Raw genomic sequence first — 57671 nt, 5'->3', positions numbered from 1 at the left:
CCGGCTGGTCCGGGAACAGTTCGGCGTCCAACTCCGCCCGGTCGTACTCGCGGCGTCGGTCCGGCCACGCGTTCTCGAACTCGTCGAGGAATGGGGTGCGCGCCCGGACGAACTGCTCGATCTGGTTGAGTGCCGCCGAGTCGTGCGGTCGGTCCGGCGGCCGGTGACGCAAGATATCCGAATCCAATCGCTTCAGCGCCCGGCGGAACGTCCGAGTGTTGCGGTGCTCCGGCGGAGTCCGGAGATGCCAGTCGAGCAGTTCGGCGTCGGCCGCGGGGGCCGATTCGAGGAAGTGGTCCGCCAGATGCGTCCGGAACGAGTGCGTCGGCTGATTAGCGATGCCGACGACCGCACAGCCGTTGTGCGGCGACTCGTACCGGTCGGCGGTCCGGTCGAGTTCTCGGTCTACGGCGTCGCGGGCGAACTCGCGGCTCTCGACCGGTACCTCGAACTCCGGCCCGGCGTGGTCGCTCAGCGGAACGAAGCCGAACTTGTCGGCCACGAGTCGCCGTGCGGGGTCGAAGTCGGTCGCCAACCTCGGCCGGGGGAGCGTGTGGCCGAGTACCTCGACGCCGTCGCGGGGCAGGAAGTGACCCCGGAGGAACGTGTCGAAGAGGAGACCGTGGTACATCGTGTCCACGTCCATCTGGTCGGCGTACGCAGCGTGGTGGACGTGGATGGACTCCCGGATACCGTTCGTGTACCGGACCGTCGAGAAGTCGGTGGTCAGGTAGTCGCCGTCGGCCTCGAAGGCGGCGTGGTCGCTGTCGTACTGGTCGGCGATGCGGGCCGCGACCTCGGCTTCGTGGCCGTCTCGGCGGGTCACGGTGTAGGAGTCGTCCACGTCGGTCGGCCCGGCGAGGAACGCCCGCGAGTCGTAGCCCGCACTCAACAGCAGGCCCTTCCGGCCGGGGAGGTGCATCCGGCGTTCGAGAGCGCGTTCGAGTCGGACCGCGAGCTGTTCGACGTAATCGAACTCGGTCGGTTGGTAGACGAACCGGTCGAACGTCGCGGTGTCGTCGGCGTGGAGTCGACCGTCGAACGGAGTTCGCTGGAGTTCGTCGACGAGGGTCTTCTCGCCCAGCACGACGCCGAGGTGGAGGAACTCCAGCAGGCTATCGCGGCGAACCGTCGGGTCGGTGACGGTGCGTCCGACCTCGAAGGCGTCGGTTCCGAACACCCGCACGCCAGACGCGTCGGTGTAGAAGCAGTCTATGGTTCGGGCCGGGTCGGTGGCGACGTAGGCGGTCTCGCCGGTGTCCACCGCGACGAGCGAGGAACCGTTCACGTCGGCCAACACGTCGGGGCCGGCCACGGCGGCGCGTTCGAGCATCCGCTCGGCGGGAGTCGTGGTCGCCTCGGAGAGGTACGTCTCGCCCCAGAGGACGCACAGTCGGTCGTCCTCAGCGTGGACGGACGTTCGACCCGGAATCCCGAATCCCACGTCCCGGACGCCGACGGTAATCGAGTCACCCTCGACCACGCAGTCGAACGACGAGGGCGACCGAAACCGAGAGAACGCGTCGATGTCGCCGAAGACGCCGAAGAGTTCGTTGTTCATCTCGCGGCTACTCGACGGTGACGCTTTTGGCGAGGTTGCGCGGCTTGTCGATGGCGCGACCGAGACGGTCGGCGGTGTGGTACGAAAGGAGTTGGAGTTGGACGTTGGCCAGCAGGCCCGCGAGGTCCGGGTGCGTCTCCGGAATCGGGAGGTGTGCGTCGGCCACGTCCGTGATGGCGTGGTCGTCGGTGGACACCGCCACGATGGGCGCACCGCGGGTCTGGGCCTCCTCTGCGTTGATGACCGTACTGTCGTCCTCGTCTCCGGTCACGACGGTGAACACGGGAGTTTGCGGCGTGACCAGCGCCAGCGGGCCGTGCTTGAGTTCGCCCGCCGCGAATCCCTCGGCGTGTTCGTAGGTGATCTCCTTGAACTTGAGCGCGCCTTCGATTGCGACCGGATAGGCCAGTCCCCGGCCGATGAAGAAGAAGGCGTCGCTCCCGAGGTAGTCGTCGGCTACGTCGGCGGCAACCTCGGTGTCGAGGACGCTCTCGACGTGGTCGGGGAGACGTTCGAGCGCGTCGTAGAACGCCGCCGGGTCGTCCCACGGGGCTGTCCCGGCGACGTCGGCCGAGATACGGTGGGCTAGCACCGAGAGGGTGACGACCTGCGAGGAGAACGTCTTGGTCGCCGCGACGCCGATTTCGGGTCCGGCCCGGATGAACAGCGCGTCGTCGGCCTCCCGAGCGACGGTCGAACCCACGACGTTCGTGACCGCGGTCGTCCGCGCACCCGCCGCGCTTGCGCGGTCGAGCGCCGCGAGCGTGTCGGCCGTCTCGCCGCTCTGGGTCACTGCGATGGCGAGCGTCCCGTCGTCGACGGGCACCGAGTCGTCGTACTCGCTGGCTCTGAACGTTTGGGCCGGGACGCCAGCCTTGTTGAGCAGTTGGGCGCCGTACTTGGCCGCGTGGAACGAGGTGCCACAGGCGACGATCTGGACGCTGTCGATGTCTTCGAAGCTCCCCGGTGGGAACTCGTCCAAGTCGGGTTCGCGGTCCCCGACCCGACCCTGAATCGAATTCGCCAGCGAGACGTGCTGGTTCTCGATCTCCTTGCGCATGAAGTGGTCGTATCCGCCCTTGCCGGTCTCCTCGGGGTCCCACGAGACGATTTCGCTCGACCGCTCGATCGATTGGCCGTCGAGCGTCGAGAGTTCGACCTCGTCGGGTTGGATGACGCCGACTTCGTCGTCCTCGAAGTAGACCACCTCGTCGGTGTGTTCGAGGAACGCGGGCACGTCGCTGGCGAGGAAGTACTCGTCGTCGCTCACGCCGAGGACCAGCGGCGACCCGCGTCTGGCGGCGAAGACGGCGTCGACGCCCTCGACCATCGCCGCGATGGCGTAGCTCCCGTCGAGGTCGCGGACCGCCTCGCGGAACGCCGCTTCGGGCGGATGGTCTTCGAGGTGGCGCTCGAACAGGTGCGGGATGACCTCGGTGTCGGTGTCACTGGTGAACTCGTAGCCTTCGGCTTCCAGCTCCTCGCGGAGTTCGGTGTGGTTGTCGATGACGCCGTTGTGGACGACGGCGACCTCCCCGGTCGAGTCGGTGTGGGGATGGGCGTTGTCGTCGGTCGGCGGGCCGTGGGTACTCCAGCGGGTGTGGCCGATGCCGATACCGCCGTAAATCTGGCTGTCGTGAACCGACTCCTTGAGTTCGTTCACCTGACCACTGCACTTCTGGACCGCGAGACCTGCGCCGTTCTCGACCGCGATGCCCGCCGAGTCGTAGCCGCGGTATTCGAGGCGTTCGAGTCCGCCGAGGAGACGGTCGACGCCGTCGTCGGCACCGACGCGAGCGATGATTCCACACATATTCAGATCACCCGCCCGCCGGTCGCAATCGAGTTACTCGATACGTACTCCGTTGGAGGCGCTGCGTCTGGACATTGACTGCGAATCGTGAGGGCCATACTACTCGGGTCGGACGCTTCGTCCTTTACTATAAAGCAGATAAGCAACAGGTTATCGTACGGATAACGACACCGGCGCCCTCGGGCGGTTCGTTCGTTGCAACAGTTGCACTTATTTTTGCGGGTGTCGTATCCATCTCCCCGCTGTCGGACGGTTTGACCCTCGTAACTGCAGATTCCGTTTTCGCGATTCGCCACTCGAAATCGACTCCACGAGTGTCGATAGGTCGACTCGCGTACGGGCCGGCCGGCTCCGCGTTACGCTGGGAGACTGACAAATGTTTTTATTCATTTAGCAATTTTTTATATTTCCTATAGAAATATACATGTATGCCCGAAGGTTAGATGGCCTGCTCACCAGTCGCGACGGCCGCTCGCCGGGCCTGGTAACCACGTCTCCGGGAGCGTCCGAGCATCTCTACACCGCCATGTCGGCTTACCCGGTCGATAGTAATGGTCGTTCGGAACGACGCCGAAATCGTGTCTAACCGACGAAAACTACTCGGCGCGGCCGGGTCGGCGTTCTTCGCGTCGATCGCCGGTTGTGCGAGTGTCATCCAAGAGACCGCCAACGGTCCGGATACGGAGACGACCGAAGCATCGCCGACGACAAACGCCACGCCGACGACGACTGGCGGGCAAAATAGCTCGGACGGGAACCTCTCGGACGGGAACGTCTCCGAACCGGGCGACGCGGGGTCGGGCAACGAGTCGGAGTCGCTGGGCCGGGTCACCATCGAGAAGCCGAAGGTCAGCATTCCGAAGTCGCTCGTCCCGTCCGACCCCGGCCAGTACGACTACGCTCGACTCGGCCGCGAGGACGCCGACGTGACTGCGACCCTGTACGGTAACTGGAAGTGCCCGTACACCCAGGAGTTCGTCGTCCAGATGATGGGCGAAGTGGTCGAAAAGTTCGTGAAACCCGGCGACGTGGCCGTCGAGTTCCGGTCGCTGAGTTACCTGAACGGGGAGCCGTTCCTCGGCGCGGACGCCCCGCGGGCCGCGCGCGCTGGCCTCGAAATCTGGCAGTCGGCCCCCGAGCGCTACTGGCAGTACTTCGCGTCGGTGTTCACCAACCAGCCACCCGAGCGGTACGAGTGGGCCACGGCCGACCGACTCGTCCGGTTCGCCGAGACCACGAAGGTCGGCAACACCGACGCCCTCGAGAACGCCATGCTGACCGGCAAACACCGCGAGAAAGTACGGGCGACGACCGACCGAGCCACCGAGTTGAGTATCTCCACCGTCCCGCGAGTCGTGGCCGGAGGGGAAGTGACCGCTCCGACGGTGGACTTCTCGACGACCAAACGCCAGCTACGCCGGGCCATCGACGGCTGAGGTCCGATTCGAGTTCTCCATCCTCACCGCCCACTGACGATACGACAGCACCAGCAGCGTGTAGCTCACTGAGACGACGACCCAGTTGGGCCACACGTCCGGACCGGGGTCCACGAACAGCGGCGACCAGTCGCCGATTCCGTGCAGGAACGCCACGAGATAGAGGTTACGCGTCGATTCGTAGATGATACCGAAGGCGATTCCCGAGAGCGCGCTCGTCAGGAGTGCGCCGACCATACCCTGTAGTTCGAACCCTCCGACGACAAGTATCACGGGGAGATGTAACAGCGAGAAGACGACTGCCGCCGTTGTCACCGCGAGCGCCGTGCGAACACGGTCGTTTCGACCATCGAGGAGTACGAGTAGTTTGTTCTGAAGGTAGCCTCGAAACGCCAACTCTTCGGCCGGGCCGACGAAGAGGTAGTAGTTGACGCTGCTTACGGCGAGTCCGAGGAGGGAATACGTCGTCGGTGAAGACCGCTGGTAGGCGAAGAGACCGACCGAGACCTCGTTTCCGGCGAGAAGTGCGAGACCGACGACGACCACGTGGAGGACGGCCACCAACCCACCGACCGCGGCGATTGCTGGGACGACGAGTCGGGGAGAGAGTCCGACGTCACGGCATCGAACGCCCTCGTACCGCAGGACCAACAGTACGATTCCGATTTGGACGGTCGACGACGCGATTCCGAACAACGGGGTAGAAACGCCACCGGTGTCGAAGCCGAGCAATCGAGCGCGCAAGCTATTCGAGAGCACCAACAGGAGCGCGAAGGCGAGGACGAGCGCGACTGCTGGCCCGATTCCGTGGTGGAACTTCGGGGGCCAGTCCGCGGTAGATTCGTTCCCGGAACCGAAGGTCCGTGACATAACCGATCGACAAATTCAGAATCAGTGTCAATTACTGTGTCGGTTCGCCCGTCGATGCCCCGAGAAACCCCTCCTCACCTCTCGTCGCCGCCGCGGAGCGACTCCAACTTCGCTGGCTCCTCGCCCGGGAGGACGATGACGTTCTGTCGCCCGGCGTTTATCTTCACGACCTGTTGCTGTTCGTCCATCCGAGCCAGAAGCCGACTCACCTTCGACTTCGACCACGGCGTCCGAGAGACGATTTCGCTCTGTCGAAGCTGTCCGTCCTCTTCTTCTAGCAACTGGATAACCCGTTCCTCGTCGGAGAATGGCGGCGACGAGTCCGACTCCGAATCGAGCGTGGAACCGGAGTCGGGACTGCGTTCGTCGGGAGTCGAGCGAGGCGTGCGCTCGACGGCCGAACTCGATTCGCTCGTCGGTGACGAAGAGGAGCGACCCGCCGACTCTCGGAGCGGTGCGACGATCCGTGGCCCGTACCGGAAGAGCAGACCCGCCACGACCGCGGCGACGAGCATCGCGACCGCGCCGAACACGAACGCCGTCCCGCGGTTCAGCGGGTCGGTTCCGAGGGCGACCTCGGTGCCGTCGTCGAGAAAGTCGCCGTCGGTGTCGGCGAGTGCGGGATTCGTGCCGACCGCTCGCTCGTCCCGGTTCTGGAGACCGTCGTCGTCGGTGTCGCCGGTCGGCCGGAGGACGTGGATTCGGGCGAGTTGGCCCGCTACGAGCGTCTCGTTCGTGCCCACTCGCTCCATGGTGACGGTGACGTTCTGCGCGCCGAGAGCGACCGACTCCGAAACCTGGAGTTCGACCTCGGCGGTGACCGGGCGAAGCGTCGTCGTCGTACAGTTCAACTCGACGGCGTCTGTCAGGGCGCAGATTCGGTACTCGGCCGCGGTCGCAATCTTGTCGACGGTCGCGGTCAGCGTGTAGGAACGAGACGGCCAGAGGTAGACGGTCCCGTCGTTCCGCGTGGCGACCGCGTCGCCCGATATCGACACGTCTTGAACCAGAACGTCGGTCTGTGTCGTCGTAACGCTGGTCTGTTCGGCCACAACGTCGGTCTGTGCCGTCGTGGCTACGGGAGCGACGAGCGCGACCACGAGGGCGCACGCGAGAAGTCCCGCGACGACGGTCGACCGCCCGGTCATCTCGCTATCCATCGTTCGTCGTCCCGCGTGTCCGTCTCACGCCGGAACGGCCGCAACTGTCCGCGGCGCAGTGCCAATCGGCTAAAACAGTGCGTGTCCGCGCTCATTCTCTCTACATTCGGACCTAATTTGGTAATACTATAGAGGGGCTAAGCCACAAACTCGGTGGAAAGTCGGCTTCGGCTTCGAGCGACGATTTCTTGACAACTGTCCGACGTATCTGCGGCGAATCGCCGACGAGTCCGGTCCAACGCGAACCGAACCGCCGAGAAATCACGCGAGCTCGCCTTACCCGCCCGATAATAAAGGCCCTCCCGGGGCTTCCGAGAGACGAGCGTGTACGGTCGCATCCGTACGCGGCCTACGGACATTCGATTTACGTATGAACTCGTCACAACTCGCCATCGTACTTGGTACGAGACCTGAGATAGTCAAGCTCGCGCCGATAATCCGCGAGTGCCGGGAGCGCGACGTGCCACACACCGTCGTCCACACCGGACAGCATTACTCCCCACAGCTAACGGAGGTGTTCTTCGACAAGTTGGGGCTTCCCGCGCCAGACCACACGCTGGGCGTCGGGTCGGAAACCCACGGCCAGCAGACCGGGAACATGATAGCGGGCGTCGAAGAGATCCTGCTCGACGCCGAACCGGAGACGGTACTCGTGCAGGGCGACACCAACACCACGCTGGCCGGGACCATCGCGGCGAGCAAACTCGACGCCGAACTCGGCCACGTCGAGGCCGGACTCCGGAGCGACGACCGCGGGATGCCCGAGGAGATAAACCGAATCATCTGTGACCACACCGCGGACCGACTGTTCGCGCCGACCCCCGCCGCGGCCGAGAACCTGCGGGCCGAGGGTATCCCCAGCGACCGCATCTCGGTCACGGGGAACACGGTCGTAGACGCGCTTCAGCGCCACCGAACCCTCGCGGCCGACCAGAGTACCGCCCTCGACGACTACGAGGTAACGCCCGGCGAGTACGGTCTCGTCACCGTCCACCGAGCCGAGAACGTGGACGACCGCGAGCGATTCGCCGACGTGCTGACCGGCATCGACAGGGTGGCCCGGGAGTTCGACATGGAGATGATATATCCGGTTCACCCGCGCGCACGGAAAGTACTGTCTGACCTGACGGTGCCCGACTCGATTCGCGTCGTGGAACCGCTCGACTATCTGGAGTTCCTGCGCCTCGAAAGCGACGCCGGACTGATTCTGACCGACTCCGGCGGCGTCCAAGAGGAGGCCTGCGTGCTCGGCGTGCCCTGCGTCACCCTCCGGAAGAACACCGAACGCCCCGAGACGATAGCCGCCGGGGCCAACCGACTCGGTGGCGTGACGCCGACCCGCATCCTCGACGCGTCCCGCGACATGGTCAAGGCCGACACCGGATGGGACAACCCCTTCGGCGACGGCGACGCCGCGAGCCGAATCCTCGACACGTCCGCCGCGGTCGCTACCAGGGAGGTCGTTCAATGACCACCGTCTGCGTCCACGGTCTCGGTTACATCGGTCTCCCGACCGCCGCGGTGCTGGCCGACGCCGACAACGAGGTCGTCGGCTACGACACCGACGCGGCCGTCCGCGAGACGGTCCGAAGCGGTGACTCCCACATCGAAGAACCGGAACTGGCCGACCTCGTCGGAGACGTTCGCGCCGACGGGTCGCTCGACGTCGCCGACGAGGTTCCGGCCGCCGACTACCACCTCGTCTGCGTGCCGACTCCCTTCGACCAGTCGGCCCGGGAAGCGGACCTGCGATACGTCCGGGCCGCGGCAGAGGGCATCGGCGAGCGTCTCCGGCCCGGAGACGGCGTCATCCTCGAATCGACGGTGCCGCCGGGGACGACGACCGGCCCGTTCCTCGAAACCCTCGAAGCCGCGTCCGGTCTCGACGCCGGCGACGACTTCTCGCTGGCTCACTGCCCGGAGACGGTGTTACCCGGCCAGATGCTCGCCGAACTCCGAGAGAACGACCGAATCGTCGGCGGCGTGGACGATCTGTCGGCCGAGTCGGCCCAGCGTCTCTACGAGACCGTCGTGGAGGGCGAAGTCGCCATCGCGCCCGACCCGACGACCGCCGAGTTCGTGAAACTGGTCCAGAACACCCACCGGGACGTGAACGTCGCGCTCGCCAACGAGGTGGCGAAAGTGGCCGACGATTACGGAGTCGACTCCCGGGCGGCCATCGAAGCCGCCAACCGCCACCCGCGAGTCGACCTCCTCAGTCCGGGTCCCGGCGTCGGGGGCCACTGCCTCCCCGTGGACCCGTGGTTCCTCGGTCACGATTCGGACCGACTCGACCTCGTGGAGCGCGCTCGGGCCGTCAACGACGGGATGCCGGGCTACGTCGCCGACAAGTTGGCCGAGAGCCTCGGGTCGCTCGACGACCGGCGAATCGCGATCCTCGGCGTGGCTTACAAGGGCAACGTGGACGACACCCGGGGAAGCCCGGGCCTCGCGCTCGCCGACGAACTCCAGTCGCGCGACGCCGAAGTGGCGATTCAGGACCCGCACGTCACCGACTCGACGCTCCGACTCGAATCGCTCGTGGGCGCGACCCGGAACGCCGACGCCATCGTCGTGACCGCGGCCCACGACGAGTACGGGTCGCTCGGCGCTGGCATGGTGGCGAACCGGATGGCCGACGACGTCGTCGTGGACGCCTGTGACGTCCTCGACAAGCAACGTTGGCACAAAGTAGGGGCGGCGGTCGAGACGCTATGACCCGGAGTACGACTGCGTGGGTGGACCTCGTGAGTCCGTCCCATCCGTTCCTGTTCGAGGGGTTGCTCTCGTCGCTGCCCGACCTCCGAGTGAAGACCACCGTGCGCGAGAAGACCGAGACCGTCTCGCTGGCCGACGAAGTCGGCTTCGACTTCGAGGTTCGGGGTCGGGACTTCGACGACCCGACCCTCCGAAAGTTGGGTATCCCGCTCCGGACCGCCCAGCTCGCGGCCCGGCCCCCGGCCGCCGACGTGTCGCTGTCGTCGCGCAACGCCATGTGCGTCCTCGCCTCGAAGGCCCGCGGGATGCCCTCCATCCACTTCACCGACAACGACATCACCGCCTACGTGGACGGGTTGTGGGCCGAGGAGTTGTACAACTGGCTCGAAGCCCGCGCGACCTACACCGTGGTCCCGGACGCCTTCGAGACCGCGGAACTCGAAAAGCACGGTGCCGACCTCGACTCCGTGTTCACCTACTCCGGCTACAAGGAGGACATCTACGTCGCCGACTTCGACCCGGACGCGTCGTTCACCGACCGACTCCCGTTCGAGCAGTACGTCGTCGTCCGGCCCGAGGCGTTAGACGCCGCCTACGTCGACGAAGCCGAGTCGCTCGTCCCCGCGATTCTCGACGGCGTGACCGACGCCGGGTACAACGTCGTCTACCTCCCGCGGGGCCGCGGCGACCGGAAGTACGCCGAGGGCTTCGACCCGGAGCGGGTTCACGTCCCGACGAGTGCGTACGACGGTCTCCAGTTGGCCGCCCACTCCCGGTGCGTCCTCACAGGGTCGGGGACGATGGCCCGCGAGGCCGCCTGCATGGGGAAGCCGGCCGTGTCGTTCTTCCCGAACACCCTGCTCTCGGTCGACCAGCAGATGGTCGACGAGGGACGCATCCTCCACTCCCGGGACCCCGAACGCATCGTGGACTACGTCGCCGGGCTCGACGCCGACGACGCCCGACTCGACCGGTCGCGGTCCCAGCGAGTTCGGGACGAAGTCGTCTCGCTGACAGACCAACTCGTCGAACACGCCGCGAAATGACCGAATTCACCGAGTTCGGGCGCGTTCGGCGTCTTATCCGCCCTATAATAATACCGATTCACTGCGTGACGAACAACGACGAAGACCGTTTCACCTCCGACACACTATCATGAGTTCGTACAACGAGAACACCGACCGGACTTCAGCTATCGAGCAGCAGACGACGCCGAAGTCCGTACCCGTCTGTCTCGTGGGTCTCGGCTACGTCGGCCTCCCACTGGCGGTCGAGTTCGACCACGCGGGACAGCGGGTGCTCGGATACGACATCGACGAAGAGCGAATCGACCGCCTGAAGCGCGGCATCGACGTGACCGACGAGGTGGGTGACGCCGCCATCGAAGAGAGCGACGTGCAGTTCACCGCCGACCCCGCTGCCATCGCCGACGCCGAATACGTCTGTATCACGGTGCCGACCCCCGTAGACGAGTTTCAGAACCCCAACTTCGAGTACGTCGAGAAGGCAGGCCGCACCGTCGGCAAGTGGATAACGCCCGGCGCAACGGTCGTCCTCGAATCGACGGTGTACCCGGGTGCGACCCGGGACGTGCTGGTCCCGGCGCTCGAATCGACCTCCGACCTTTCGGTCAGCGAGGACTTCCACGTCGCGTACTCCCCCGAGCGAACCTCGCCCGGCGACGACGACCACGGTCTCCGAGAGGTCGTCAAAGTCGTCGGGGCCGACGACCCCGAGGTCCGCGAGGACGTCGCGGATCTCTACGAGTCGGTGGTCGGCGCGGGAGTCCACCGAGTGAGTTCGATAGAGGCCGCGGAGGCCACCAAGTGCATCGAGAACGTCCAGCGAGACATCAACATCGCACTGGTCAACGAACTCTCGATAGTGTTCCATCAGATGGGCCTCGACACCCGGGAAGTCCTCGACGCGGCCCGAACCAAGTGGAACTTTCACGACTACTCGCCGGGTCTCGTCGGCGGTCACTGCATCCCGGTCGACCCCTTCTACTTCGCCTACGGGTCGGAGATGCAGGGATACACGCCCAAACTCACCCTGAAGGGCCGAGAGATAAACGAGTACATGCCGAAGCACGTCGGAGAGATTACGCTGAAGGCGTTGAACGACGCGGGGAAGGTTCTCAGCGAGAGCGAAGTCCTGATACTCGGACTGTCCTACAAGCCGAACGTCGCCGACATCCGCACCTCGGAAGTGCAGGGCGTCATCGACATCCTCCGCGAGTACGACATCGACGTCTCGGGCCACGACCCCCACGCCGACGACGACGAGATGCGCGATCACTTCGACATCGACATCCGAGATTCGCTGTCGTTCGAGGGCGCGGACTGCGTCCTGCTGGCGACCGCCCACGACTCGTTCGAGCAACTCGACCTCGCGGCGGTCTCCGACGCCGCGGCCGACGACCCCGTGCTGATGGACGTGAACGGCGTGTTCGACGCCGAAACCGCGACCGACCACGGATTCATCTACCGGAGGCTGTGAGATGTACCGGGACAAGCGAGTCGGAGTGGTCGTCCCGGCGTACAACGAGTCCGGACTCGTCGCCACCGTCGTACAGACGATGCCCGAGTTCGTGGACCGAATCTACGTCGTAGACGACTGTTCGACCGACGACACGTGGGAACACGTTCAGCGAGCCGCAGAGCGAGTAAACGGGGTCGTCAAGGAACCCGCGAAAGCCGACGGCGGGGTCGCCGTCAGAAACCGCGTCGTGCCGATACGTCACGAGGAGAACCGCGGCGTGGGCGGCGCGATAACGACAGGATATCGCCGGGCGCTGGACGACGGCGTGGACGTAATCGCGGTCATGAACGGGGACGCCCAGATGGACCCCGACGAACTCCCGCGACTCCTCGACCCCGTGGTTTCGGGGCAGGCCGACTACGCGAAGGGCAATCGACTGCTCCAGCAGGAGTTCCGCCAGGGGATGACCTCGTGGCGGCTATTCGGTAACTGGATTCTGACCTTCCTCACGAAGGTCGCAAGCGGCTACTGGAAGACTATGGACCCCCAGAACGGCTACACCGCCATCTCGCGGGAGGCGCTCGAAACCCTCGGAACCGGGAACTTCTATCACGATTACGGATTCTGTAACGACGTACTCGTCAAACTCAACGCCTACGGGTTCACGGTCGCGGACGTGCCGATGCCCGCGGTGTACGGCGACGAGACCAGCAGTATCGAGTACTCGTCGTTCGTCCCAAAGCTGTCGGTACTCCTGCTCAAGGGGTTCCTCTGGCGACTCCACACGAAGTATCTGGTTCGGGACTTCCACCCGCTGGCGCTGTTCTACCTCTTCGGGGCCGTCTCGCTCGGGGTAGGCGCGATGGCGGGGCTGGCCGCGGTACTGACGGGCGTCGTCGGAGGTACGGGGAACGCAGGCGGCGTGGGAGCGTCGAGCATCGCGACCGCAGTACTGCTCCCCGTCGGCTGTCTCACCCTGTTGGCCGCCATGACACTCGACATGCAGGCCAACCGGGACCGGGAGGTGCGAGCGGAGTGAAAGTCCTCCAACTCGTCACCGAACGGCGACCCTTCTTCGACGAGCAGGTGGCCGCGCTCGAAGCCGCGGACGTCGAGTCCACGGTCTGCGAAGTACCGGGGTCCCATCATCCGGACGAACCCCGGACGGCCGTCGAGTACGCCCGCTTTTACCCCGAGGTCGTGGCGGCGTTAGACGACCACGACCTCGTCCACGCCAACTACGGCCTGACCGCGCCGTTCGCGCTGGCGCTTCCCCGGCGGCCGGTCGTGCTCACGCTCTGGGGGACCGACCTGATGGGCGAGCGCGAGTGGATTCGCCAGTTGAGTCGGTTCTCCGCCGGAGTCGCCGACGCGACGGTGCTTCCGAGTCGGCGGATGGCCGAGACGCTCGGCAGACCCTACACCCTCGTCCCGTTCGGCATCGACACCGACCTGTTCCGGCCGATTCCGCAGGAATCTGCCCGCGAGCGAGTCGGCTGGGACGACGACGAGAACGTCGTTCTCTTTCCGTACGCCTCCGAGCGACCCGAGAAGGACTACCCGCGGGCCGAGCAGGTGGTCGAGCAGGCCGACGCAGACGCCGACCTCCGGACCGTCACCGGGGTCCCACACGACGAGATGCCCTACTACCTGAACGCCAGCGACGCCCTGCTCGTCACCTCCCGGCGCGAGAGCGGGCCGATGGTCGCCAAGGAGGCGGCCGCCTGCGGCCTCCCTGTCGTCTCGACCGACGTGGGCTTCGTCGACGACGTGCCGGGGGCCGCGGTCTGCGAGACGACCGACGAGTTGACGACCGAACTCGACCGCGTACTCGCGGACTCGTCGACCGGGTCGGGTGATTCGCCACAGAGCCGACCGGAGCTACCGCCGGAGTGGCACCTCGAAGCCACCGGGCGGCGACTCCGGGCGGTGTACGAGCGCGTTCTGGACGACCGGCACAGTACGCCGAGCGACGAGAAACCGGGCCAGAGCGGTAACGTTTCGAGGCAGAGCAGTCTCGTTTCCGATCAGACCGACCGAGGAGGCGTCAGCTAATGTCCACTCGATTCAGCGGCCTGCTCGGCGACGTTCGCATCGACAGCACGGCGGCCGCGCTCGGCGTCGTCATCGCGGCCGTGCTGTTCCCGCTCCGCTTTTTCGCCTCGCAGATATACATCGAGACGATACCCATCGTCCTCGGGGTGGCGTGCCTGCTCTACCTGCTCGGGACGCACACCGAGACGAGCGACGACCACGCGCTACCTCGGCTTCCGACCCGCGTCTCGGCGGTCCTCCCGAGCGTGGTCTTCCTCGGAGCGGCGGCGCTGGTCGTCGTCGCTGTCTGGTCGGGCGAGCGAACGCTACTGTTCTACGACCTCGCAGGCGTCCTCGGGACGCTCGTCGTCGGACAAGTAGTGTTCGTCCGAGAAGAGGACTACAATCGAGGCTGGCTCCTCGCTCAGATCGTGGTCCTCGCGGCCGCCATCCGGCTTCCGGGGTTGTACGTGAATCCCGGGTTCATCGGCATCGACATCTGGACCCACGTCCCCAGACTGGCCGACGCCATCATGACGGAAGGGACGCTGGAGGCGATAAACGACAACAAGCACTACGCCGCGCCGTTCTACCACCTCTCGGTAGTGGCCAACGCCCTGCTGATGGACGTGTCGCTCCGGACCGCGCTCCACCTCTCGCTCGGACTGGTGATGCCGCTGACGGTGCTGTTCGTCTACGCGACGGCGAACCTGCTCGTGGCCGAGCGCTGGGCGGTCCTCGCGGCCGCGCTGTACGGCGTCGCCGACTACCCCATCGAGTGGGGGATTCACGTCATCCCGACGAGTCAGGGACTGCTCCTGTTCCTCGCCATCGCCTACATGGTGATACGCCTGATGCGAGTCGAACACCGGCTACGGGACTTCGTCCTCCTGCTACTCGTGTCGGTGGCGCTCATCCTCACTCATCAGGTGTCGACGTTCATCATGCTCGTGCTGTTAGGGTCGACGCTGGTCGCCAGACTGCTCGTGGAGTACGGCCCGTTCGCCGGGTCGGCGAGCGTCTTCAACCCGTTCGACGGCGAGAAGACCGTCCCTATCGCGGGGCTGTTGGTGTTCGACGTGGGGTTCACCCTGTTCATGTGGTCGTTCACGCCGTACGCGGGGGCCGACCAGCCGTTCCTCTCGCTGGTCCTGAGCTACCTGATGGAGACGCTCACGTCGAGCGCCGGATTCCTGAATCTGGTCGGCGGAGCCAGTAGCGCGTCGAGTGGCGGCGGCGGTGCGAGTGCCGCCGCGCCGACGCTCGTAGAACAGGTCGCGCTCTACATGGACACGACCGGATTCCTGCTGTTCATGTTCCTGACCTTCGTCGGGTGTCTCTACGTCGTCCACCGCAAGCGGGCCTCGCAAGCGACGTTCACCCTGCTCGTGGCGACCGCCATCATGATGGTGTTCGTCCTCGGCCTGCCGATGTTCGGCATCGACAACTTCGTGCCCCAGCGGTGGATCGCGTTCATGTACGCTCCGATGGCGATACTCGGCGTCATCGGCCTGGGATACCTCTCTCGCAGTCTCGACTCGCGGGTGTTCGTCGCGCTCATCGTCGTGCTCGCGCTCGTGTTCCCGAGCGTGATGGTGATGTCGAGCAACGGGACGGTAGACGACCCCGTGTTCTCGGGCGAGCGCGAACGACTGAGCTACACCGAGCAAGAACTCGCGGCAGTCGACACCGTCGGCGAGATGACGGGGTCGCCCGACCGCGAGCAACTGACCAGACGTCAGATCCTCTACACCGACCACCCGTATCAGACCGTCTTCACCAGAACGAGGTCGTACCCGGCCAATCCGGGAATCGTGAACGACAGTCGGCCGGTAGACCACGACATCGTCGTCTATCGGGACTACCAGAAGGACGGCGCGTCGTTCTTCCGGACTTCTCAGGACGGAGAGGGCAAGATTCGGAACATCCCGCAGTCGCGACTCTGCCGTCCGACGATGGGCGAGGTGTACGCGAACGGTGACGTGGCGATGTGTTCGTCACCCTGAGGTCGGGTTTTCTTTTCCCGCTTCTCGAAGTGGTTTAAGTGGTGGATAGCCGGGGACGCAGGCTCCGGTGTCCGCCGGGATACTGAGATGGCAATCATCATACAAGTACCTATCCACCGGCTATGTCACGCATAGCTGGCGCGTAATAAACCTCGCTGCGGTCCGAGCGGGATGTATGGAGCCCGACGAAACGACCCGACGACGATACCTGATGGCCGCCGGAACAACCGCGACTGCGATGCTCGCCGGATGTCAGGGGTCGAACCCCGAAGACACGACGACTACGACTGCGACGACGACCGCGAAAAGCGAGGAGACGACCACGGAGAGTGAGGACTACCCCGAGGACACGAACCCCGACGACGGCTACCCACCGGAGTTCGACGACCAGCCCTCGGCGATGGACTTCGACGCCGACTCCTTCCCCACCGTGCGCGAGCAGGCCGAGAGCGGTTCGACGGTCGAGGTCCCACTGGTTCCCCTCGACGTGGCGCACAACCTCTACGCCCGCCGCAAGGCCCGGATGATGGACGCCAGAGCCGAACTCGGCTATCGGGTCTCGCACGTCCTCGGGGCCGTCCGGAGTCCCGCGCCGACGGGCAGTAGTGACGGCCCGACGAACGACTGGCCGAAATCCGACCGCGTCGTCGTCTACTGTCATTGCCCGATCCACCTCGCCGTCCAGCGCGCGGCCAACCTCATCGACAGCGGCTTCGAGGCGGTCTACGCCCTCGCTGGCGGGTATCAGGCGTGGCAGGTCGCCGACTATCCGACCGCCGGAAAGGGCGTCCCCGCGACGGCGAAGACGTGGACTATCGACGGGGAAACCGCCAACAGCGACGCTGACGGCGTCGCCTACGTCTATCACAGCGCGACCGACCAGGTGTCGAGCGCGAAAATTGCCTCGGACGGCTCGTACTCCATCGAGTTCGCGTTCGAGTCCGTCTCGGGGTCCGACACCGTGACCGTCGGCACGCCGAGTTACGAGGTCGAGGGAACGCTCCGTTCGTTCGCCGGGGCGACCGTCACCGCTGACGATGCGACCGGCACCACGACGACGGGATCTAACGAGACGGCGACGACGACAGACGGCACGACAAATAGCACGACTGCGATGAACGGAACCACGACGACGAACAGTACGACCACCAACGACACCGCCATGCCCGGATCCGACGGCACCAGCACCGACAGCAACAGTTCCGACACCGACGACATCTTCGGCCGTCTGGTCGGCGGCCGGTTCTGGTAGTCGGCGACCCGAACAGCGCCGAGCGCGTGCTCGACATTCGAGACCCGTTCGGTTGGCTCGTTTTGGGCGCTCGCAAGCGAGAAATATTCTCCTTTCTTTTGTATCTATATCCCTGTTCTAAAGAAATCGATACGATTCTTACCGCCGAAAAAGAAGCGTCGCGTCTCCTCGCGCCCTACCGACTCCGCCGAGCGACCAGCATCGCGAACGCCAGCGCCGACGCCGCCAGCACTGCCGACCGACCCCGGCGACTCCCAGTCGCCGCGAACCACACCAGCGAGGGGACCTGCCGGGGAGTGACAGAGGCCTGATAGAGCTTCGTGAGACCCGGCAGGAAGCGACCTTCTCGGAGGTAGTACTTTGCGAGGACGAGATTGTGGGCACCGGACACGTCGTAGCCGCGGCGCTCGGACTCCCGGACGAGGTCGGCGTGCTTGTCCAGGAACTCCACGTCGGCCGCGGCCGCGGTGTCGGCGTCGGGCGACCCCGAGTAGTGGCGCACGACCAGTTCCTCGGGGACGTGAGCCAGTTTGCCTTCGAGTAGAACCCGAAGCAGGAAGTCTGGGTCCTGGAACCAGTCGAGGTCCTCGTCGAAGCCGTCGATTCGGCGAGCGACCTCGGTCCGAACGAGGAGGGTCGAACCGGCCCCGGTGTGGAGGGTGTCGGCCAGCGTCGGGCCCACGAGGTCCTCGCCGCCCTCGACCGTGGCGTCGGCGTCGTCACCGGCCGACAGGAGTTCGGCGGCGGTCTCTCTGAGGGCTCCCGACGCGCCGGGCACCGTCACCTCGTAGTCGCAGTAGACCGCGACCCACTCGTCGTCGGTGCCGTCGAGGCGGTCGAGTTGGGCTTCGAGCTTCCGGGGTCTCCACTCGTCGTCCGAGTCGAGGAAGGCGACGTATTCGCCCTCGGCGGCCTCGATTCCGGTGTTACGCGCCGGGTTCGCACCACGGTTCGTCTCGTGGGGGAGGTACCGAACCCGGTCGTCGTCGTAGCCGGTCACGACCGCTTCCGTGTCGTCGGTCGAGCCGTCGTCCACCACGACGAGTTCGAAGTCGTCGTAGGTCTGTGCGAGGACGCTGTCGATGGCTCTGGAGAGCAATTCTGCCCGGTTGTACGTCGGGATAACGACCGAAACTGTGGGCATCTTCTCGGGGCGTACGGTACGACCGGCCATTACTACTGACCGGCTAAACCCGGTTCGAGAAGACGAGTAGACGGACGCGATTCGAGAGAAAGCGCCGGACTGTTTCACGTCGTTGCCGGGCGTAGACCCTGCTTTCCAACGGCTTAGCGGTGCGATAGTAAAGATTGCTACCGCGGAACGTGGGAGGACGATGCCATGACGACAGACTCGCGGACGGCCGGCGCACCGTGCCGAGAGACCGAACTCACGACAGCCGAATCAGCATGCAAAGCACGATTTCGACACAGATACGCTACGAATCGCAGTGGCGGCGACCACGTGGTCGGTGGCGGCGACTCCGAGGAGGTGACTCGTCGTGACGAGCGCGAAAGCGACGAGCGTCCTGCTCGTCGCACTCCTGCTCGCGTCGTCCTTCGGGACCGTCTCCGCCGGGAGTGGCGGGACTGGAGTCGGGGACGCCGACCGAAGTGCGGCGGGAGACGCCGAAAACGCGGCCGGAAACACCGGAACCCAGACCTTCCACGTCGTGCAGGGCGACGAGTGCTACGAGGTCACTGCGGTCGGGTCGGGCGAAAAGACCGTCTCGGAGTTCTACGACTACCGGTCCGGGCCGGGGACGCTGTACGGTTCCTACGGCGACGGCTCCCAATCCATCCAAGAAAATCAGGTCAGCCACGTCTTCGTCTACGACGGTGCTGACGGCCTGAGCCTCGTGATGCTCCACGACGACCTCAACGAGTCCGACGGCGGCGCGGCGTCGTTCCACGTTTCGGGCCTGCCCGAGGACCGCGAGTGGGTCGTGGAGGACGACGACTACCCCGACCGCGACGACAACTTCGTCCACGGCGAGACCGAATCGACCGTCCACTGGATGTGGAGCGACGGGCGCACCGACGGCGCGGCGGTCCGCGGCCTCGACGGTGAGTTCGAGGCAGTCACCATCGACGCCGAGTGGGGCGAGGACTCGTGGGCCTACCGGAACCGAACGAATCCGTGGCCCTTCGCCACCGACGACATCGACGACTGGCAACTCCAGTCGGGAGACGGCACCGAGTTCTCGCTCGACAAGAGCGAGCCGATTACCGTCGAGAGAGGTGGTTGCTCGGAGTCCGGCGGCGACGATTCGGACGGCGACGACTCCGATAGCGACGACTCCGAGTCCGGTGACGATTCGGAAGACGAGAAGTCGGACGCTACGCTCTCGGTCTCCTCGGCGAACGTCACCGCCGACGAGTCGGTGACGTTCGAGGCCAACGGGGTCGCCGAGGCCTGCGAGAACGTGACCTACGAGTGGGGCTTCGACGCTGACGGCGACGTGGACGAGAAGACGGACGACTCGACGGCCAGCCACAGTTACGACGGCGAAGGGAGCTACGACGCCACGGTCACGGTCGTTCACGAAGACGGAAGCGAGGACACCTCCTCGGAGACCATCGAGGTGGAGAGCGGAGAACAGCAATCAGCGTGTGACCCGGAGGAGGAAGAAACGGCGTCGGAGTAGCGTCAGCGACGAACGTCCAGCACCGTCAACGGCGACCGCCAGCCAGCGGTCGGCGCGACGCATCTCGCGTGACGTGACGCCAATCACGTGACGCGATAGTATCGAGTGACGCGACGAGCGACCTCGTCGCATCGCCGCTTCCGAGTCGGTCAGGACCCGGAAGTGGCCCGCTTCTACGTCGTATTTCCGCTTCGAGTTGCGAGAGTCCCGCCGCCGTTTCGGATACCGCCGTACAGGGTGGAGTCGACGACCTCTACGTCGTCACCGTCGACGAGGTAGAGTGCGGCGTAGTCGCCCCACGAGTCGGCGGTCACGCCCTCGAATCGGGTCCGAGAGCCGACGTTGTACATCGGATAGTTGCTCGCCATGTAGGTTCCGCCCGAGACGAGACAGTCGTCGCCGTGAACGTCGATTGCTCGGCGGTTCTCGCCGGGTTGGTACACCGCGAGGTCGTGGAATTCGCAGTGGTCGCGGTGACAGAGAATCGCAGGTCGGCCGGCCTCGCCGGTCGCCCACCCCGAGACGGTCAGGTTTCGGGCGACGACCGGGCCGGGCGCGTGGCCGAAGATGGCCAGCGCGTGGCCGCCGCCGTCGAGGTGAATATCGGAGTCGACGACGGAGACGTGGTTCGCGTTCGGCGCGACGACCATCGCGGTGTTGGGTCGTTCGGCGACTGCGATGTCGGTCCCTTCGATGCGGGCCGACTCCACCTCGTCCTGGACCGAGAGGGCGTAGCCGTTGGGTCGGGACAGGCCGATGCTGACGTTCTCGACCCAGAGGTCCCGGCCTCCGTCGAGGCGGAGTCCGCGCTGGTTCACGTCCTCGGGCCGGTTCTCGTCTACCTCGATTCGAGTGCCACGGACGTAACTCCCGTCGCCAGCGATGCGGACGTTGGCGACGTTGCTGTTCCGGTAGCGGCCGCCCTCGACCAGAATCCGGCCGTCGGGCGTCGCGGCGTAGAGGCCGTTGTCCGGAAAGCCGCCGATGTCGAGGTCGCGCAGGCGGAGCGTGCCACGGTGGTAAGGACTTACCAGCACTCCGGTCGGCCCGACCTCGATGTTTCCGTCGGTGTTCTCGGAGTAGGCACCCCCGTCGGGGGCCGCGAATCGCTCGACGGTTCCCCACCCGTCGGGGTCGAGAACGTTGAACATGCCCGGACCGAGCGTCCCGGTGTCGTGGTGGCCGACGACCCGAACGTCTCGGACCGTCAGGCCGTCCGTGACCTGGGCTTCGACCGCACGCATCCCGGTGTCGGGAGCCGTGAAGTCGAAGGTGAACCCCTCGAAATGAAGGTCCCGACCGGGGTCGGCGAGTACCCCGAGTCGGAACAGCCACGGCGCGGTGGTGTCGAAGTCGGGAGTCGGGACGATTGTCGCGTCGTCGCCGACGAACCCGACGTGATCGTAATCGGTGAGTCGGAACATCTCGTCCATCGCGTACGTTCCCGGTGGAAATCGGAGAAGCGTGTCGGTGGTACTGTTGCCACAGAGCCGATTCAGAACCGGATTTATCGGCTGGTTTCCGGTGTTGTCGGCACCTGCCTCGACTACGTCGACGACGGTATCGTACTCGGATTGGGCCGACCCGTGGCCCGCGAGTGCGACCGTCGCCGCGGCCGCCGTCAGGAAGTTCCGTCTACTCGACTGCTTCGGAGTGTCGTCTTCGGAAGACATCCATCTCTCGCCTCTCAGGAGAGTGCGTTATATGGGGTCGACCGTTTCCAGCGGTGAACGGTTCACAACAGTTGCCAAGCGCCCGGAGCGGGTAGTCCGGCGAGATCGAAGCCGGGGTGCTCGTCAGTCGGTCCGTCTCGCCAGAAACGACCGACACTCCGCGAGGACTGGCGCGCCGTCGTAGAGCCAGACGGCGGCCACGACTCCGGCCAGGGCCATCTCGAACAGGAGTAGCGGTCCGAGTTCGAGCGCCCAGAACCGGATTACCCACGACCGGAGGTAGAACAGCGTCCGGGCGACCAGTCCCGCCTCGGTCGGCGACGCCGGCGAGACCACGACCGGCCACAGCACCGCGCTGAGTGCCAACTCGTCGCCGAGTACGAAGGGGTACACCACGTCGCCGACGAGGTGGGAAACGTGGCCGACGAGGAACGCGACTGCGAGATAGCCCGCTCCGCGGCGGCGGACGGAGAGCCAGAGCGCCAGCGCGAACACCGGGAAGACGAACGCCGAGTGAGCGACCGCGTAGCCCGAGGGGAACACTCCGAACGTCCACGAGAGGGGCTTGTCCACGAGGTCGGGAAAGACGGCCCCGAGTCCGGCCGCGAGCGCGACCCGACCGTTTGGCGACTCTCCGCGGACGACGTGGCTGAACAGCGAGACCAGCAGGTAGCCGAAGGCGACGTGCTCCCACGGCCACATCAGCGGTCGCCCCGCGGTGCTCCGAGCGCCGAGTCGTTCGTTCCGCTACCGTCGCTCGCTGTGACGTCGACGGGGAGGCGGAGCGACCGGTAAGCGTTTTCGACGCTCGGGTCCGACGGCGGGTCGCCACGGTAGACGAGGGCGACGACGCGCAGGTCGTCGCCGGTAGTCTGCGGGGTGACTCGGGCGGTGACGTTCCGCGTCTCGCCGTCGGCGAGTTCGAACTCGCCGCGGTCGACTTCGGTCTGGGCGATCACCTCGACCGAACTATTGCCCGAACCGGACTGATTGGTTCCGGCCGAGCCAGTCGCCGAGTCCGGCCGGTCGATTCGCTGGAAGGCGACCACGTAGCTGTACTCGACCGACGACCCCTCGCGGTTGGTGACGCCGAACTCGAAGGGCTGGGTCTCGCCTCGAACGAGCGTCGAGGGGTACAGCGAAGTCGTCTCGTTGCTCACGTCGCCAGATTGGACGTAGAGTTCGGTGAAACCGTCGTTTGCTGGCGGCGCGACGAGCGCGTACCCGACCGACGACGCGAGGACGAGCAGGCTCACCACGAGCAGGGCCTGCGACCACGAGCGTCCCGCCGAGGCGGTCGAGGTCCCGAGGCCTGACGACGAGTGGCCGAGTCCGGACGACCGGCCGGAGACGCCCGGAAGGGACGGGACGGTGGGTGCGAATCGCTCGTCGGCTGACTGGCGGGCGCGACTCACGAACGCGCCGACCAACAGCACGAACGTCACGCCGAAGACGCCGATCTGTATCGGCTGGGTTTCGATTGGGAACGGCGAGAAGTGGACGCCGAGCGCGACGCTCGGCACGATGACGAAACTCCAGACGACCGCGAGCGCGATTCGCTCGACGCCGCCGATGGCGTGATTCCCCCGGGAGAACGCTTTCCGGAGTCCGGTTCCGGTCGGTCCGATGGTCGACCCGTCGGGCGGCGACCCGGCGGTCGGATACACCAGCGAGACGAGAGCGTATCCCGGTACGAAGACGGTCGTCGGAGCGAGCAGGACGAGACGGACGATACCGTCGAGCGAGAGGGCGGTCACGGCGGCGGCGAGCGCTAGCCAACCGAGCGCGACCAGTAGGTCGAGGTATCCGCGGGCAGCGCGTGACTCCATCGGTGAGAGGTTACGAACGCCCGGGACTTTATTATCAGCCGGGTAAAGTCGATGGTCGAGTGGCTACTGCACCTCGTTGCCAGTCATCGTGAGACCATCGCAACCGACGTCGAGGACGCCGTCGGCCAGCATGCTGTCCTTGACTGTGACGTTGGAACTCGAATCGTTGAGCCGAATCGACTCGTAACCCGAGTAGGAATCGGAGTACACCGACTCTATCCACGCACTGTCGCCGTTGACGATGATGGGGTGGTGAGTCGTCTCGAACGTCCCTCCGTTCACATAGCAGTCGTCGCCGTTGATTTCGAGAGCGCGACGGTAGTCGCTTCCGGGTTGGTCGATCTCCAGGTCCCGGAAGGAACAGTCGTTGCGCTCGCACCGAATGGCGTTCCGGTAGACGCTACCGGGGGCCTGACCCGTGACGGTGATGTTCGAGCAGCCGACTTCGCCGGGGTCGTTGCCGCCCTTGATTTCGATGGCGTTACCGCTCCCCTGCATCTCTATGCTGGACTTCTGGATGTAAGTCGGTCCGGCCTTCTCCTCGACCACGATGGCCTGATTCGTGCGGTCGGTGCGCTGAGTCACCGAGGAGTTGTGAATCTTGGCGGACTCGACGGGATTGAGGACCGTGATACCGTTGCCGGTCGGTTTGTCGAGTACGACCGCCGTGTCGAGGACCTGGAGCCACGAGCCTTGGTCGAGTCGAATCCCGCGCTGGTTGGTGAAGTTCTCGGGGTTGTCGTCGACGTAGACCGTCGCGCCCACGATTTTGCTGTGGTGGCCGCCGATTCTGAGGTTGCTGGCGTGGCTGTTGCGGTAGACGCCGCGCCGGACGATGACGGTCCCCTTGGCGTTTCCGGCGTAGAGACCGTTGTCGGGGAACCCGCCGAGTTGGCAGTCCACGAGTTCGACCGTCCCCTCGTGGTATCGGCTGATGAGGACGCCCGAAGGTCCTCGCCAGAGGTTACCGTCGTTGGGCGTGTTCGACACCCACTCGCCGCCGCCGGGAGCTCGGAACCCCTCGACGACTCCGGTCCCCTTGGGGTCCATCACGTCGAAGAGGCCGGGACCCCACGTACCGCTGTCGTGCTTGCCGACGATGTCGATGTCGCGGACCGTGAGACCGTCCGAAATTTGAGCCTCGATGGTCCGGATGCCGGTGTCGGGGGCCGTCTGGTCGATGGTGAACCCTTCGACCAGCAGGTCTCGGCCGGGAGTGTGGTAGACGCCGAGGCGGAAGAGTCGCCGGTTGGGACCCTCGAAGTCCCAGTAGTTGCCGGGGACGATGGTGGCGTCGTTGCCGACCATTCCGAAGTGGTCGAAACCGGTGTGTCGGAACTCCTCGTTCATCCGGTACCGACCCGGCGGGAAGACGAACAGGGTGTCGTCGCCCGCGTGCTTGTCGAGTACCGGAGTAATCGATTCCGTGCCTGTGTCGTCAGCGCCTGCGTCCGCGACGTCGACGACGGTACTGTATTGGTCTTTCAATTGCTCGATTCGGTCGGTCGACGCTGCGCTGGCCCGGCCGACGAGCGCGGGGGAAGCGCCGCCGAGCAGGCCGACCGCTCCGAGTGATGCGAGAAATCCTCGTCGGGAGTCGGTTCGCGTAGCGTCGTCTGTCGATTCGTCGCAGGCCGCAGATTCGCTATCTCCGGAAGGAATATCGCGTGCCGTAGAGTCTTCGTCGAATGTAGTCATGTTTCCACGGTTCGTCGGGATTGAACCGTGAAAGAAACCTTTCGTTCACCCCAATTGGTTGCTGGCGTTCACATAGCCATCCTTTAAATTAGGCAATTTCTAAATGGCGTAAGCAACCTGGAGAATGAGCCGACGACCGGCACAGAGTCGCGGCCGACGAGTCGGCCGCGACGAACGCGAACGTCCCTCAGACCGGACTGCGTGCGAGTGTGACTAACTTCGCATTCGTTTGAGGTGTGTTTTCCTATCTTTCGGAAACTTTCACATCCTTTAAACCTGTATCTGCGTCGGTATTGTAGTCCTCAGGACGCGTTCTTCTCGACCACGATGCGCACGTCGTCGCCGTCCTTGAGGAGGTACTCGCTCGGGTCGACCGGTTCGCCGTTGACCGTAATCGAGACGTTCGTGTCGGGGTCGGCCTCGCTGTAGGTCGTCCCGTTGTACGTCACGGAGTCCTCGGTGACGTTGATTCCCGACAGCGTGTTCAGCCCGTACTGGAGGGTGATACTCCACGAGTGAGCGTGCCACGGGTTAGCGTGCCCGCCCTCGAAGTGGAAGTGGCGGTGGCCCGACTGGAATCGCTCCTCGCTGAAGTCGACTTCTTCGCCGTCCACGACGAAGGTCATCGGGCCGTGGATGTGCTGTTGGTTGGCGCGGATGTAGTTGCCGGGCACCGAGTAGTTCGTGTCGGCCGTCTCGACGGTGACCCACACTTGGTCGCCGTCCTGAAGCGTGTAGGATTCGGGGTCGACCGACTCGCCGTTCACCCGGTAGTGAATTCCGGTGCCGTTCGTCTCCTCGTTGTAGGTCGTCCCGTCGTAGCTCAGTTGCTCCGCGCTCGCCTCGACGCCGAACGACGAGAGCGCCTCGGCGAGGGTGAGATTCGAACTCGTCCGCCAGGTGTGTTCGTCGTCGGAAGCCATCGACACCTCGCCGCTAGCCAGTTCGTCCAGCGGGAGTTCGGTGCCAGCGACGGCGACGGTCATCTTGCCCGAGAGGTCGCCGGTCGCGTTCGTCTCGCCGGAGTCGTCCGTGGTCGTCTCGTCGCCGTGCGAATGACCGTGGCCGTCCCCGGTGGTCGTTTCGGAGCTATCGTTCGCCGCAGTCGTCTCGCCCGCCTCGGTCGTCAGTTCCGTCGCCGTCGATTCCGCGGTGGTCGTTTCGGTGTCCGCCGAACCGCCGACGTCACCACCGAGCGCCGAACAGCCGGAGAAAGTTATCAGTAATCCGACTACGGCTACGGTAACGACGCGGCGAATCGTTCGCCGGTCCATCAACAGGTTAGTCATAATACGGAGACGGAAGCGTGGGTCAATTATTATCCGTGGGCTACGTCGGACTTAAGCGCGACATAATTATCCCCGGGCGCGTCCAGCGACCGGACAAGAGATGCACGAAACGGCTCGCCGAACAACCCGTCGAGAGGTCCATCCCGCCAGAGGATGAAGGCGGACACGGTTCTCACAGCAATCGTCGCGTTGTGCTGTGTCCTCGCCATCGGAGCGACCTCGACCACGCTCGACTCGACCGTCTCGACCGACCCCGAGGAGGTCACGGAGGTCGAATACGACAAGATACCTCTCGGAACGGGACAAGCGAAGAACCTCGACAGAGCCATCGACGGCGGAGAGTCGGGGTCCGGGGAGTCGGGGTCGTCGTCCGGCGATTCGGACTCCGGGTCGGGGTCCCAGAGCGTCGGGTCGAAGGCCGACGAGAGCGGCGACCGGACCGGGGCGGCGTCGAACCCCGGCGACGGAGAGCAGAGCGAACGGAGCGGGAGCGGCGAGAGCCAGCAACAGCAGAGCGCCGGAAGCGGCGACGAGGAGAATCAGGGCGGAAGTGGGTCGAACTCCCAGTCCGGGACCGGCCAGACCATAGCGGAGCCGAGCCTCCTCGAACGGCTGCTGTCGCTCCTCCAGGACCTGTTCGACCTACTACTGCGGATACTTCCCCTCGTCGTGCTGATCGCGGTGGTCGCCGCGGTGGTCCGGTACCGTGACCGACTCCTCTCGCGGGTCGCTCCGACGCCGCTGGACGAGGAGACGACCGACGAGACCGACCTCGAACCCGACCCGCAGAACGAGGTCGCGTCGGCGTGGTTCGAGATGGTCGAACGACTCGAACTCGGGAACCGACGGAACCTCACTCCTCGGGAGTGTGCGGCGGCCGCGAGACGCCACGGCGTGGACCCCGACGCGGCCCAGACGCTGACCTCGCTGTTCGAGGAGGTCCGCTACGGCGGCGCTCGCGTGACCGAGGAGCGGCGTCGTCGCGCCGAGCAGACCCTCGACCGGGTGCGGTCGCAACTGGAGGTCCGGCAGTGAAGCGATACCGAATCGTCGCGGGCGCTGGCGGCGTCCTCGCGCTCGGGGTCGCGCTCGCGCTCGGCGGCGACCCCGCAGGTGGGGCAGTGGAAGCGATGGTGACTGCGCTCGGCAACGACTACCTCGTCGTGGTCACGTTCGCGGGCGTCGGACTGCTCGTCGCCGCGTCGGCTTTGATGTCGGGACGGAACGACGCCCTCCGCCAGACGGAAACGCCGACGCCCGAGCAACCGGTAACTGCGCCCGCGGCGGGCGACTCCGTGGACGAGGCGCTCGCCAGCAGAGCCGCGCTCCTGCCGGTCGTCGGCGAGACCCGGCGCGAAGAACTCCGGGAGCGCCTCCGAACCGCCGCCGTCGAGACGTGGGTCCGCCGCGGCGAGTGTTCCCGCGAGGAAGCACGGAAGCGCCTCGACGAGGGGACGTGGACCGACGACCGCGAGGCGGCCGCGTTCCTCGCCGACCGCGGGCCGGGCGTCGAGTCCCGCGTGCTGGCGCTCCTGCGCGGCGAGCCGTGGAGTCGCCGCGGCGCTCGGCGGGCCGTGGCGGTTGTCGCCGAGTGGGAGGAAGGAGAGAAAGAAGCGGCCAGCACCGCGCGAGAGACGGCTACTGCCGAACGGGAGGTCGAGGGGTGACGACGACTCGTCGCTGGCGGGGAATCGTGGGGGTGACGTTGCTCGTCGGCGGAATCGGTCTCGCCACGGACCGGCCGTCGCTCGTCCTCGTGTCGGCCGTCGGGGTCGCGTTCGCGGCCTACCCGCGACTCTCGCCCGCGCCGCCCTCGACGCCGACGCTCGAAATCGAGCGCCGACTGAGCGACCGCGCACCTACGCCGGGGGAGTCGGTCGAAGTGACCGTCACCGTGTCCAACGCCGGGGACGACTGGCTCTTCGACCTCCGCATCGTGGACGGCGTCCCGCCCGCGCTGACTGTCACGTCGGGGTCACCGCGGTACGGCGGACCGCTCCGACCCGGCGGGGAAGCCACGTTCAGCTACGTCGTGAACGCCGAGGAGGGCAAGCACGGGTTCGACCCCGCGACGGCGGTCGTCCGCGACCTGAGCGGTGCCCACGAGGTCGAAACCACGGTGGCCGCGGAGACCGAAATCGACTGCACCGTCGCTCGCGGGACGCCGCCGAAGCGGAACCTCGCCATCGAGGACGCGGGCGACCTGCTGACCGACCAGGGCGGCGTCGGCATCGAGTTCTACCAGACCCGAGAGTACCGGCGCGGCGACTCGATGAGCCGAATCGACTGGAAGCGGTTCGCCCGCGTCGGCGAACTCACGACCGTCGAGTACCGCGAGGAGCGCAGCGCCTCGGTCGTCCTGCTCGTGGACGCCCGCGCCGAGTCCTACCGAGCGCGGGAGGGAGAACCCCACGCGGTCGTCCGAAACGTCGCCGCCGCACAGCGACTCACGGGCGCGCTCCTCACTGGACGAAACCGAGTCGGCGTGGCGGCGCTCGGCCGCGAGGACTGCTGGCTCGCTCCGGGGGCCGGGACCGACCACCAGTCGCGGACGATGCGACTGCTCGCCACCCACCCCGCGTTCTCGGCGTCGCCGCCGGGTGACGACGACGGACCGCCGGTCGAGGACCAGATAGCCCGCATCCGGCGTCAGTTGCGCCCGGACACGCAGGTCACGTTTCTCACGCCACTGTGCGACGACGGGGCGGTGACTGCCGCCAGCAGACTGGAGGCTCACGGCCACAGCGTGACCGTCGTGAGTCCCGACGCGACCGGTAGCGAGACGCCCGGCCAGCGACTGGCGGCGACCGAACGAACCAACCGCATCGCGTCGCTCCGGCGGCGAGAGATTCCGGTCGTCGATTGGTCGGCCGACGACGGTCTCGCCGCGGCAGTCGCCAAAGCCGGCGAACGGGGGGCACTGTGACGGGAGCGAGTGCCGACGGAGAGTCCGCGACGGGTGGACCGGGAGTTGCGGTCCGACGCCGACCGACGCGGCCAAGCGCGGCGCTCGCGGCGCTCGCCGCCGCATTCGGGACCGTCCTCGTCGGCGGTCCGGGCGCTTCGGCGGTCGGCATCGTCCTCTCGGGTCTGGCGGCGATGGCCGTGGGCGACGAACTTCGGGCGCGAGGACGGCGCGTATCGTCGTTGCTCGCGCTCGGCGTCGGTGGTGTAGTCGCGGTCCTCGGGGTCCCCGCGGGTGCAGTGCTGGCGGGCGACGTTCCCGGCGTCTTGCAGGCGCTTCCCGGTCTCCTAGGGGTTCTCCTGCTCGGTATCGGACTCGTGCCGGTGCGACGAGCGGGGTCTGGGTCGCGCAGACTGGTGAAACTCGGCGCGGGTCTCGTCCTCGTCGGGGTTCTCGTCGCCGGAATCTTCCGCGCGGTCCCGGCAGGGACGCTCGTCGCCGGGGCGGCCGTGGCCGTCGTCGGGTGGGACCTCGGGGAACACGCGATAAACGTTGGCGAGCAGTTGGGTCGCGCGGCCTCGACGTGGCGCACCGAGGGAGTCCACGCCTGCGGCGCGGGTCTCGTCGCCGGTTCGGCCGTCCTCACGGGGAATCTGGTAGACGGGGTGGGTTCGACCGGGCTTTCGCTCCCGGCGCTCGCACTGCTCGTCGTCGCGGTCATCCTTCTCAGCGTCGCGCTTCACGAGTGACGGCGGTCTTCGGTCGGCGTCGGGCCTACGCCTTGCGTTTGACCGTCGGAACCGACACTTCCGAGAGGATGTCTTCGACGACCTCGGCCCGAGTGGTCTCCTCCACGCGGGCGTCCGCGGTCAACACGAGTCGATGTGACACGACCGGGCGCACGACCGCTTTCACGTCGTCCGGAACGACGTACTCGCGGCCTTCCAGGAGTGCGCGAGTCCTCGTGGTCTCGAACAGTCGCTGAGTTCCCCGCGGCGAGACGCCGACCTGCGTCCGGGCGTCCGAGCGCGTCGCCCGGGTGAGGTCGGTGATGTACGACATCACGTCGCGGTCGACTTCGACTCGCTCCACGAGCGACTGAATCGTCTGGAGATCCGTCGCGTCGAGTTGACGCTCCGCGCTCGGATGGCGGCGGTTGCGGTCGGCCCGGCGTTCGAGCAGTTCGAGTTCGCCCTCCTCCTCGGGGTAGCCGAGACTCGTCTTCACGAGGAATCGGTCCTTCTGGGCCTCCGGGAGCGGAAACGTCCCCTGCCCGTCCTCGACGGGGTTCTGGGTGGCGATGACGACGAACGGTTCGGGCAACTGGTGGGTCCGGCCGTTGACCGTGACCTGCTCTTCCTCCATGGCCTCCAGCAGGGCGGCCTGCGTCTTCGGCGAGGCCCGGTTGATCTCGTCGGCCAGCACGACGTTCGAGAACAGCGGACCGCGATTGAACTCGAACTCCCTGCTGCGCTCGTTGAACACGTCGGTCCCCGTCACGTCGGAGGGCAACAGGTCCGGGGTGAACTGGACGCGACTGAACGAGAGACCGAGCGCAGTCGCCATGCTCTGGGCGGTGAGCGTCTTCCCCGTGCCGGGAACGTCCTCCAGCAACACGTTCCCCTTCGCCAGCACTCCCGAGAGGATGGTCCGCAGGGTCTCGCGCTCGGTGATGACCGCGTTCGAGACGGCGTCTAACACGTCGGTACAGTGCTGGCTGGCTTCGGACGGGTTCATGGCTCCCGGTTGGTGAGACAGCCACGTAGTAATGCGATTGCTAACGTCTGCCCGCGAGCGTCGGGAAACCAGTAGGGTCCGCGTTGGTGAGCGATTCGGAGTCGCGCCAGAACAGTTCGGCCCCGTCTACGACCGTCAGGGTTCGCGGTCGGGGAGAAGCGTGTTTCCGACGAGTTCCGCAGTCGCGCGACGGAGGTTCTGTGAGACCGCCGAAGTAGAGAGATCGAACGAGTCCGCCAAGTCGGTCTGAGAGACCCTCCGGGGAACCTCGAAGTAGCCGGTCTGGTAGGCGGTCCGAAGGATGCGCTCTTGCTCGGAGTTGAGTCCGTAGTCGTGGTGGCATTCGACGCCGTCGGTGTCCGTAATTCGCTGGAGATTGAGTTCGACGTCGGCGCCGCGGCACTCGCGGACGAAATCGACGAGGGCGTCCCTGTCGGGCAACTCCATTCGGACCATCCACCCGTCGTGGGTGCCTCTGGCGGCGTGAACGTACGCGTCGGCCGCGTCGAACGCGGACAACTGCGCCCGGGCACGGTCCGTGAGGTCCGTGCGATAGATTCGCCGGTCGGCGAACTCGCTGACGAGCGACGACGCCTCGACCGTCGGGTCGCCGGTGAGCGCCTCCTCGAACGCCGGGAGGTCACTACCGAACCCGGCGAAGAAGAACCGGTCGGTACCGAGAATGGGCGACCGTGGCCGAACGTCCGTCTCGGGGGCCTCGGCCAGCGTAGGCGTCAACGGGAGGCCCGGATGCGAGAGTTGGGCGCGGACGAATAGGGTGTACGGTCGGCGAGGTACCTCGGGATCGGGCGGTTCGTCGTCGACATCTCGGCTCATCGCACGGCCACCATGTCTGCTAGTTCCCACACGTGTTCCTATCCCGCGTTCAGCGGTGTCGATCGATTCGCGTTATCTCTACCATCCACTCGGTGCCGTCGGTGTCGGTCGCCACGTCGACCGAGCGCGTCGTCTCGACGTTGTTCCGACTGGCAGTTCGTAGCAAATCCGCCAACGCGGACTCGAACTCTTCGTTCGTCAGGCCGTCCGTGGGAGTTTCTGTCTTACTCACTGTCTCTTCCCCTCGGCGTAGTCGTTCTGGGGAGACTAGTTAAATCGGCCCGACTGTTGAGCGCCGTAAAACGGTTTAGCAACCACATACGTTGCCTGAACCGGGTTCGCTGTTGCCGAACCAGGTTCGCTATCGTCGAACTGGGTCCGCTTCCCTACCGAAGCTAGATTTCGCGGAGATTACTATAAGTACCTGCAAAGACTACTATCCATTGCTTGAATCGTGCAACGACACCTCATACTTAAGTCCGAACGAGAGGAGGTACGGACATAGATGAGTCGGCCGCAGAAATCACCGGATTCGGACCCTCCGAGTCGCTCGTCTCGGGGATTTGAACCGGCGGGGACGACGGGGGACAGACAGGGGTTCGCTCAGCGAATTCGCATCGCTGTCGAAAGAGCCAACACGCCGATTACCGTGAGCAAACTCGCGGAGCAAATACACGCGCCGGACCTCGACAGCGAGTACGGTGACGTACACGAGATGCTGTACCGCGACTACCTCCAGAACCTCGACGCCGAGGGGGTTCTCGTTTTCGACATGGATGTCGGACTGGTGTATTCGGCGGAGTCGGCCGCCGACGGGTCCGATGACGGCTACTCGGCGTAATCGCGAGCGTTCGACGAACTGCCGGTCGGTCGGCAGTGAGAATTCCATCAACTGTTGCGACAACTGTTGCAAGTTCGACCGACCGCGTTAACTGCACGATAGATAAGGGAGTACGGTCCATCTCGTCGAGTGTATCTGGGGGATGAGTCTGAAACTGAACCAAGCCGCACCGGCCTATCGTCGCAATCGTGACGACGACCGGAACCGCGACGAGTGGAGCGACGACCAGCCGTACGAACTTCTCGCCAACGCACGACGTCGTGAGTGCGTTCGATATCTCGCAGGGCGCTCGGCATCGGACGACGTGTCGGTTCGAGAACTCGCGGACGCAATCGCCGACGTACTCGCTGGCGACGAGTCGGCACCCGACAGCCTCCGCCAGAGCGTCTACACGTCACTGAGCCAGCACCACCTCGACAAACTCGACGGCCACGACGTCATCGACTACGACCGCGAGGAGCGGTCGATATCGACCGGGGAGAACTTCGAGATGGTTACGCACGTCTCGGGCGTCTCGGATTCGAGGTGTTGGCACATCGGCACGATTCCGGTCTGTACGAGCACGTTGACGCTTGCGACCCTTCTCGTCACGGCAGTCGCGTTCCCGCAACTGCCGACCGCCGCCGTTATCGGCGTCGCCGCTCTCAATCTCCTCCCCATCGGTCTCTTCGTCCAAGCGCACTTCGGAGATAGAATTCTGTAGATCTGTTTACTATGGATCTATTTAGGGATTTTATTTCCACCCCTATTTTATATGCTTATCTCCATGTGTTAGAAGACTGTTCTTCTATGTCTGGCTTCCTTTTCTCTATGTTTAGTTTCTTTTTCTCTATTTCTGACCTTATTTCCACTTTGTCTGACCTTTTTTCCTCTATATTTGAGCTCTTTCTTCCTATATCTGACTACCCCTTCTACTATGTCAGACCTCTTTTTCAATGTCTGACCTACTTCCCGGTGATTTCCGAGAGGCGACTACTCGGGGTTGTAGATTTTTGTACCTGACTATCATGAAATATAAGTTCCTCTACACACCGAGTTTCCAGTGAATGTCGTAGTTTCGGCCGTTAACACGCCGAGTTCGCGTCAGGTAGGTCACTTTGCGTCGAGTACGTCGACGACGACTTCGGGGTCTTCGAGGAGTCGATGCTCGGTGTACTTGCCCTCCGCACTACCGCCACTTCGGTCGGCCTGTTCGATGACGTCGAGGAACGCGTGTTCCCGGAGGAGGTCCCGAACGCGGCGGGCGGAGAGCGGGTCGACACCGTCTCGGCCGCAGATCCGTTCGTACGCCTCGTAGACGCGGGACGTTCGAAACGCTTCCTCGCCGGTGTGATTCAGCGTGAGACCGGCGAGGGCGCGAAGGGTGTGCTTCGAGTGGGGTGTCGCACCGCGAATGAGTTCCCGGAATCGGTCGTTCTCCGCGCGGTCTCGCGCCTGTTTGACGTACTCCTCGCGGACGGTAGCGTCGTTTTTCGACTGCGCGATTTCGCCAGCGTACCTGAGAATGTCGATTGCTTTCCGGGCGTCGCCGTGTTCCTGCGCGGCGTGGGCCGCCGCCAGCGGAATCGTCCCGTCCTCCAAGACGCCTTCTTCGAACGCGTCGTCGCGGGCTTCCATGATCGTCCGGAGTTGCGTCGCGTCGTACGGCGGGAAGACGAACTCGCGCTCGCAGAGACTCGACTTGACGCGCTCGTCCATCCGGTCCTTGTACTTGATCTTGTTGCTGATACCGATGGTGCCGAGTTTGCAGTGGTCGAGTTTCCCGGCTTCTCCCGCCCGAGAGAGTTGCATGAGAATCGCGTCGTCTTCGAGTTTGTCGATTTCGTCGAGGATGATGACGACCACGTCGTACTCGTCGTCGAGGATTCGCCAGAGTCGCTTGTAGTAAGTGGACGTGGAGATGCCTTTGTCGGGAACGGATATTTCAGTCGCGTCAGTGTTGAGGCTGTTTGCGATGGTCTGGACGGCCTGCGTCTCCGTCGTGTCCTGGGCGCAGTCGACGTAGGCTTTACCCACGGTAATGCCGTCGCGCGCCGCTTCGGAGATGAGTTGCCGCGAGACGTGTTTCGCACAGAGCGACTTTCCCGTTCCCGTCTTGCCGTAGAGCAGGACGTTGCTCGGGGATTGGCCGAAGAGGGCCGGATTGAGGGCGTTTGCGAGCGATTGAATCTCGTCGTCACGACCGACGATGCGGCCGTCGTCGGGGAGGTGGTTTATCTCGAGGAGTTCCTTGTCGGCGAAGACCGGATCCTCGCGGGAGAAGAGGTCGTTAGAGTCGGTCATCGACACCACGTTTCCAGTGAAAGCCACTTATGTTTACCGTTGGGAGACACACACCACGTTTCCAGTGAAATCGTCATTAGCGGCGGTTTAGGTCCAATCGAAATAGAGGTTTCCGTTCATCGGAAGGACAGTACGTATCGGCTGAAATTTACTTCTTTCTCGCTAGAAATTCCGTTCGTTGGTTCCATCTTCCGGTCCTTCGTTCCGTCTTCCGTTCGTTGGTTCCGTTTGCAGGTTCTGTTCGTTGGTTGCTGATTTTGTTCGTTGGTCGCTGGTTCTACCCGTTGGTAGCTACGGGAACACGACGTGAGTATTCCGTAGACGAGTGTCGAGACGGTTCACCGTATGCGACTCGAAATCACACACACCACGTTTCCAGTGAATAAGGGGGAAAACCCCGGGACTTCGGCTGAAGTCATCCGTGACGAGTCACGGATTGAAATAAAATGTGATCTAATCAATGGAATTTACTCAGACCACCCTAATAAAACCACGGGTTCTAAAAGCGTTCTTCGTATGGGACTCGGTGACGATATTCCGGCCAGAACGGACAAAAAACGCCGATGGAACACCTCCGGCAACCCCCGCCCCCGAAAACACCGTTTCACTGGAAACGTGGTGTGTGTCTTCGCGTCCTCACGAACCCGAAGACTTCACCATCACTGACTATCCCGGACGAGCGGAGAATCCACGTTACACGAACCCGGTCGACCACAGACGCCAGCGTCCTCACCGGCCTGTTCGACACCTGCGGCGAGTTCGTGTAACTCCCATACCGCCTCGTGACCGGTTTCCGTGCGATGGTCTTCGATGCAGGACCGTGCTTCCCTGAGCTTCGTGAACGTCGCTTCGAGGTCGCAGTCCGGACACGTGACCGTCGCGCGTTTGCTCGCCATCGAACGAAACAACCGTCGCTATCAAGATAACCTCGTCGGGTCTTCGACCGGGCGTCGTTCCGTGAACTCGACGCCTACGCCGAGTCACGTCTGCTCGCCGAGAACGCCGACCGAGTGCGGCGTCGAAGTAGTCGGTCGTCAGTTCCATCGGAGTGGTCGGTCGTCAACTCCGTCGAAGTGGTCGGTCGTCGTCCCCTGTGGCTGGCTCGTCGTACCTCGTGGCCGTGTTAGCGGGGAGAGGGTGTCAACGTCGCTCGTACGTGACGACCGTCAAGTCGCCCGCCGACCCGCGGTCGATTTCGCGCCACTCGTCGTCGTCCCAGTCGGGAAACCGCGCGTCTCCGGTCGGTCGTTCGGGTACTTCGGTCAACACCATCTTCGACGCGAGGGGGAACGCCTGCTCGTACACAGTGGCTCCACCGATTACGTACGCCACGCCGTCCGTCGCGGCCGCGTTCGCACTCTCTATTGCCTCCGACAGCGAGCGCACGACCTGTACGCCCTTCTCCGATGGCTCCGCGAGCGTCGAACTCAGGACGACGTTCGTTCGGCCGTCTAACGGACCGCCAGTTCGCTCGCAGATGTACTCGTACGTGCGCCGACCCACGACGACCGGCGACCCCATCGTCAGGTCGCGGAAGTGTTTCAGGTCTGCCGGATAGCGCCACGGAATGCCGCCGTCGGCTCCGATGACGCCGTTCTCTGCGACGGCGGCGACTAGGACGAGGTCGAGGTCACTGGGTGGCGCTGTCGTCGATTCCGTCATCGTCGATTCCGTCATGGCTCGCGTTCGAGGGGGTCCGAGTCGAGGAGGTCCGAGCTCCCCCACATTGGTGGAAGAGTACGGTCTGGACCATCTAAGAGTACCGCTTCGGAGTCCATCGCCGAACGTTCCTTCGGAGTCCGAAAACCCACCGTCTCAGTCGTACAACTGCTGGGTAATCGCCCACAGGAGGGCGACGAGCCCGACCCAGAGAACTGCACCAGCGACGCCGACCGTGAGCAATCCGTCGGTACCGAACAGTCCGAATCCGACCCAGACGAGGATGCCGAACCCAGCGAGACCGTTTATAGTCGCTCCCTGAACGGGGACGCTCGCGTCGCGGAACGTCTGGAGGGTGCCGTACGCACCGAGGAGCAACGCCGTGCCGTAGAACAGGAGACCGACGAACCCGCCGAGCGACGTGAAGACCGCCCACTCGGGGACGAAACTGCTGTCCGCTTCCGTCGACATCTTCGTGGTCGTCGGCTGTCTCGCCGCGGTCGTCGCGTTCGCCGTAGTCGTCGCACCCGCCGTAGCCTGAGTCGAGTTCAGTACCTCGACGGAAACCGTCGCAGGCCCGTCACTCTCGATTCCCACGTCGTCCTCCACGAGCAGGGAGGCGGTATGGGTCCCCGGTTTCGTGAACGATACGGTCGCGTTCGGTCCTGCGACGTCCCGTCGCTCGTCGTCGACTACGAACCGATAGGACGTGACACGCCCGTCCTCGTCGCTCGAGCTCACGCCGGAGACGAGGACGGGATTCCCGACCGTCGCGAGACTCGGAGAAACGGTGACGTTCGCGGTTGGCCGGTGGTACCGCGGACCGAACGGCGACTGAGCGATGGGGAGGAAGTCCACCCACCCGCGGCGAGTCACGATCAGGTCGCCGGTTCCCTCCGGGTGAATCGAGGAATGAGTCGGGCCGTCCGGGTCTCCCCAGTAGTTTCGCTCGGCGACGACGGTTCGAGTCGTGTTGACGAGCAGGCGCGTGGTCGTGTTCGCGTCGACGAGCGTTTTGACGTTGACTACCATCCCGCGAGCGTGGCCGTAAACGTCGTTGTTGCGAACGACGACCCCGGAGCGGTGGTCGTCGTCCTTCGGAAGCGTGATGCCGGTTGGAATCTCCTCGGAGAGCGACCGGACCGTGAGCGCGGTCCCGTCGTGTTTCCAGACGTGGCCTCCCTCGTCCGGTCTGAGGACGAGAGTGTAATCGTCTCCGGCCCTTCGTTCGAGGCCGGTTTCGACTTCCGGGTCGTCGATCAGCTCTGCGAGTTGCGCGTTCACGTCCCCCGCCCTGAAGACCGCACCTGCATCGCCCTCTTCCACGACGATGCCAGTCCCGGGACGGTACTCGCCCACGGAGCGAACCGGCGCGTCGTCGCCGTAGGTGTTGTAGACGATGGTGTTGTCGAGAACTCGTGCGCCCAGTGACCCGGCGAGGCGAATGCCGTAGGCGTTCGCGGCCACGACGTTTCCGGTCAGGTCGAGTGTTCCGGCGTGGGTCAGTCGATTGTCGACGTTCAAGCCGACTCCCGCGTTGTCGAAGACGCGGTTCTCCGCGATCGAGAGGTTGTGAACCACGGTGTTCGTCAGGACGGAGAGACCGTGGCCTCGGTTCTCGGCGAGTCGGTTGTCAGAGATGCGACTCTCCCGAACTTGTTGGGAGACCAATTGGATTCCCGACTCGCCGTTCGCCGTAATCTCGTTCCCGCGAACCGTCACGTCCCTCAGTCGCCCGGACTCGGCCACCACGGAGACGCCGTACCGGTCGTTCCGCGAGAACGTGTTGTTCACGACCGTCAGCGAGACGTCCTGGTTGACGTACCGCCCGTCGTGTCGGACGCGAAGTCCGGTCGTACTCCCGGTGACGGTGTTCGAGGCGAACGAAACGCGGTCGACGATTCGGTTGCTCGCTACGAAGGCGATGCCCGCGTCGGCGTCGGCGATGCGATTTCCGCGGACGTCCAAATCGTCGACTCCTTGCGTCGCGATTCTGATGCCGTCGGCTTCGCCGCCGAGCGCGGAGAGACTGTTCCCGTCGAGGCCGACCGAATCGACTCGCTCTCCGCGAATCGAGATACCGGACCCGCGTACGTCCGTGAACGAGTTCTCGGCGATTCGAAGTCGATGGACCGCGTCTGCGGCGACGAACACGCCTTGGTCCTCGATAGCGTCGAACGTCGATTCCGTTATCGAGAGTCGAGTGGCGTGACTCCGCTTCGAGTCCCCACTCGTTCGATGCCGGTCGCCGGACGTTCGGACGTCGAAGGGAATCGTCGTCTTCGCCGTCTGCTCGACGCCCTTCCGCTCGAAACTGACTTCGACCGGGTACGTTCCGTAGGTTCGCGGGTTGCGCACGTCGTCGTAAACTGCGACGAGCGACGCGTCGGCCGGAACCGTGACCGAACGGTCGAACGTTATCTCGTAGGCGTTGCTCTTCGGCTGGCCGACTGACTCGATTAGCGACTTCAGCGACCGGTCGACCTGTTCGTCTCCGTCCGTGTCGATACCCAGTTGCAGAATCGCGCTTCGGTCGACTCCGCCGACGTCGCCGTGTCCGAGATACGAGACTCGCAGCGCGTCCATCGTCGTATCGGCGGCGGGCGTGAGGGTGGTCTTGTGCATCGTTCGTTCGCCGAGTTCGCTCGTCCGGGAGACGACGCTCGATTCTCGTACGGCCCCCGTCCCGGGAGCGAAGGCGATGCCTCGCTCGCCGATGTCGGTGAACTCCGATTCGTCGACCGTAGTCCTCGGCGTCCTCGTCACGTCCGCTATCCGAATCCCGTTCCGACTGACGTTACGGATAGTCGCCTCGGTCACGTCGATTCGTCCGACCCCGCTATCGACGGTAACTGCGTTCGTCGCGTTCTCTATCGTTACGTGCGAAAGCGAGAGGCGAGACTCGGACGTTCCGTCGTACCGGATGGACGCCCAGCGAATGTGCGCCGGGGCCTGTGTCGCAGTCGTGAACGTGATCGGTTCGTCCGCAGTTCCCTCGGCAGTCAGATTGCCTTCGACCGTAATCGTGATGTCCTCCGCGGGTTGGACGGTCGTCCCGGGTTCGATGCCGAGCGTCGCTCCTTCCTCGATGGTGACGTCTGCCGCGATTCGGTAAGGACCGTCCGCCGCCGACCACGTCGTATCTTCGGTGACGTCGTGTTCGACGTACGTCACGCCACCGGTTCCCCCGACAGACGTGGCTCCCGCCGAGAGTCCGAGACTCAACACGACGAGAGACGCGATGAGTACCCGAGTCGACACGTATCTCACAGTTGCTTTTCAGAGATATGAGACATAAATCATGCCCTTCGCGGCACGTCGTACTCGGCGAGTAACGTCGTATTCGGCAGCGACTTCTTCTATAACGGCCTCAGAGCTCCCCCAAGTGACGCCACGAAACAGTATCTCTAGACAGGTTTCCGGTCAGTAATACTGGCTAGAAACACTGGCCAGTATTACTGTTCAGTATTATTGGTTGGTGTTTCTGGCCAGTGTTGTTGGTCAGTGTAATTGGGCAGTGTGGCTGATTAATTTGATTGGGTTGTCTGACGGAGATTTTTATGGGTCCGGTGCGACAACTCAGTCGATGATTTCGTACACCGTCTGGAGCGAAGCGGGGGGCGTCGGCAAGACGACCCACTCGGTCAACCTCGCGGCGGCCCACGCTCGCCGCGGCCAAGACGTACTCGTCATCGACATGGACCCGCAGGACGGTGGTCTCACCCACCACTTCGGCGCGGAGGATTACCGAGCGGACCCGGAAGTGGACAATCTCGTGCGCCACCTCGTCGAGCGCCCGAAAGGCGACTTCGACGATCTCGTTCGCCGCGTCGAGGACGGTATCGACCTCGTGCCGAGCCACAACATGCTCGAATCGCTCGAACGCAATCTCTCGCGAGCGGGGAAGATGGAGGAGGACATGCACGACGCGAACTACCGGTGGCCCAAGGAGAAGCAACTCCGGCGCGTACTCGCGGACGCCGACGTGCCCTCGAAGTACGACGTGGTCATCGTAGATCCGCCCGCGACGGTGGGACAGCACATCTACAACGCGGTCTACGCCACCTCGAACCTCCTGATTCCGGTCGAACTCTCGCCGAAGGGCAAACAGAGCGTCGACGGTCTCCGCGACGTGGTCGACGGCATCGAGGAGACCCTCGGCGACATCGAGGTCGGCGTCCTCGGCGTCGTCCCGAACAAGGTCTCGGACACCAACCTCCAGCAGGAGTACGAGCAGAAACTGGACGAACAGGACCTCCCCGTGGCACCGGTCTCGATTCGGGAGCGGGGGTCGATGCTCAGCACCGCGTGGGAGAACCAGGTCAGCGTCTTCCGACTGGCCGACAGCGACGACTACCGCGACCTCCGCGACTACGAGGAGGGGACGCTCGACAAGTTCGACGAACTGGCCGCTTACGTCACCCGTCAGTTCGAGTCGCCAGAGGAGGTCTCGGCATGAAGTCGGGCGCTTCCGACCCCTTCGCCGACGACACCGACGTCGACGATACCGACGCCGACGACGAATCGACGGATGCGTCCGACTCGAAATCTGCGGATGGAACCGATTCCGGGGAGTTGGGAACCGATTCGACGGCTGCGACAAGTTCTGAGGCGACGACCCGGGACGGTGAATCGGATAGTAATACCGAGCAGTCTGACCGGACAGACGAACCAAACAGTAGTACCGGTCAGTCAGACCAGACGGGGAGCTCGGACAGTAACACGAAGCAGTCGAACTCGGAGGCCGAACCGACCAGCACCACCGGCCAAACTGACCGAGAAGAGTCATCGAGCAGTGACGCTGTGCAGTTCGACCGGTCGGACTTGCCGTACGTCCTCCGGCGGGACAAAGTGAAGGACGAACGCGACGACGTTCACCAACTGTTCGTCCGGTCGGACACCGACGAGACCGAAGAGGGCGCTCGCCGAGACCTCGAGGACCGCTTCGAAGAGAGCGTCTACAAACTCGACGCTCGGGAGGCGATATACCTCGCGGGCATGCAGAACCTCGACGACGCCGAGGCGGTCCTCCGCGAGTGGGGTTACGACCTCTGAACCCGACCCGTTCGGTTTCGCACGCGAGAGACAACCATATGGGTACATAAACAATATTTATATGTCTTTAGGAAACCTGAATGCTTCTCACACCGAGTTTACTCGGCAACGACCGAGCGCACGCCCGCGTCAGCTACCGACGCGGTCGAAACGGTCCCCTGAATCCCACTCGCCTTCCGGACGAGTCTGGATATAGCCGAGTTGAGTTTATCACTTTCTCCCTCTCGTCCCTCGTTATCTGCTGCAGCGCGCCTTGGACCGGAACAGTCCTTCCAGGTCGTCGCGCATCTCCTCGCGGCGTCGCCGACGACGCTCGTCCTCCGAGAGGTAGTTCTTCAGTACGACCGACGCGTCGTCGCTGCCCTGCTCCTCGGCGACGGCCGAGACGCGCTCGGCGACGCGCTCGACCGCCCGCGTGTACGTGGTGTACCAGAACCGCCGCCCGAACTTGGGCGTCGGCGTTCGGTCACCGACCGTCACGTCTGCTTCACAAGCGAGGTTCTTGAACCGGCGGCGCACCGTCTCGGTCGTTACGTGTCCCGCCTCGGCGATTGCCGAGGGAAGGAGATACCCGTTCCAGTTCTCGCGGTCGGCCAGCACGTCGGTGCGGTCTCGAAGCACGTCGAGACCAGCGAGCAACGTCACGGTCCCCGGCCCGTTCTTGCGTTCGCCCTCGCCGAACTCGATATACGGGTCGTCGATCGGGTCGAACGAGTCGGGTAGCTGGTCGACGTGGAGCGCCGCGACTTCGCTCGGGCGCAACCCCCACCCGCAGACGCCGACGACGAGCAAGCGGTCGGCGAGCGTCTCGGCCGTCACGTAGAGGCTCCGCACCTGGTCGGCGTCGAGACTCGGATTGTCCCAATCGGGCGTCACGTCCCATCCGAACCGCTTTTCGAGTTTCTCCGTGGGGTCGTACTGCGCGGGACCGAAGGCGAGTTGGTGCTTGTAGAACTGCCGGACCTCTTGGGCGTACTTTTGCTTCGAGGCAATCGTCGTGAGCGCGTCGTCGCGGCGTCGAAGCACGTCGAACGCGTCGGCGACACGGTCCATCTCGTCGGACTGCTCGGTGGCGTCGAGGAGCGGCGAGAGGAGGTCGTCGGTGTCGTTCACCTGCTCGTACGTCCGGAGGTACTGCCGGAGGACGGACCGGCGCGTCGAAACCGTCGCGGCGGCCCGGCCCCGACGGTCGGAGAGTTCCGCGAGGTACTCCTCGATGGCTTCGCGGGTCGCACCGTGGCCGACGAACGCGAACGGCGCGCCGTCGCCGTCCTGCTCGGGCGGCATCCCGCACTCGTCGTAGAAGTCGCCGGGCGAGAGGTCGAACGACCGCTTCAGATGCTTCACGAACCCGGGGAACTTGCGATTCAGCCACGCGTAGCTCGGGGTTTCGCGGTCCGGGTCGAGGTCGGCGGCCCGCATCTCTGGCGCGATCTCGTCCTGGTAGAACGTCTCGCAGTCGTCGCGGTCCATCGTCGCGTAACGTGTGGTTTCGGTGTTCGACATGAGTTCAGGGTTCGAGGGCAGGGGTTCGCGCCGTCTCGGCTTCGCCTCCTGGCTGAAATCGCGGAGTAACGGGCGTGCTTCGGCGACCCCCGATTGTAACCCTCGCTGTTTCGACGCGTAGAGCGTTTCTTTCGATATACTTAGTGTTTGTCTTGCGCGGTTTTCGCGTGTGGAAACCCAGAACAGACGACTCTCGGGCAGAAACGCGCCGAAAACTGATAAAGCACATTTCGGTATACAAAATTGAAGTGCGTCGCTACCCGGAGTGGATAGGTCAGACGGCGCTCCCCGTTTGGACGTCGAGGGGACCACGAACGAGCAAACGATTACGAGTATCGGAGCGATTAGCACCGAAATCCGGAAGACCCCAACGAGACGCAGTAGTTCGAGACTCGCGGGCCACAGCGATGGTGGCCTATCGCCACCAGTCGCTCCGCCGTTCGCCGTACCCCGCGTTCACGAACGGCGGCGGGAGTTCGCTTTGCTGTTCGGCACCGAGGAGGTAGCCGAGTCCGTATCCTGCGTGCCACCCGACCGCTTTCCGGTCGATTTCGGGCGAGAGAACGATGGTGGAACTGACGTAGTATTCCAACCTGCCGTCGCCGTCCACGTCGCGGCCGCGATAGGAGAAACACGAGGGAGCGTTCGCGCCGCACTCGGAGTCGCCGAATCGGACGACCACGTCGGCGGCCGACCGCCGGTCGACCCGGGTGAACGAGAGGTCTTCGGGGACCGTTCCGTCAGCGCCCCGCTCGTAGTAGGTCAGCGCGTGGTCTATCTGGTCGTTCACCGGATGGGAGACGCCCGACGAGTCCACGTAGACCGTGAGATTCGACGACTGCCACGCCAGTGGCCGGTCGGTGGCGTCCGGGCGGTCCTGGTCCACGCCGCCGGGGCAGTTGCTCCCCATGATGGCCAGCGGTCGGTGGCAGTGACGGATGCCGAGGACGTGACCGAACTCGTGTTTGAGAGTGAGTAGCGTAGACCGGTCGTTGTGCCCGGCTTCGATTTCGACCGTCTCGGGCGGTGTCGGCCGGTAGGTCTCGTTCAGAACCGGCGCACAGCCAGCGACGGCTTCGGTGTGGCCGGAACACTGGACCGCCTCGGTGAACGAGACGACGACGTCCGGGTCCTCCGCGTCGGGTTTCAGCACGAAGTCGACCGAGTAGGCCGCGTACTCGTCGTCGTGGGTCTCCCAGTAGTCGAGGGTCTTCGCCACGAGGCGAGTGACGTTGCGGTCTGCGCTCGCACTGTTCTCGACGGCGACGACGACAGTATCGTCCCGCCACGGGTTCTCCGTCGGCGACGTTCGCGGCGCGGCCGTCGTCTCGACCGACGACCCCGACTGTCGGTCGGTCGCTCCCGATTCGCCTTTCGTCCGAGTCGATTCGCCGTCGTCTCGGTTCGAGTCACTCGTCGTCCGAGTCGGATCGTCGGTCGTCGGTGCCGAGTCACCCGTCGTCCCGCCGTCGCCCGGACCGATAGTCGGACCGATGTCGTCACCGTCGGTCGGTATCGGAATCTGGCCGCCGAACTGCCCGAGCGTTCCGAGGAGCGTCGTGACGAGTACCACCAGTAGCGCCAGCGTCAGAAGCTTCCTCACCGCACGCAGCACCCCGGTTACGATTCCCATAACGGTTCCCTGTAAATCGGCATTGGAAAATAGTATTCGCTACCTACTCGGAGGCGTTCTCCTCGACCACGACGCGCACGTCGTCGCCGTCCTTCAGGACGTAGGTCGAGGTGTCGACGGTTTCGCCGTTCACCGTGACGTTGATTTTGGTACCGTTCTCGCCGTTCTCGTAGGTCGTGTTTTCGTACGTGAACGTGTCGTTAGTCAGGTTGAGGCCGGGGAACGCCGAAATCGCGTAGTCGACCGTGAGGTTCATCGAGTGGGCGTGCCACCGTTCGGCACCCTCGTCGCCGTGGAAGTGGAAGTAGTCGTCCGCGTGGGTGTACTTCGACTGCGTGAAGTCGACGGTCGTGCCGTTCACGCTGACGTTCAGACTCCCGTGCGGGTGCGGATGGTTCGCAGTGTACTTGCGCCCGGGCATCGAGGCGTTCTCGGTGTGCGTGGTGACGAACACCTTGTCACCCGATTCGACCTCGTAGCTCTCGGGGTCTTCGACGGGTTGGCCGTTCACGCGATAGGCCACAGTCGTGTTGTTACTGTCGCGGTAAGTCGTCCCGTCGTAGGTCAGCGAGCTCTCGTTCGCCTCCATTCCGAGTTGACTCAGCGCCGTCGCGAGGGTGAACGACTCGTTCGAGGCGTGCCACGTGTGGGAGTCGTCGACCCAGAAACTCGCGTTTTCGCTCGCCGAGGCGTTCGCAACGTGTGTGTCCTGCCCGTCGAGGAGGACCAGCATCGGGCCACTCGCTGCGGAGGCGTTCTCGTCCGTGGAGTTGGTCGTCTCCCCGTCGTGTGAGTCATCGTGGCCGTCTCCGGTAGTCGTCTCGTTCGCCGTCGTCGTCTCGGTCTCGTCTACGTCCGTCTCGTTCATCTCGGTCGTCGTACTATCACCTGGACCGAACCCGCCGGAACATCCCGCTAAGACGAGCAACAGGCTCATCATCACGGCTGCTCCGACCGTTCGGTTCGATGGGAAATTCATGCGGATAACTGTCCGGTCCAAGCCGTCCTTACTATTCAGTCGATAACGGTTTGAGAACCGACCGAACGGCCTCCTCGACGCCGATAATTTAGACGAATTGATAGAATGGTGGACCGTCGGCCGGCGATTCACGTTCAAGTTGGTTTTTATCGCGGTTGCAGAGTCGAAACTCCGAAACTGACTGCCTTAGCACCTCCATAATGTCGGAATTCGGAAACCCGGGCCCGAACGAAAGGAAAGTACAGTAGAAACTGCACGAACGTCCATCATTGTCGTCTGAGCCACCGATGCCACCGTGAGCTGTTTTAACCGATAGCTAAATCTACCACCTCCGTTATGGACAAAGAACGACGCGTGTCTGACTCCTGAACGTGAAATTACGAAATAAATGTAGTATTATAAGAATATTTATCGAACCGTGGAATCCGTGAAACAGTTAGACAAATGTACAATTTAATGGTCGTAAGCTATATAATTGCGGAATCGGATTCTCACTATAACTGGCCATGAGAAGTGAACTTACGCGCGGAGGTGTGATCGGGGTGGTGCTGCTCCTCCTCGCCGCGGGGATGCTACCCCACGCCGCCGCGGCGAGCGGAACGACTGTCGACTCCCACGAGGCGAACACGGTTACCAGAGGCACAGGCTCGATTCCATCGGACGTAGTGGAATCGAACATTACGAACGTCACAGCGTCGGCCGACGCGTTCGCGTCGGTGAACGGAACGCCGTACTTCTGGCAGTCGGCCGACCACCGATTCGACGTCACCGTCTCTACGAACACGTCCGGAGCGTACGCTCTCTGTCTCTCTCCCGACTCCGGCACGAACCGAACGGCGACCACCTGCGAGCAGTTCTCTGCGACCGCGACCGAGAACCAGTCGAACACGACTGTCGTCACGTTCGCTCCGAATCGCACGCGACTGGCCAACACGACCCGAATGACGATCGCCCTGAAGAACGCAACCACTAACAGCACGCTCGACACCGCGTCGGTCGGCATCGCCGCGAAGTCGGGGGATCTCGACGGTGACGGTCTGTCGAACGAGCGCGAACTCGAAGTCGGAACCGACGTCGGAACGGCCGATACCGACGACGACGGACTCGCCGACGGGCCGGAGGTAGACCAGTACGAGACGGACCCGACGGTGGCCGACACCGACGGTGACGGCCTCCGAGACGGGGCAGAAGTTCACGAACACGGGACCGACCCCAAAGCCGTCGACACCGACAGCGACGGCCTCGCCGACGACGTCGAAGTCCAGTCCGTAACGTCTCCGACCGACCCGGACACCGACGACGACGGACTGACCGACAGTGCGGAGGTCGAAGGTGGCACCGACCCGACAGCAGTCGACACTGACGACGACGGTCTCACCGACCTCGCGGAACGGAAGGCGGGCACCGACCCGACGAGAGCCGACACCGACGGCGACGGCCTCACAGACGCCAAGGAACTCGACGGACCGACCTCGCCCACCGACCCCGACTCCGACGACGACGGCCTCCAAGACGGGAGAGAACTGGCCATCGGGACCGACCCGACTGCGGCGGATAGCGACGGCGACGGACTGAACGACCACGAAGAAGTCACCGATCTCGGAACCGACCCGACCGAGGCGGACACCGACGGAGACTTCCTGAGCGACAAGACCGAGGCGAAGTTGGGTACCGACCCCACGGACTCGCTGTCGCCCGCGTGGATAACCGGGGGCATGCTCGGCTTCCTGGTCGGCGTCGGCGCCACGGTCGTCGTGACGCGGCGCGAGTGGGGGGGATCGCTGCGTCCCGACTTCGTGTCGCTCACTCCGAGCTACCTCCGGCGGGTCGTGACTTCGGAAGCCAGAGACGCGAGCGTCACCGCCGTCGAGGCCGTCTCCGGTAGCGACGCGACGCCAAATACCGCGGAGTCCGGCGAGATGACCGCGGCCGAAGTCGTCGAGTGCGCCGAGGTCGAACTCGTCTCGGACGCCGAACTCGTCCAGCGGATGCTCCGTGCCGAGGGTGGCCGGATGCGCCAGAGCGAAATCGTGGACGCCACTGGCTGGTCGAAAGCCAAGGTCAGCAGGCGTCTCTCCGCGATGGCCGACGACGGCGACGTCACCAAGGTCGAGATCGGGCGCGAGAATCTCATCTGCCTCGACGGGGCAGTGCCCGAACTCGCCACCCCCAGAGAGGTCCCATCGTCGAGCAAGACCGGGCGACTGGCCGCGACGGCGTCCGGACAGTAATCGCCAGCAGTCTGCCAGTGGTGGGCTACTGGTCGGTCGAGCGCTGACCGTCCGGCCGGTGGTCGGCCACTGACCGACCACTGACCGGCCGCTGGTCGCTGCTGGCCGACCGCTGGCCAACTGCTGTCGGCCGCTGGTAGATCAGCAGCCGGCCGCTAGACCGTCGTCCACCGTGACCGGACGTCGCCGACGGTCCAACACGACGTCCCGGTAGCCGACCGAGAGCGACGCGTCGTTCTCGGGCCGAGTAGTGGCTCGTCCGTCCGGAACCAGAGGCATCTCGACAGCCACGACGGAACTCGTCGCCGCTGACCGAACACATACCTTAGTAATTGTTCCAGCAATCGAAAAGCACCCTAAAGAAATATAGAGATATATGAAACAATCCTTTTGATTGCGGTGGCGTAACGATTAGCCACTCGGTACCGTCAGTCCGAACACCACCGTGGCCGACGAGAGTCGCATTCGGAACCTCGAAAGGGGCGATTCGGTAACCGTTTCAGCCAGTGAGACGCTCTGAAACGGTCGTTTCAGTGGCTTTTTCGCGCAATCATTGCACTGAGAGCCTCTCTGAGAGGGCCGTTCGTCCGAAACCGGAAATACGACGGGTTCGATGACGGATTTCGAACTCGAGACGGGGTTTCATTTCTCGACCGACTGTTCGGCCGGGGTTGAACTATTGAAACGGTAAAAATCCGCCGTAACAACGGACCGAAATCGGCCTAACAGTAGTAACGGTCGCCTCGGTATTAACCCCCTGACTGGTAATGGTAGCTTAGACCGCCCATGTCCGCAAGCAAGGAATCTATAGAATCGATCGACGCGACCACCGCCGCCGAAGACGAATCGGCCGAAGACGACGCCGACGACTCGCTGACGCGGGACAACATCTTCCACATCCTCCAGTGCCGTCGTCGCCGTCTCGTCCTGAAGTACCTGCAGGAACACGACACGCCCGCGAAGATGACCGACATCACCGAACACATCGCGGCCGTCGAACACGACACCACTGTCGCCGCGCTCAAGTCCCAAGAACGCCAGCGCGTCTACATCGCGCTCTACCAGTCTCACCTCCCGAAGCTAGACGAAGAGGGAGTCATCGAGTACCAGCAGAACCGGGGAATCGTCGAACGCACCGAGCGGACCGCCGCCTTCGACCGCTACCTCGACGAAGAGCCCTCGATGCGCGAAGACGACACCACCGAGCACTCGACGACGGGGTCCGCCGACCGTGACCACGGTCAGGAAGCGTCGGGTCGCCAGTTGTCTCCCACGTACGCGGGCGGCGCGGGCTTCGCTCTCGCACTCCTCGTCAGTATCTACGCGAACCTCCCCAACACGCCCGTCCCGTCGGGAGTCGGTATCGCAATCGCCGCGATTACCGTCTTCGCGCTCGTCGCGACGCAGATGTCGAGCAAGTTCGGCGGAAGCGAGACGGCCGACGAGTAACCTCGTCGCCCGGCGAAATCTCTATTCTGCGGTTTTCGAAAAAAGAGGACAGCCCGCAATGTGGGAAAACGGAGAGGGACAAGCGGAGTACACGCGAGAATAGCCGACGTACGGTCGAGGTCGGTCAGTTGGAATCTCCCCGCCGACCTCACAGTCCCGCGTCCGACCTCATAGGACGCGGGGTGTCCCGACGCCGTCCGTCGGCGTGTAGATGGTCCGAACGAACTTCGATTCGTACAGTCATCACCTCCTTGGAGCGTGTCCAGTTGCCCCAATTTGGAGAAGGCCCGCCACGCACCTACCTATTCACCGGATAATGGTGCGGTGAGACGGTTGCTAACAGGTATATAACGAAACCCATAGGGCGACGACCATCGGTATGGGGGAATCGAAAGACATCATCGAACTCGTCGAGGAGTCCGACGAGTTCGAACAGTGTTCGGACTGCGGCCGGTACCTCGCGCGGACGAGCAACCACCGATGCCAAACCGACGAGCAGCGCCAGTGCCCGCCCAACCGCGCCGAGCGCAACCGACGCGCCAGCGCGGACACTCGACGCGAGGACACGCTCGTCGGGGTGTTCAGTCGAAACGGCGGAACCACCTACGCCTACCACGACCTCACGAACGGAGAACCGCGGTGCGGGTGCCACCACCACACCGACCCCGACGAATTAGAAGTCGTCACGCTCTCTCGGGCGAAGGAGCGTGGTCGGTCGCCATGTAGAAGTTGTCGGCGGATTCGCCGGGCGTAGCGACCGAAGGAGTGCAGCGCCGGGTCGGGAGAGACGGGGAACAGTGGGAGAGACGGGGAACAGTGGGAGAGACGGGGAACAGTGGGAGAGACGGGGAACAGTAGGAGCGGCGGAGAACGGTGGGAGAGACGGGGAACAGTGGGAGAAGTGGGGAACGCCGGGAGACGCGGGAAACACCGGGTGTGACGGGAGCGAGGGGAAGACCGAGAACAGCGGTGGATGACGCCGAGCCGACAGAATTATCCTGCGTATACTCACTGTCGTCGCTTCCAATCGACGTGTTATGTTCGGAACGAGTGGCATTCGCGGTGAAGTCGGCCAGAAAGTGACCGCGCAGTTGGCGTTCGACGTGGGGAGAGCCCTCGCTTCGGAGGGGTACGAACGAGTCGTCGTCGGGCGAGACGCCCGCGAAAGCGGACCGTTGTTCGCCGACGCGGTCAGCGCCGGAGTCCGAGACTGCGGCGGGGACGCGGTCCGAGCGGGCGTGGTCGCCACCCCGACGCTGGCCCGGAGCGTCTGGCGAGTCGACGGCGACGCCGGAGTGATGGTGACGGCCTCGCACAATCCGCCGAAGGACAACGGTCTGAAGCTCTGGGACGTCACCTCGCAGGCGTTCGACGAGTCGAAACAGGCCGCCATCGCCGACCGACTCCGAAACGACAAGTTCGAACCGCAGGGGTCCCAGCAGTTGGGAGCCGAAATATCCGCGCCCGACCTCGACGAGAACCACCGAAGCGCTCTCTGCGAGACGACCGACCTCGACGACGACCTCTCGGTCGTCGTGGACGCGGGCAACGGCCCCGGTATCCTGACGGCAGACGTGCTTCGGGACCTCGGCTGTTCGGTGACGACGGTGAACGGCGAACGCGACGGCCGACTCTCCGGTCGACCGAGCGAACCGACCGCCGACCACTGTAGCGACCTCTGCGCTATCGTCGCCGGGACCGACGCCGACTTCGGGGTGGCCCACGACGGCGACGCCGACCGGATGATGGCGGTCACGGACGAGGGCGAGTTCGTCTCGGGCGACGTGTTGCTGGCGCTGTTCGGCCGACGATACGCCGAGGAGGGGACGCAGGTCGCCGCGCCGCTGAACACCAGTCTCGCGGTGGACGACGCGCTGGCCTCGGTCGGGGCCTCGCTCACCCGGACGAAAGTGGGCGACGGCTTCGTCGCCGACCGACTCCGCGACGAGAACGTCGTCTTCGGCGGCGAACCCAGCGGAGCGTGGATCTGGCCCGACGAGACGCTCTGTCCCGACGGCCCGCTGGCGGCGTGTCGGCTCGCCCAACTCGTGAGCGAGCGCGGACCCCTGAGCGAACTGGTCGAGACGGTCGAGACCTACCCGACCAAGCGAACCAGCATCCCGACCGACGACAAGCGAGCGCAGATGGAGGCAGTCGTCGAGTCGCTCACCGACGAGTACGACGAGGTAGACACCCGCGACGGCGTTCGCGTCGGCGTGGACGACGGGTGGTTTCTCGTCCGGGCCAGCGGAACCCAACCGCTGGTGCGCGTGACGGCGGAGGCCGAGACCGACGACCGCGCGACCCAACTGTTCGACCGAGCGGTCGAACTGGTCGAGAACGCCCGCGCCGACGGCGGACGGGCGGTACGCGGGCAGTGAAACGTGGTGTCGATCGAATAGGAATCGGAGTCGGTCGAAAAGAGGTGGAGTCCGTCGAAAACGTGTCGTCGGTCAGTCGAGGTAGCCCAGCGATTTGAGTCGGTCCTCGACCTCCGCGCCGTCGACCTGTTCGTAGTCGCCGTCGGTTTCGGACTCGACCTGCGCCAACACTTCTTCTAACACGTACGCGACGTACGCCTCCGGCGACTCGAAGTCGGTCCGCGGCAGTCGTCGTTCGACCCGACTCACGAGTCGGTCGGGCACTGCGATGCTCTGCGTGGATTCGGGGGCGGTTCGTTCGGCTTGACCCATGTCTTCTCGGGGGACCGCAGACCACAAAAGCCGAGGCCATCGTTACGCCGATTTCGACCAGGAGTGATGGGCTTAGCGACGGTATAATAAACCCCGGTACGCGCGATGCGTTAGGCCATGCCCGACGAGCGAAACGTCGTCCTCCTGACTATCGACAGCATCCGCGCCGACCACTGCGGGTTCGGCGGCCACGACGGGAACCTGACCCCGGAACTCGACCGACTGGCGTCCGACGGTCTGGTGTTCGAGAACGCCATCGCTCCGGCACCCGCGACTCACGGGTCGGCGACCACGTTCCTGACCGGCGAGTTCCCGATCGAACGCGAGGGAGTGCGGGGAAGCGACCGCGCCTCAATGAAGGCCCACATCCGCGAACACCTGAAGTCCCGCGACACCGTGGCCCAGCAGTTCTCGCGGATGGGGTACGAAACCGCGGCGTTCACCGCGAATCCGTGGACCTCCCGGTACTTCGGCTTCGACAAGGGGTTCGACCACTTCGAGGACTTCATGGACACCGACGCCTCGGAGAGCTTTCTGAAGGACGGCGAGCAGACGAACGCGCTGTCGTCGCTGGCCGTGAAGGCGATGAACTGGTGGCAGGGCCAGGACATGTTCATGTCGTGGGAAGCGTTCTACGACGACATCGTCGCGTGGACCGAATCCGCCGACGAACCGTACTTCCTCTGGGTGTTTCTGGTGGACGTTCACCTGCCGTACCTCCCGCCCGAGGGCTACCGGTCGCGGTCCCGGTTGGCGAGTTACCCGGCCAACCTCGCGCTGTTCGCCGACCGCGACGGCGACGGACTCACGCCCAAGTTCCACGACGTGCTGACCGACACCTACGAGGACACGATTCGATACACCGACGAGTTCGTGGGCCGAGCGAGCCGGGATTTCGCCGACGACCCGCTCCTCGTCGTCCACGGCGACCACGGCGAGGCGTTCGGCGAACACGGCATGTACGGCCACGGACGGGACCTCTACGAGGAACTGGTCGACGTACCGCTGGTCGTCGCCAACGGTCCCGAGGGGAACGTCGAGCGTCCCATGTCGCTCCAGAACTTGCCCGACCTGCTGACCTCGCTCGCACGCGAAGAGGACTACGAGGACGCTCTCGATACCCACGTCTTCTCACACAACCGGATGCCGAAGGTCGCGGTCCGCGGCGAGAACTGGAAGTACGTCTGGCAACCCCACGACGACGAACTGTACGACCTCACGACCGGCGAGACGACCGAGTGCGACGACCCGGAACTCCGGGAACTCGGCGCACGCCTCGTCGACGACTGGCACGAAGCACACGCAGAACGCGAGCGTATCGCCGCCGCTACGGAACGAGTCGCGGCCAACGAGACGCTCTAACGGGTCAATCGATTCGTCGCAGCGATTGGTTTCGGTCGTTCAGCGAGTCGAGTGCCTCTCGCAGGTCGCTGTCGGAGAAGCGAGTGCCGTCGACCGTAATCGTGCCGTCGCCGGTGACGACGACGACGTGAGTCCCCACCTCGAACTCGAGTCGCCACTGCTGGTTCTCCTGCGCTTCGAGCGCCTCCAATACGGCCGGGTCGAGCGTCTCGTACAGCGGCGACGACTCCCACGGGTGTACGTCGTCCTTCTGGGCCAAGGCCAAGCAGACGCGCGTACTCAGAGATGCCGGAACTGACGATTCTCGCACGGTGTTTTCCGTACTCATCTGTCACGGGGTACGTGAGAACTGTGCATAATTATGCGTCTAATAAGGCTTCTCGCGGCCGAAAATGGCTTTCTCTGGCACTGGACGTCCGGTCGCTGACGTCCAACCCTGACACTGCAACCCCCGTAATCGGTTGGCGAGCGGCGGCCCGGTTCGGCGACCGGTAGACGGTTAGCCCCCGGATAGTAAACCCACTCGTAGACCAAGCGACGAACAAGAATGCAGGCCGCAATTCTGGCTGCGGGGAAGGGAACGCGAATGCGTCCCTTGTCCGACGAGACCGCGAAGCCGATGCTCCCGGTCGCAGACCGCCCGCTGGTCGCCCACGTCGCCGACGCGGCGATTCGGGCCGGGGCCGACGAACTCGTGTTGGTCGTCGGCTACGGGGCCGAGCAAGTGCGCGAGTACTTCGGCGCGGAGTACGCCGGTGTCCCGGTCACGTACGCCGAGCAGTCCGACCAGACCGGCACCGCCGACGCGGTCCGGGCCGCCAGCCCCAACCTCGACGGCGAGTTCGCCGTCCTCAACGGCGACAACCTCTACGACCCCGAGAGCCTCGAAACGCTGTTCGAGTCGGGCCCGGCAGTCGGCGCGTTCCGGGCGGACGACCCCTCGAACTACGGCGTCCTCTCGACCGAGGGCGGGGTCGTCACCGACATCGTGGAGAAACCCGCCGACCCGCCGACCGACCTCGCCAACGCCGGGGCCTACGTCTTCCCCGAGGCGACGACCGACTGGCTCGGCGTCTCCCGGAGCGAGCGCGGCGAGTACGAACTTACCGACGTACTCGACCGCGTGGTCGCGGAGTACGACGTGACGCCCGTCGAACTCGGCGACTGGCTCGACGTGGGCCGACCGTGGGAACTGCTGGAAGCCAACGAGCGACGCCTCGGTGACGTCTCGCGCAGAATCGAGGGCGAGGTCAGCGACGCCGCGACCCTCGACGGGCCGGTCGTGGTCGAGGAAGGTGCGACGGTGAAGGCGGGCGTCGTCGTCGAGGGGCCGGCAATCGTCCGGCGCGGCGCGACCGTCGGACCGAACGCCTACGTCCGGGGCCGGACCGTCGTCGGGCCGGACGCCAAGGTCGGTCACAGCGTCGAGGTCAAGAACAGCGTCCTTCGGGAGGGGGCCACGGTCGGCCACCTCGCGTACGTCGGCGACAGCATCCTCGGCAGGAACGTCAACTTCGGGGCCGGGACGACCGTCGCCAATCTCCGCCACGACGACGAGGCGGTGAAACTGACGGTGAAGGGCGACCGCGTCTCGACCGACCGCCGGAAGTTCGGCACGGTCGTCGGCGACGACGCGAAGACGGGCATCGACACCAGCATCCAGCCGGGGGTTCGACTCTCGTCCGGCGCGACCACGCCACCCGGAGCCGTGGTCGACCGGGACCGGTAACGTGGCATCGTGACCGAGAGCGTGGCACCAGGACCGATGACGCGGCACCGTAACCTCACGCCGCGTCGGCAGACGATAGCCCGATGAGTCGGAGTATCACCCGCGGCTTCGTGTCGGTTCTCGGCACGAAACTCGTCATACTGATGGTCGGCATCGTCTCTTCGCCACTGTTAGCCACGCTTCTCGGAGAATCCGACTACGGCGACTACAGCTTCCTGTTGTCGGTGTTCTCCATCTTCATGATATTCGTCAGTTCGGGCGTGACCGACGGCGTCCAGAAGTTTCTGGGCGAGGAGCGCGCCGACTCGGCGTGGCAGGAGCGCGTCGTCGGCTTCTACTTCCGACTGGCCGTCCTGCTCGGACTGGCCGGGGCCGGGGCGCTGGCGTGGTTCGCCCAATCGGACTTGCTGTTTCGACTGGTGGACGACGAGGGGTTCCGCTGGTACTTCTACCTGCTCGGGGCTCTCGTGGTGGCCGCCCAGTTCCGGTCGTACGCTCGCCGGACGCTGATGGGATTCGGTCTCGAACCCTACGCGGAGGCGATTCGGGTAACCAACCGGCTGACGTTCGTCGCGGCCGGGTTGGCACTGGCGTACCTCGGCTACGGCGTCGAGGGTGTGCTGGCCGGCCACATCGTCGGGAGTACGCTGTCGGCGCTCGTGGGTTTCGGACTCATCGCCCGGCGCGTCTCGGTGGTCGAGTCGCTCCGCATCGCGCCACGGTCGTTCCCCCGCCGGGAACTCCTCTCGTTCAACGGTCTGAGCATCGTGCTGGTGGCGCTGTTGATGTCGATGTACCACGTGGACGTGATGATGATTCGGGTGCTGGTTGACGGTCCGGCCACCGCGTTCTACAAGGTTGCTCTCGTCCTCGCGGAGTTCCTCTGGGTCGCGCCGATGGCGTTGCAGACGGTCCTGCTTCACTCGACCTCGAAGCTCTGGTCGCAGGGCGACCACGAGCGAATCAGCCAGATGACCGCGAGAATCACCCGATACAGCCTGCTGTTCACCGCGCTGTTGGCGGTCGGCATCGGATCGCTCGCGCCGGTCGCGGTCCCGATGCTCTGGCCCGACAACTACGTCGCCTCGCTCACGCCGCTCTACCTGCTGTTGCCGGGCGCAATCGGCTTCGCGGTCGCTCGGCCCATCCTCGCAGTCGGACAGGGGAAGGGCGACCTTCCGCGACTCATCGCAGCGACAGGGGCGGCCGCCCTCACCAACGTCGTCCTCAACTGGGTACTCATCAACCAGTACGGGATGCACGGCGCGGCGGTGGCGACCAGTATCAGCTACGGGTCGATGTTCTTCCTGCACGTCTGGAGCGCCCGAAGTCTCGGTTTCGACCCGCTGGCCGACGCCCGACTCCTCCGGGTCGGTGTCACGATCGGCGTGGGCGCACCGCTGGTGGTCGCGCTATCGCGGGCCATCGCGTCGCCGTACCTGGCGCTCGCGGTCGTCCCAGTCGGCGGCGTAGTTATCTTCGCCAGTCTCGCGCTGATAACCGGCGCGCTCGGTCTTTCGGAGGTGCTGGAAGTCGCGTCGTCGCTCCCGGTCGTGGGGCCGAAGGCCGCGTCGCTCGAACGCAGAATCAGGTACTCGTCGAACATCGACGCAGTCCAGACGTTCCAGCGCGTCCTGTTGTTCGCGGGCGTGGTGCTGGTCGTCGCCGGAGTCAGTGCGGCCGTGACCGGGGTTCCCCTGCCCATCGGTGACGGCGGCGGCGCGGACGTTCCGCTGACGACGAAGACGCCGGAACCGACCGAGACGCCGACGCCAGACGAGGCTCCGCCGACCACCGAGGAGTCGACACCGACAGAGACGGCCTCTGCGAGTTCCACGACTGCGACTGACGGAACGACGACCGGGGGAGACACGTCGCCCGGGGATACGACGACAGCGACCACGACCGAGGAGTCAGGGTCCTCCGGCGGGTCTGGTTCGGACGGTGGGTCAGATTCGGATAGCGAATCTGGTTCGGATAGCGGATCTGGTTCGGACGGCGGGTCTGGCTCGAATAGCGGATCTGGTTCGGATAGCGGGTCTGATTCCGGGTCGTCTGACGGGTCGAGTACGACGACGGAAGAGACGACCACCGAAAACACGACGACCGAAACCGCTACGACGACCGCAGAAACGACTACGGAAACGACCACTACGACGACTGCTGACACTACGACCGAGACGACGACGGAAGAGACGACCACCGAAAACACGACGACCGAAACCGCTACGACGACTGCAGAAACGACTACGGAAACTACCACGCAGACGACCGCAGAAACGGCGACGGAGACCGAGACAACGGCAG

At 64.6% G+C, this 57671-nt stretch carries 47 protein-coding genes (1 of these 47 running past the window's edge); 25 read left to right on the top strand and 22 right to left on the bottom strand.

Annotated features, from left to right (window positions below; translation table 11 throughout):
* Window positions 1-1561, bottom strand: the 5' portion of a protein-coding gene (locus E2484_RS24575) for an asparagine synthetase B family protein (RefSeq protein WP_137287839.1). The gene continues 143 nt to the left of window position 1, outside the view; only the first 1561 of its 1704 coding nucleotides appear in the window; its start codon is at window positions 1559-1561; the stop codon falls past the left edge of the window.
* A 7-nt stretch (window positions 1562-1568) separates the two neighbouring features.
* Window positions 1569-3374: a glutamine--fructose-6-phosphate transaminase (isomerizing) gene (gene glmS, locus E2484_RS24570; RefSeq protein ID WP_137287838.1), complete on the bottom strand. Its 1806-nt coding sequence runs from the start codon at window positions 3372-3374 to the stop codon at window positions 1569-1571.
* A 551-nt stretch (window positions 3375-3925) separates the two neighbouring features.
* Between glmS and E2484_RS24565 the strand changes: the two genes are divergently transcribed.
* Window positions 3926-4810 (top strand): DsbA family protein, encoded by an 885-nt coding sequence (locus E2484_RS24565; RefSeq protein ID WP_137287837.1) that lies wholly within the window; start codon window positions 3926-3928, stop codon window positions 4808-4810.
* Here the strand turns inward: E2484_RS24565 and E2484_RS24560 are convergent.
* Window positions 4787-5680, bottom strand: coding sequence for a CPBP family intramembrane glutamic endopeptidase (locus E2484_RS24560; protein WP_137287836.1), 894 nt, complete (start codon window positions 5678-5680; stop codon window positions 4787-4789). The two genes, E2484_RS24565 and E2484_RS24560, sit on opposite strands and share 24 nt — an antisense overlap.
* 74 nt (window positions 5681-5754) lie before the next feature.
* The gene (locus E2484_RS24555; protein ID WP_137287835.1) at window positions 5755-6840 is read right to left on the bottom strand and encodes a DUF7343 domain-containing protein; all 1086 of its coding nucleotides are present in this window, start codon (window positions 6838-6840) and stop codon (window positions 5755-5757) included.
* Between the two features lie 370 nt (window positions 6841-7210).
* On the opposite strand from E2484_RS24555, the gene wecB reads away from it, so the two are divergent.
* From wecB to E2484_RS24515, 8 genes are all read left to right on the top strand, one after another.
* Entirely contained in the window at window positions 7211-8311 is a 1101-nt protein-coding gene (wecB, locus tag E2484_RS24550) for a non-hydrolyzing UDP-N-acetylglucosamine 2-epimerase (protein WP_137287834.1), read from the top strand.
* Window positions 8308-9558 (top strand): nucleotide sugar dehydrogenase, encoded by a 1251-nt coding sequence (locus tag E2484_RS24545; protein ID WP_137287833.1) that lies wholly within the window; start codon window positions 8308-8310, stop codon window positions 9556-9558. The genes wecB and E2484_RS24545 overlap by 4 nt, the downstream gene beginning before the upstream one ends.
* On the top strand, window positions 9555-10604 hold the full coding sequence (locus tag E2484_RS24540) for a DUF354 domain-containing protein (protein ID WP_137287832.1): 1050 nt from the start codon (window positions 9555-9557) through the stop codon (window positions 10602-10604). The genes E2484_RS24545 and E2484_RS24540 overlap by 4 nt, the downstream gene beginning before the upstream one ends.
* Before the next feature lie 109 nt (window positions 10605-10713).
* Window positions 10714-12057, top strand: a complete 1344-nt coding sequence (locus E2484_RS24535) for a nucleotide sugar dehydrogenase (protein ID WP_137287831.1) — start codon at window positions 10714-10716, stop codon at window positions 12055-12057.
* 1 nt (window position 12058) lies between these two features.
* A complete protein-coding gene (locus tag E2484_RS24530; RefSeq protein ID WP_137287830.1) occupies window positions 12059-13078 on the top strand; it encodes a glycosyltransferase family 2 protein in 1020 nt (339 codons plus the stop codon).
* Window positions 13075-14094, top strand: coding sequence for a glycosyltransferase (locus E2484_RS24525; RefSeq protein ID WP_137287829.1), 1020 nt, complete (start codon window positions 13075-13077; stop codon window positions 14092-14094). The genes E2484_RS24530 and E2484_RS24525 overlap by 4 nt, the downstream gene beginning before the upstream one ends.
* Window positions 14094-16079, top strand: coding sequence for a hypothetical protein (locus tag E2484_RS24520; protein WP_137287828.1), 1986 nt, complete (start codon window positions 14094-14096; stop codon window positions 16077-16079). The genes E2484_RS24525 and E2484_RS24520 overlap by 1 nt, the downstream gene beginning before the upstream one ends.
* 175 nt (window positions 16080-16254) lie before the next feature.
* Complete coding sequence (locus E2484_RS24515) at window positions 16255-17331, top strand: rhodanese-like domain-containing protein (RefSeq protein ID WP_137287827.1); 1077 nt, start codon at window positions 16255-16257, stop codon at window positions 17329-17331.
* A gap of 175 nt (window positions 17332-17506) precedes the next feature.
* Here E2484_RS24515 and E2484_RS24510 read toward each other — a convergent pair whose 3' ends face one another.
* On the bottom strand, window positions 17507-18475 hold the full coding sequence (locus E2484_RS24510; RefSeq protein ID WP_137287826.1) for a glycosyltransferase family 2 protein: 969 nt from the start codon (window positions 18473-18475) through the stop codon (window positions 17507-17509).
* Between the two features lie 355 nt (window positions 18476-18830).
* Between E2484_RS24510 and E2484_RS24505 the strand changes: the two genes are divergently transcribed.
* Window positions 18831-19976 carry a PKD domain-containing protein gene (locus tag E2484_RS24505; protein WP_137287825.1) on the top strand — a complete coding sequence of 382 codons (1146 nt, stop codon included), beginning with the start codon at window positions 18831-18833 and terminating at the stop codon, window positions 19974-19976.
* A 173-nt stretch (window positions 19977-20149) separates the two neighbouring features.
* Here E2484_RS24505 and E2484_RS24500 read toward each other — a convergent pair whose 3' ends face one another.
* From E2484_RS24500 to E2484_RS24480, 5 genes are all read right to left on the bottom strand, one after another.
* Entirely contained in the window at window positions 20150-21649 is a 1500-nt protein-coding gene (locus E2484_RS24500) for a twin-arginine translocation signal domain-containing protein (protein WP_137287824.1), read from the bottom strand.
* Between the two features lie 123 nt (window positions 21650-21772).
* Window positions 21773-22351, bottom strand: a complete 579-nt coding sequence (locus E2484_RS24495) for a metal-dependent hydrolase (protein WP_137287823.1) — start codon at window positions 22349-22351, stop codon at window positions 21773-21775.
* Entirely contained in the window at window positions 22351-23478 is a 1128-nt protein-coding gene (locus E2484_RS24490; protein WP_137287822.1) for a DUF1616 domain-containing protein, read from the bottom strand. Before E2484_RS24490 ends, E2484_RS24495 begins: the two co-directional genes overlap by 1 nt.
* Before the next feature lie 63 nt (window positions 23479-23541).
* Window positions 23542-25176, bottom strand: coding sequence for a hypothetical protein (locus tag E2484_RS24485; RefSeq protein WP_137287821.1), 1635 nt, complete (start codon window positions 25174-25176; stop codon window positions 23542-23544).
* Window positions 25177-25478: 302 nt separating this feature from the next.
* Window positions 25479-26465, bottom strand: coding sequence for a DUF4430 domain-containing protein (locus E2484_RS24480; RefSeq protein ID WP_137287820.1), 987 nt, complete (start codon window positions 26463-26465; stop codon window positions 25479-25481).
* Between the two features lie 153 nt (window positions 26466-26618).
* Here E2484_RS24480 and E2484_RS24475 point away from each other — a divergent pair, with 153 nt between their 5' ends.
* The 4 genes from E2484_RS24475 to E2484_RS24460 are packed head-to-tail and all read left to right on the top strand — an operon-like array spanning window position 26619 to window position 30119.
* Window positions 26619-27500, top strand: a complete 882-nt coding sequence (locus E2484_RS24475) for a DUF4129 domain-containing protein (RefSeq protein ID WP_137287819.1) — start codon at window positions 26619-26621, stop codon at window positions 27498-27500.
* Window positions 27497-28132, top strand: coding sequence for a DUF7269 family protein (locus E2484_RS24470; protein WP_137287818.1), 636 nt, complete (start codon window positions 27497-27499; stop codon window positions 28130-28132). The genes E2484_RS24475 and E2484_RS24470 overlap by 4 nt, the downstream gene beginning before the upstream one ends.
* Window positions 28129-29391: a DUF58 domain-containing protein gene (locus tag E2484_RS24465; RefSeq protein ID WP_137287817.1), complete on the top strand. Its 1263-nt coding sequence runs from the start codon at window positions 28129-28131 to the stop codon at window positions 29389-29391. The genes E2484_RS24470 and E2484_RS24465 overlap by 4 nt, the downstream gene beginning before the upstream one ends.
* Window positions 29388-30119, top strand: coding sequence for a DUF7519 family protein (locus tag E2484_RS24460; protein WP_137287816.1), 732 nt, complete (start codon window positions 29388-29390; stop codon window positions 30117-30119). Before E2484_RS24465 ends, E2484_RS24460 begins: the two co-directional genes overlap by 4 nt.
* Before the next feature lie 25 nt (window positions 30120-30144).
* Here the strand turns inward: E2484_RS24460 and E2484_RS24455 are convergent, their stop codons facing one another.
* The 3 genes from E2484_RS24455 to E2484_RS24445 all read right to left on the bottom strand — a co-directional run bounded on the left by E2484_RS24455 (window position 30145) and on the right by E2484_RS24445 (window position 32176).
* Window positions 30145-31107 (bottom strand): AAA family ATPase, encoded by a 963-nt coding sequence (locus E2484_RS24455; protein WP_137287815.1) that lies wholly within the window; start codon window positions 31105-31107, stop codon window positions 30145-30147.
* Between the two features lie 135 nt (window positions 31108-31242).
* The gene (locus E2484_RS24450) at window positions 31243-31944 is read right to left on the bottom strand and encodes a helix-turn-helix domain-containing protein (protein ID WP_137287814.1); all 702 of its coding nucleotides are present in this window, start codon (window positions 31942-31944) and stop codon (window positions 31243-31245) included.
* A 49-nt stretch (window positions 31945-31993) separates the two neighbouring features.
* The gene (locus tag E2484_RS24445) at window positions 31994-32176 is read right to left on the bottom strand and encodes a hypothetical protein (RefSeq protein ID WP_137287813.1); all 183 of its coding nucleotides are present in this window, start codon (window positions 32174-32176) and stop codon (window positions 31994-31996) included.
* A 273-nt stretch (window positions 32177-32449) separates the two neighbouring features.
* On the opposite strand from E2484_RS24445, the gene E2484_RS24440 reads away from it, so the two are divergent.
* On the top strand, window positions 32450-32785 hold the full coding sequence (locus E2484_RS24440; RefSeq protein WP_137287812.1) for a hypothetical protein: 336 nt from the start codon (window positions 32450-32452) through the stop codon (window positions 32783-32785).
* 142 nt (window positions 32786-32927) lie between these two features.
* Entirely contained in the window at window positions 32928-33488 is a 561-nt protein-coding gene (locus E2484_RS24435) for a DUF7344 domain-containing protein (protein WP_137287811.1), read from the top strand.
* Window positions 33489-33877: 389 nt separating this feature from the next.
* On the opposite strand, the gene E2484_RS24430 is transcribed toward E2484_RS24435, so the two are convergent.
* The 4 genes from E2484_RS24430 to E2484_RS24415 form a co-directional block, all read right to left on the bottom strand.
* A complete protein-coding gene (locus tag E2484_RS24430; RefSeq protein WP_137287810.1) occupies window positions 33878-35068 on the bottom strand; it encodes an orc1/cdc6 family replication initiation protein in 1191 nt (396 codons plus the stop codon).
* Between the two features lie 659 nt (window positions 35069-35727).
* A complete protein-coding gene (locus E2484_RS24425; RefSeq protein WP_137287809.1) occupies window positions 35728-35964 on the bottom strand; it encodes a DUF7542 family protein in 237 nt (78 codons plus the stop codon).
* A 244-nt stretch (window positions 35965-36208) separates the two neighbouring features.
* Window positions 36209-36745 (bottom strand): dihydrofolate reductase, encoded by a 537-nt coding sequence (locus E2484_RS24420; RefSeq protein ID WP_321113152.1) that lies wholly within the window; start codon window positions 36743-36745, stop codon window positions 36209-36211.
* Between the two features lie 138 nt (window positions 36746-36883).
* A complete protein-coding gene (locus E2484_RS24415; protein ID WP_137287808.1) occupies window positions 36884-39988 on the bottom strand; it encodes a right-handed parallel beta-helix repeat-containing protein in 3105 nt (1034 codons plus the stop codon).
* Between the two features lie 325 nt (window positions 39989-40313).
* Here E2484_RS24415 and E2484_RS24410 point away from each other — a divergent pair, with 325 nt between their 5' ends.
* Both E2484_RS24410 and E2484_RS24405 read left to right on the top strand, forming a co-directional pair.
* Window positions 40314-41186, top strand: coding sequence for a ParA family protein (locus E2484_RS24410; protein ID WP_137287807.1), 873 nt, complete (start codon window positions 40314-40316; stop codon window positions 41184-41186).
* Complete coding sequence (locus E2484_RS24405; protein WP_321113149.1) at window positions 41183-41782, top strand: hypothetical protein; 600 nt, start codon at window positions 41183-41185, stop codon at window positions 41780-41782. Before E2484_RS24410 ends, E2484_RS24405 begins: the two co-directional genes overlap by 4 nt.
* A gap of 234 nt (window positions 41783-42016) precedes the next feature.
* Here the strand turns inward: E2484_RS24405 and E2484_RS24400 are convergent, their stop codons facing one another.
* From E2484_RS24400 to E2484_RS24390, 3 genes are all read right to left on the bottom strand, one after another.
* On the bottom strand, window positions 42017-43288 hold the full coding sequence (locus E2484_RS24400; protein ID WP_321113147.1) for an integrase: 1272 nt from the start codon (window positions 43286-43288) through the stop codon (window positions 42017-42019).
* A gap of 415 nt (window positions 43289-43703) precedes the next feature.
* Entirely contained in the window at window positions 43704-44921 is a 1218-nt protein-coding gene (locus E2484_RS24395; RefSeq protein WP_137287806.1) for a zinc metalloprotease, read from the bottom strand.
* A 43-nt stretch (window positions 44922-44964) separates the two neighbouring features.
* The gene (locus E2484_RS24390) at window positions 44965-45900 is read right to left on the bottom strand and encodes a hypothetical protein (protein WP_137287805.1); all 936 of its coding nucleotides are present in this window, start codon (window positions 45898-45900) and stop codon (window positions 44965-44967) included.
* Window positions 45901-46445: 545 nt separating this feature from the next.
* Between E2484_RS24390 and E2484_RS24385 the strand changes: the two genes are divergently transcribed.
* The 4 genes from E2484_RS24385 (at window position 46446) to glmM (ending at window position 51961) form a co-directional block, all read left to right on the top strand.
* Window positions 46446-48131, top strand: a complete 1686-nt coding sequence (locus E2484_RS24385) for a helix-turn-helix transcriptional regulator (RefSeq protein ID WP_321113144.1) — start codon at window positions 46446-46448, stop codon at window positions 48129-48131.
* A gap of 786 nt (window positions 48132-48917) precedes the next feature.
* Window positions 48918-49580, top strand: coding sequence for a DUF7344 domain-containing protein (locus tag E2484_RS24380; RefSeq protein WP_137287804.1), 663 nt, complete (start codon window positions 48918-48920; stop codon window positions 49578-49580).
* A gap of 379 nt (window positions 49581-49959) precedes the next feature.
* Window positions 49960-50334, top strand: a complete 375-nt coding sequence (locus E2484_RS24375; RefSeq protein WP_137287803.1) for a hypothetical protein — start codon at window positions 49960-49962, stop codon at window positions 50332-50334.
* Window positions 50335-50617: 283 nt separating this feature from the next.
* Window positions 50618-51961, top strand: a complete 1344-nt coding sequence (gene glmM, locus E2484_RS24370; RefSeq protein WP_137287802.1) for a phosphoglucosamine mutase — start codon at window positions 50618-50620, stop codon at window positions 51959-51961.
* Between the two features lie 72 nt (window positions 51962-52033).
* Here glmM and E2484_RS24365 read toward each other — a convergent pair whose 3' ends face one another.
* Window positions 52034-52273, bottom strand: a complete 240-nt coding sequence (locus E2484_RS24365) for a hypothetical protein (protein WP_137287801.1) — start codon at window positions 52271-52273, stop codon at window positions 52034-52036.
* A gap of 117 nt (window positions 52274-52390) precedes the next feature.
* Between E2484_RS24365 and E2484_RS24360 the strand changes: the two genes are divergently transcribed.
* Window positions 52391-53635, top strand: a complete 1245-nt coding sequence (locus E2484_RS24360; RefSeq protein ID WP_137287800.1) for a sulfatase-like hydrolase/transferase — start codon at window positions 52391-52393, stop codon at window positions 53633-53635.
* A gap of 4 nt (window positions 53636-53639) precedes the next feature.
* On the opposite strand, the gene E2484_RS24355 is transcribed toward E2484_RS24360, so the two are convergent.
* Window positions 53640-53963, bottom strand: coding sequence for a HalOD1 output domain-containing protein (locus E2484_RS24355; RefSeq protein ID WP_137287799.1), 324 nt, complete (start codon window positions 53961-53963; stop codon window positions 53640-53642).
* A gap of 219 nt (window positions 53964-54182) precedes the next feature.
* Here E2484_RS24355 and glmU point away from each other — a divergent pair, with 219 nt between their 5' ends.
* A complete protein-coding gene (glmU, locus tag E2484_RS24350) occupies window positions 54183-55364 on the top strand; it encodes a bifunctional sugar-1-phosphate nucleotidylyltransferase/acetyltransferase (protein WP_137287798.1) in 1182 nt (393 codons plus the stop codon).
* 83 nt (window positions 55365-55447) lie between these two features.
* The coding region (locus tag E2484_RS24345) for a lipopolysaccharide biosynthesis protein (protein ID WP_137287797.1) at window positions 55448-57671 on the top strand (2224 nt) is incomplete at its 3' end.

The sequence above is a fragment of the Halorussus salinisoli genome, from assembly GCA_005239435.1.
Taxonomy (GTDB): domain Archaea; phylum Halobacteriota; class Halobacteria; order Halobacteriales; family Haladaptataceae; genus Halorussus; species Halorussus salinisoli.
This window is presented reverse-complemented; position numbering and strand designations above follow the sequence as displayed.

What these genes read in the sequence shown, in the direction of transcription:
- E2484_RS24560 (WP_137287836.1), bottom strand. Translation starts at nt 5,680, where the DNA reads ATGTCACGGACCTTCGGTTCCGGGAACGAATCTACCGCGGACTGGCCC.
- E2484_RS24390 (WP_137287805.1), bottom strand. Translation starts at nt 45,900, where the DNA reads ATGAATTTCCCATCGAACCGAACGGTCGGAGCAGCCGTGATGATGAGC.
- E2484_RS24495 (WP_137287823.1), bottom strand. Translation starts at nt 22,351, where the DNA reads ATGTGGCCGTGGGAGCACGTCGCCTTCGGCTACCTGCTGGTCTCGCTG.
- E2484_RS24485 (WP_137287821.1), bottom strand. Translation starts at nt 25,176, where the DNA reads ATGACTACATTCGACGAAGACTCTACGGCACGCGATATTCCTTCCGGA.
- E2484_RS24490 (WP_137287822.1), bottom strand. Translation starts at nt 23,478, where the DNA reads ATGGAGTCACGCGCTGCCCGCGGATACCTCGACCTACTGGTCGCGCTC.
- glmU (WP_137287798.1), top strand. Translation starts at nt 54,183, where the DNA reads ATGCAGGCCGCAATTCTGGCTGCGGGGAAGGGAACGCGAATGCGTCCC.
- E2484_RS24420 (WP_321113152.1), bottom strand. Translation starts at nt 36,745, where the DNA reads ATGACGGAATCGACGATGACGGAATCGACGACAGCGCCACCCAGTGAC.
- E2484_RS24355 (WP_137287799.1), bottom strand. Translation starts at nt 53,963, where the DNA reads ATGAGTACGGAAAACACCGTGCGAGAATCGTCAGTTCCGGCATCTCTG.
- E2484_RS24530 (WP_137287830.1), top strand. Translation starts at nt 12,059, where the DNA reads ATGTACCGGGACAAGCGAGTCGGAGTGGTCGTCCCGGCGTACAACGAG.
- E2484_RS24540 (WP_137287832.1), top strand. Translation starts at nt 9,555, where the DNA reads ATGACCCGGAGTACGACTGCGTGGGTGGACCTCGTGAGTCCGTCCCAT.
- E2484_RS24435 (WP_137287811.1), top strand. Translation starts at nt 32,928, where the DNA reads ATGAGTCTGAAACTGAACCAAGCCGCACCGGCCTATCGTCGCAATCGT.
- glmM (WP_137287802.1), top strand. Translation starts at nt 50,618, where the DNA reads ATGTTCGGAACGAGTGGCATTCGCGGTGAAGTCGGCCAGAAAGTGACC.
- E2484_RS24450 (WP_137287814.1), bottom strand. Translation starts at nt 31,944, where the DNA reads ATGAGCCGAGATGTCGACGACGAACCGCCCGATCCCGAGGTACCTCGC.
- E2484_RS24510 (WP_137287826.1), bottom strand. Translation starts at nt 18,475, where the DNA reads ATGCCCACAGTTTCGGTCGTTATCCCGACGTACAACCGGGCAGAATTG.
- E2484_RS24520 (WP_137287828.1), top strand. Translation starts at nt 14,094, where the DNA reads ATGTCCACTCGATTCAGCGGCCTGCTCGGCGACGTTCGCATCGACAGC.
- E2484_RS24515 (WP_137287827.1), top strand. Translation starts at nt 16,255, where the DNA reads ATGGAGCCCGACGAAACGACCCGACGACGATACCTGATGGCCGCCGGA.
- E2484_RS24500 (WP_137287824.1), bottom strand. Translation starts at nt 21,649, where the DNA reads ATGTCTTCCGAAGACGACACTCCGAAGCAGTCGAGTAGACGGAACTTC.
- E2484_RS24545 (WP_137287833.1), top strand. Translation starts at nt 8,308, where the DNA reads ATGACCACCGTCTGCGTCCACGGTCTCGGTTACATCGGTCTCCCGACC.
- E2484_RS24380 (WP_137287804.1), top strand. Translation starts at nt 48,918, where the DNA reads ATGTCCGCAAGCAAGGAATCTATAGAATCGATCGACGCGACCACCGCC.
- E2484_RS24375 (WP_137287803.1), top strand. Translation starts at nt 49,960, where the DNA reads ATGGGGGAATCGAAAGACATCATCGAACTCGTCGAGGAGTCCGACGAG.
- E2484_RS24555 (WP_137287835.1), bottom strand. Translation starts at nt 6,840, where the DNA reads ATGGATAGCGAGATGACCGGGCGGTCGACCGTCGTCGCGGGACTTCTC.
- E2484_RS24440 (WP_137287812.1), top strand. Translation starts at nt 32,450, where the DNA reads ATGAGTCGGCCGCAGAAATCACCGGATTCGGACCCTCCGAGTCGCTCG.
- glmS (WP_137287838.1), bottom strand. Translation starts at nt 3,374, where the DNA reads ATGTGTGGAATCATCGCTCGCGTCGGTGCCGACGACGGCGTCGACCGT.
- E2484_RS24405 (WP_321113149.1), top strand. Translation starts at nt 41,183, where the DNA reads ATGAAGTCGGGCGCTTCCGACCCCTTCGCCGACGACACCGACGTCGAC.
- E2484_RS24475 (WP_137287819.1), top strand. Translation starts at nt 26,619, where the DNA reads ATGAAGGCGGACACGGTTCTCACAGCAATCGTCGCGTTGTGCTGTGTC.
- E2484_RS24480 (WP_137287820.1), bottom strand. Translation starts at nt 26,465, where the DNA reads ATGACTAACCTGTTGATGGACCGGCGAACGATTCGCCGCGTCGTTACC.
- E2484_RS24565 (WP_137287837.1), top strand. Translation starts at nt 3,926, where the DNA reads ATGGTCGTTCGGAACGACGCCGAAATCGTGTCTAACCGACGAAAACTA.
- E2484_RS24455 (WP_137287815.1), bottom strand. Translation starts at nt 31,107, where the DNA reads ATGAACCCGTCCGAAGCCAGCCAGCACTGTACCGACGTGTTAGACGCC.
- E2484_RS24365 (WP_137287801.1), bottom strand. Translation starts at nt 52,273, where the DNA reads ATGGGTCAAGCCGAACGAACCGCCCCCGAATCCACGCAGAGCATCGCA.
- E2484_RS24430 (WP_137287810.1), bottom strand. Translation starts at nt 35,068, where the DNA reads ATGACCGACTCTAACGACCTCTTCTCCCGCGAGGATCCGGTCTTCGCC.
- E2484_RS24360 (WP_137287800.1), top strand. Translation starts at nt 52,391, where the DNA reads ATGCCCGACGAGCGAAACGTCGTCCTCCTGACTATCGACAGCATCCGC.
- E2484_RS24400 (WP_321113147.1), bottom strand. Translation starts at nt 43,288, where the DNA reads ATGTCGAACACCGAAACCACACGTTACGCGACGATGGACCGCGACGAC.
- E2484_RS24395 (WP_137287806.1), bottom strand. Translation starts at nt 44,921, where the DNA reads ATGGGAATCGTAACCGGGGTGCTGCGTGCGGTGAGGAAGCTTCTGACG.
- E2484_RS24535 (WP_137287831.1), top strand. Translation starts at nt 10,714, where the DNA reads ATGAGTTCGTACAACGAGAACACCGACCGGACTTCAGCTATCGAGCAG.
- E2484_RS24410 (WP_137287807.1), top strand. Translation starts at nt 40,314, where the DNA reads ATGATTTCGTACACCGTCTGGAGCGAAGCGGGGGGCGTCGGCAAGACG.
- wecB (WP_137287834.1), top strand. Translation starts at nt 7,211, where the DNA reads ATGAACTCGTCACAACTCGCCATCGTACTTGGTACGAGACCTGAGATA.
- E2484_RS24425 (WP_137287809.1), bottom strand. Translation starts at nt 35,964, where the DNA reads ATGGCGAGCAAACGCGCGACGGTCACGTGTCCGGACTGCGACCTCGAA.